Origin of the sequence: Ensifer sp. YR511 (assembly GCF_900103045.1) — a bacterium.
Classification (GTDB): domain Bacteria; phylum Pseudomonadota; class Alphaproteobacteria; order Rhizobiales; family Rhizobiaceae; genus Ensifer; species Ensifer adhaerens.
In genome coordinates this window covers 1-57,671 of record NZ_FNGR01000028.1, presented here as the reverse complement: position 1 = coordinate 57,671, position 57,671 = coordinate 1, and the positions used below count along the sequence as shown (strand labels likewise).

The window sequence follows — 57,671 nt, the reverse complement described above, 5'->3', positions numbered from 1 at the left end:
TCTTCTTCGCTCGATCCAGTATCCAACCAATTCATGATCGCAGCCTTGGCTCGCCCGGCATCTTCGCCCGCGGTGCGCAATACGTTCTCAAGAAGAATTCGATGGATGTGAGGAAGACGCTGCAGTTGCGCCTCAGCTTCGATAGCGAGATCGACTATGGCGAGAGTCGCTCCGTTTGCTTCAATCGAGGGCGCGAGTGCATCAAACATGGCTTAAACTCCAGTGATGTGCTCGATTACATTTTATGGTGGGTAAATGCAATTTGGCATTTCGCAGATTGCCGCTTTTTGAGCGCTAGGGCGCGCTCAACGTCGCAAACACCGTTCCAATCAGCGTCGAGCAATAATGAAAAGGCGTGGGAACGGCAGTAAGACAGTGCCGTCGTCCATCACGGGATAGTGCTGCGAAAGCAGCTCTTCATATGTCGCAAGGTATTCTGTTTGCTTCGCTTCGCTCAGCCGGCTGAGGTAGGGCAGCAGGCCTGTCCCCTTGAACCACTCGACAATACCGCTCAATCCCTTGAGCGGGTGGTTGTACGTCGTCCGCCATATGTCAATGCTCGATGCATGCGGTTTCAGGATACACCAGTAGTCCGAAGGCGAAAGTATCGACGTTCGCTCGCCATCGGCATCCTTCAACTCATTAGACCAACGCTCATCCCTTGCCGCCGTTCGCATACCAGCATGTGTCGGTTGGTCGAGGTTGTCCGGCATCTGCAGCGCAAGCGTCCCGCCAGGCTTTAGGAATGAAAGCAGTTTCGGGAACAACTCATCGTGGTTCGGAACCCACTGCAGGACGGCATTTGCAAAGAGCAGGTCTTGTGTCGCGTCAGGCTTCCAGTGAGCGACGTCGCCCAACTCGAACTCGCAATCAGGCAGGCGTTTTCTGGCGGCCTCTACCATCTTGGAAGATGAGTCTATGCCTGAAATCGCGGTCGATCCGAAACGATCGACGAGCAACTCGGTGGAATTGCCCGGTCCGCAACCTATATCGGTCGCAGCTTCCACTGTATCGGCCACCACCCGGGCCAAAAGGTCAATCGCTGGGCGCGTGCGATGATCTTCGAACTTTAGGTACTGAGATGGCGACCAGGTTGCGGACATAAGCGTCTCCTTTGACGGCAGTTCATATTAATTTGCATTTTCGATTGTAAAAATGCAATAATGAAAGCCAGAGAAACACCTGATGGAATGACCCATGCCTGTTAACGCATTTGAACTCTCGGCAGACGAGAAAGGTGAACTGGCTCCAACTGGCGTAATCAAGGCCGCGGTGGCGGTTGGACCTGCTGCGTCGGCGGTGTGGTGTGTTCGCGACGAGGTGTCGGGTGAAGCACGCGGGGTCACGATAGCCCTTGCGAGAGAGATTGCGCAACGCACGGGTCTCCCACTGGAACTCGTCGAGTTTTCCAGCTCGGGCGACATTGTTTCCAATGCAGATAGCGGATTATGGACGCTGTCCTTTGTCCCGGTAGACGATCAACGCCGTGAGGTGCTGGGCGTAGGTCCTAACTACTATCTCGGGGTGAGCACCTATCTCGCGCGAAAAGATGCTTTCGAAACAGTGCAGGATGTCGATCAGGCAGGTGTGCGGGTTGCGGGGGTTGCTGGAACGGCAACGCTGCGAAGCGCCCAAAGAACGCTCAAGAATACCAGCATCGACGGATACGGATCACTCGACGAGGCAATGGCAATGTTCCGCAGCGGCGAATTGGACGCGATTGCTCTGGGCAAAGAGTCGATCATCAGCATGCTTCCTGGGCTGGAAGGATGCCATGCCGTTGAGGGTCATTTCCACGAGGCCGGTACGGCAATTGTGGTGCCACAGAAGAATGTCCAAGCCCTGCAGGCTGCTGTTCGAATGATGAATGATATGAAGGCGAATGGTTCCGTTCGAGCCGCATACGACCAAAACCAGATGAGCCACGCTGATGTGGCCCCCTGATTCTCACAGGGATGGACGGGCCTCGCCTTTGCGTTCCGCCCAATCAGGCCTTAACTTAGGCAAAGACGATTTAGAGACATGAGTGCGCCAGGATGCGAAACAGTAGTCAGTTGACCGCAAACATTGCGAAAGAGATCAGCCAACTGATCCGATCCGGCGATTTGAAACCAGCCGATCACCTGAGCACTCAGGGTCTGGCCGATAAATTTGGCGTCTCGCGTTCGCCCGTGCGTGAGGCCATGCAGGTCCTCTTCGAGCAGGGCTTCCTTGAGCAAAAGCCGAATCGCGGGTTCTTTGTATCGACGAAGGTTATCGACGAGCCCGCCGAGGCTCCGAGCGACCAGCTGCAAGAGACGATGAGCGATTATCATCGCCTGGCGGAAGATTGGCTTACGGACCGCATTCCTGCCGATGTGACCGAACAGATGCTCCGAGACCGCTATGGCTTCACCAAAGCCCAGGTCAACGACATCCTCATCCGTGCAGCCAGAGAGGGGTGGGCTGAACGAAAGCAAGGTTACGGCTGGCGCTTTCTGCCGGTCGCGAAAACGGCCGAGGCTTTCGAACAGGTCTATCGTTTCCGCATGCTTATTGAGCCTGCGGCAATGCTAGAGCCAACCTTCGCGTTGGACAGAAAGATCATCGATGAGCAACGGCGGATACAGTCCAAGATGCTCGAAACCGATATCCATACGCTTCCGGCGGAAAGGTTGCTCTACAATGGGTCGCTGTTCCACGAAGAGCTGATCAAGATGAGTGGCAATCCGTTTTTCCACCTGTCCCTGGTTCGAGTGAACCGCATGCGCCGATTGCTGGAATATCGCTCGAGCGTCGATCGCGACCGACTGCACGTTCAGTGTGAAGATCACCTTGCGATCCTTTCCCTGCTCGAACGCGGTGAGATCGTTGAAGCCTCCTATGCGATGCGCAGGCATCTGGGCGGAGCGCTGACGCGGAAGTCACCCTTACTCTGGTCGCAAGAGGTCGCAGGCGGGAAGCAGGCGGAACTACTAGGTTCCGCCGCTGTCGATTAACGCCGATACCCAACGGACTGATAGGATTTCGCCATCTGCTCAAGAGTGAGCGGCTTGATCTTCTCGACCTGCCCAGCGCATCCGAACATTTCGAAGCGAAGTTCACACTCAGCACGCATCCGAGCGATACTGGGCTTGAGAATCCCTCGAATGTCAAACGAAGCCCTGTTCTCTGACAGATACCGGCGCACCGCTCCGGTAAACGCCATTCGCAGGTCGGTGTCGATGTTCACCTTGCGAACGCCAGACTTGATGCCTCTGACGATCTCTTCGAGCGGAACGCCGAAAGCCGGCTGGATTTCGCCCCCGAACTCGTTGATCAACTCTTGCAGTTCCTCAGGCACTGACGAAGCACCGTGCATGACGAGATGAGTATTCGGTAGCCTTCCATGAATTGCTTCGATCACCGCCATCGCCAAGGTTTCGGCCGTCGGCTTCTTGGAGAACTTGTACGCTCCATGAGAGGTACCGATGGCAACGGCCAGCGCGTCGACGCCGGTCGCCTCCACGAACCTTGCAGCCTCTTCCGGGTCGGTAAGCAGCTCTTCCTTGCCGAGTTGGCCCTCGAACCCGTGACCGTCTTCCTGTTCGCCGCTACCGGTTTCAAGCGAACCCAAGACCCCGATCTCGCCTTCGACGGATACCCCTTTGAGATGCGCAGATTGCACCGTGCGTGCCGTTACATCCACGTTATAGGCAAAGTCGGAAGGCGTCTTTCCGTCAGCCTTCAATGACCCGTCCATCATGACGGACGAAAAACCGAGGTCCATTGCTTTCTCGCAAACCTCGGGACTGCTGCCGTGGTCTTGGTGGAAACAGATCGATAGATGCGGATAACGTTCAACCGATGCACGGATGAGGTGCTTCAAGAACACGTTATCAATAAAGGCCCGGGCGCTCTGCGAGGCTTGAATGATGACGGGGCTTTTAGTCTTGTCCGCCGCTTGGAGCACCGCGTGGATCGTTTCCAGGTTTGTAACGTTGAATGCTGGAAGGCCATAGTCGTGGTCTGCGGCGTGATCGAGTATTTGTCGGAGAGAAACTAGGGGCATCGGTCATCCTCAAATGGAATACAATGCTCCACAATTGGATTTTAATGCGTAAAAAAGCAATATGAATTTTGAGGGGGAGCTTCTCCGCTCCCCCAGCAGTCGGCTATGCAGCTCGCGAGTAAGGGGCGGCAGTGGTAGGTCTCTCAGACACGACGAACTGTTCTAAGAGCTGGTTTAGCTCGGCAATATCAGTAGCGAGGCCGTGGCTCGCAGCGTTCGACTCTTCGACCATTGCGGCGTTCCGCTGCGTCGTCTGATCGATCATGGTGATGGCTCCGTTGATCTCCTGCAAGCCGACGACTTGTTCCCGCGCCGCCGTGTTAATGGACCGCACTCGGTTATTGATCTCCTCAACGTGGCTGACAATTTCCTGAAGGGCTATCCCGGTCTGGCCGACCAGATTGACACCGGATTTTACCTGTTCGCCGGAAGTCGTGATGAGCGATTTGATTTCCCGAGCGGCCTGCGCGGACCGTTGCGCTAACTCACGGACCTCCTGGGCGACAACCGCGAAGCCCTTTCCGGCTTCACCGGCCCGCGCCGCTTCGACACCGGCGTTCAGGGCAAGGAGATTCGTTTGAAAGGCGATGTTGTCAATCACGCCAATGATATTGTTGATCTCGCTCGATGAGGTGGCGATGGCCTGCATGGCGCTGACCGCCTCGCCAACAACTGAGCCCGAAGTCTGCGCTGCCTGGTGAGCCTTACGAACCAAGTCCTCAGCTTCCTGCGCTCGAAGCGTTGCATCGCGCGTGGTTGTCGTGATCTCCTCTAGGGCCGCGGCTGTTTCTTCGACGGAAGCAGCCTGCTGCTCGGTGCGCTGCGCAAGGTCATCGGCAGCCGACCGAATCTCAGCGGCGCTTGCGGAGATCGAGCGAGCGTTGGCGGAGACGGCACCTAGTGTGTACTCAAGTTTCTCGACACTGGCGTTGAAGTCCTGCCGGATTCTGTCGAAACTTCCGGCAAAGGGGGTGGAAATTCGGTGAGTAACGTCGCCCGCAGACAGCGCGTTAAGAGCGGTAGCCAATGTGGTGACCGCGAAGTCGATCTCCGCGTCATGTCTTGCCTTCTCGGCAGTACGATGGCGTTGGGCCTCTTCAGTCGCACGCTCTAACTCCTGCGCATCTTGCTCCAGTCTCCAGCGGTGTTCCGCGTTTTCCTTGAAGGTGATGACACTCTTAGCCATCTGGCCTACTTCGTCGCCGCGGGTTGCTTCCTCGACATTCACACTAAGGTCGCCTTCAGCAAGTCGCATCATCTGATGCCGCAGTCGAGCAATCGGCCTCAAGATACCAAACGACGCCACGGCCATCGATGCTGCGATCGTCAAGGCGATAGCCAGCGCCAGCAACGTAGCGCTCCGGAAAACCGTATCGTGGTTTGCTTCCGAGAGGTCGCGAATACCGTCCGCAACCTGCTTCTCCATATTCTCGTTCCATTCGCGTAGGCTTGTTGCCAACTCGTCGATTTTTGGATCGACAGCTCCCAGCACAGCCAAGGCGTTCATATCGCGATTGCCTTTAGCCGCGACTACGGCCTTGTCGAGACCAACCTTGATCGCGGTGGCCTTGGCCTGAAATGCTTCAAGTTCAGTTCTGCCCTCCGGATAGGCCGCAATGGCCGCATTCAGGCGGTCGAACATCCTTTGTGCGTTTTTGTCGTAGCTGCTCGCAACTTCCTCGAAGTCTTTGGCATCCGGTGAATAGGCGGTGAGTTGATAGGCACGGTATGCAACTGACTGCATGTGGCGGGCGGCTGCCACAATATTAGTATTCGCCTGGCCCTCGGAGTTCACGAAACGGATGTACCGTCCGTCTGCCTGCTCGAAGCGCAAAGACGTGTAGGCGAGACTAACGGCAGCGAGCGCGCTGATGCTGGCTGTAATGGCTAAAATCTTTAGTCGGATGCTGCTGTTCTTCAAGAATGACATCGAAAATCCTCCGCGGGAAAAATCCATCAAATTTTGCATTTGTATATTTAAAAAACCAATAACTGCGGCTGTATCTCTGAATTTTCGGGAGTAAGATTGGTTTTTCGAAGAAACTGAATCTTCGAGCTCGGCGATCTCGAAAAAATCCGTTCTCGTAGCTGCCGTATCGCAGGCCCCCATAGAAAATATTTCCTTTCTCCAAATCACATTTGCATTTTTACGCGTAAAAAGCCAATATAGGGCCGTGGTGATGAGCGGCGGAAAAAGCTTTCGCCTTCTAGGGAGATTAGATCACATGAAAATTTCGGTCACAGAGTGCGACGGCATTGGCCCGGAAATCACTGCTGCAACGTTGGAAGTGCTGAAGGCAACCGATAAGGCCTTTGGCCTCGGGTTGGAGTACGAATTCGAAGACACCGGTTTCACCAGCTTAGAGAAGTACGGTACTACGCTTCGCGACGAGGTTTTGGAGCGAGCCCGCAAGGCTGACGGAATAATCCTGGGCCCGCAGTCACACATGGACTATCCGGCACGCGACAAGGGAGGCGTCAACGTCTCCGCTGGCTATCGCGTCAAGCTTGATCTTTACGCCAATGTTCGTCCCGCTCGTTCGCGTTCCTTCCTGAACAACGCCAAAAAGATGGACCTCGTGATCATGCGCGAGGCCACGGAAGGGTTTTATCCCGACCGCAACATGGTCGCTGGTACGGGCGAATTCATGCCGACGGAAGATGTTGCTCTGTCGGTTCGCAAGATCACCGCAAAAGCTTGCGAGCGCATCGCGCGGCAGGCATTTGTGCTCGCGATGAAGCGCGACAAGCGCGTCACTGCAGTGCACAAGGCAAACAACTTCATTCTGACAGACGGCCTCTTTATGAAGCAGGTCCGGAAGGTCGCTGAGGAGTTTCCGGAAGTGAAGCTCGATGACTTCATCATCGACGCGATGGCCGCTCACCTCGTTCGCGACCCATCCCGCTTTGACGTCATCGTCACGACGAACTTCTACGCCGACATTTTGAGCGATCTGGCTTCGGAGCTTTCCGGCAGCCTCGGTCTTGCTGGTTCGATTAACGCAAACGCTGAGCTGGGTCTCGTATGCGCCCAGGCACAACACGGTTCCGCCCCGGACATCCAGGGCAAGAACATCGCCAATCCGACGTCATTGATCCTTTCGGTTGCCATGATGCTCAGCTGGCTCGGTGAACAGCGCAAGCTTCCGAACTTCGAAGCGGCTGGTGCGGAAATCGAACGAGCCGTTGACGAGGTTCTTGCCAATCCGGCTACTCGCACACGCGATCTTGGCGGCGACGTCAACACCGATGCTTTTGGCTCGCTCGTAGCTCAAGCGATTACCAATGGCCGTTCGGCCAAGAAGGTCGCGAACGCCTAACCGACAATTGGGTTCCCGGCTCTTCGGGGCCGATCGAAGTTTCGCGAGGGCGTAAGGGTGCGCCCTCGGGATTGCCGCCCGGAGGAGAATTCTCGGGCATTTTGGGAGAAGAGACAATGAAATATTCCATGTCCCCAAAGGGGGTTGCGGTTACTGCTGCGTTCGTTTCACTTCTGACTTCTGTAGCTTTCGCTCAGGAGGTTCCTGCAGGTTATCCGGCCGACTATGCGTCGATCCTGGAAGCCGCCAAGAAGGAGGGAACGGTTTCGATCTACACGTCGACTGATGCAGCAAACTCGCAGAAGCTGCAGGACGCTTTCACCAAGAAATTCGGAATCAAGATCGCCTACAACGACCAGGGTACGAACGGTGCCTATAATCAGGTGATCTCGGAAGCAGCCGCCGGTCAAACGACTGCGGACGTGGTTTGGAGTTCAGCGATGGACCTTCAGATGACGCTCATCCAGGACGGATATGGCGCGGAGTACAAATCGCCTGAGGCTGCAAATCTGCCGGCATGGGCGAATTACAAAGACACGCTCTATGGCACGACTGTTGAGCCCATCGGTGTTATCTATAACACCAAGGCCTTGAACAAGGACAAGCTTCCCAAGACCTACGCGGAAATGATCACCTTCCTGAGAAGCGACAAAAGCCAGCTTCAGGGTAAAGTGGCGACCTTCGACCCGGAAAAGAGCGGGTCGGGCTTTCTGCATCATTCCAACGATGCACGCGAGCGCAAGGACTTTTGGGACCTCGCCAAGGCAATGGGCGACGATGGCGCGAAGATTTACTCCAGTTCCGGCGGTATGAAGGAGACGGTTGTTTCGGGCGAGAACGTCATCGCCATTAACATCATCGGCTCATATGCACTGCAGTGGGTGAAGGAAAGCCCGAACCTGGGCGTTCATTTCGCCACCGACTATACCCCGGCGTTCTCGCGTCTCGCGCTTATCACGAAGGATGCGCCACATCCGAACGCTGCCAAGGTCTTCGTTGACTTTATGCTTTCCCAGGAAGGCCAGTCACTGCTTGCCGAAGGTGGGCTGCCCTCTGTTCGTAAGGACGTCACAGCCGGTCTCAACATCGAGACCCTAAATACACTCGTTGGCGGCGGCCTGAAGCCGATTGCCGTCGATGAAGGCGTACTAGAGTACATGGACCAGATGAAGCGTGTTCAGTTCCTGAACGACTGGAAAGCTGCGCTCGGCCGCTAAGGCCAACCGGCTGCGGCGCAAAACGCGCCGCAGCCTCTCAGATAAATTGAGAGGCAATCATGTCTACACATGCTCAGGCTCCGAGCGCGATTGCGGTATCCGCAAAGTCAGCGCCAGCCGCAAACTCGTATCCGCCTAAAATGCCGGCAGTGGGGAACGCAAGCGCGTACCGCATTATCGTAATCACGTTGTTGGCAATTGCCGTACTCGCTCCAGTTGGGCTGATAATTTATCAGAGCTTTCTAAGCGCGGCATTCTTCAGCCCACGCGCCAACTTTGGCTTTGACGCATATCGTTATGTCTTCACTGACAAAAACTTCTACCGTGCGCTTGGTACGACCGCTCTGTTTTCGTTCGGAATGGTAGCACTTGCCGTGCCACTTGGTGGCCTGCTCGCATTTCTCATCACCCGGACGGACATCAAGGCGAAGCGCTGGCTCGAAATTCTCGTCCTCGTGCCGATGTTCATTTCGTCGATTGTTTTGGCTTTCGGCTACACCGTTTCGGTCGGACCGACAGGTTTCCTGTCGCTGGTCATCCGTGATCTCGTAGGCTTCGTGCCGTGGAATATCTACAGCCTTGCCGGGATGATCGTGATTGGTGGTCTCAGCCACGTACCCCACGTCTATCTCTACGTTTCGGCATCGATGAAGAACCTCCCTTCCGATCTCGAAGAGGCTGCCCGTACGAGCGGTGCCAACATTTGGCAGGTTTCACGCGACGTAACCCTGCCCATGGTTCTCCCCGCTCTGATCTTTGCGGCGGCTCTGAATATCCTCTTGGGCTTTGAAACGTTCGGCATTCCCCTAGTGTTGGGCGACCCGAACGGTATCATGGTGCTCACGACCTATATCTATAAGCTTACGACGCTCTTCGGCACGCCGACCTATCAGCTGATGGCTGTGGTTGCTGTTGTTCTCATCCTCATCACACTGCCTCTCGTGTGGGTTCAGCGTCGCCTTTTGCGCAACGCCCGTCGTTACGCTGCTATGGGTGGCAAAGGTGCACGCGTCGCCACGCTGAAGCTTGGAAAGAGCGGGCAGATCATTGCTCTTTCGATCATCGGTCTTTGGCTGTTCATATCCGTAGGGCTGCCTATCGGTGGCATCACGGTTCGAGCATTCGTCAACGCCTGGGGCGAGGGCGTCAATCTTTGGGACCAGCTCACCTTCTCGAACTTCGACCATCTGCTTGAAGTGCCAAGCCTGGTTCGCGGCATCATCAACACGGTCCTTCTGTCCGTCGTTGGTGGCGCGCTTGCGGTCGCCATCTATCTGCTGGTCGGGCTCGCCGGTCATCGGAACTGGGGTATCTCGAATACGGTGCTTGACTACCTCGTGCTCCTTCCAAGAGCACTGCCTGGCCTGGTCATCGGTCTGGCGTTCTTCTGGGTGTTCCTGTTCGTCCCATTCCTGACGCCCCTTCGTCCGACTCTGGCCAGCCTGTTCATTGCCTATGTGGTCGTTGGTCTGTCCTATGGTCTTCGTCTTCTTCAGGGCACTCTGATGCAGGTTGCGCCTGAGTTGGAGGAATCTGCTCGCACGACCGGTGCAACAATCGGTCGTACCTGGAAAGACGTGGTCATCCCAATCGTCAGACCTGGTCTGGCTGGGGCTTGGGCTCTCATCATGATCATCTTCCTTCGCGAGTATGCGACAGGCGTTTATCTGATGGGCGCAGGAACCGAAGTTATAGGTTCCTTGATGGTCTCGTTGCTGCAAACCGGTGCAATGAACACCATCGCAGCTCTCTCCCTTATCAGCATTATCCTGACAGGTGCGGGTCTTGCCCTTGCCCTGCGACTTGGAGCGAAAATCCATGACTGAACTCATTGTCAACAATGTCCAGAAATGGCTGGGCGGACTTCAAATCCTCAAGGGTGCTTCCTTCACCGCAGAGCGCGGCAGCATTGTCGCACTGCTCGGAGCATCGGGCAGCGGGAAGACAACTCTCCTGCGCTGCATTGCTGGTCTCGAACAGCCGGAAATCGGCACGATCGTCATCGGTGGCAAAACCGTCCTCGACGGCGAAAAGAAGCTCGCGCTTCCGCCGGAACAGCGCAACATTGGCCTCGTCTTCCAGTCGTACGCGCTGTGGCCGCACAGGACCGTCAAAGAGAACGTAGGCTATGGTCTCAAGCTACGCGGTGTGAACGCGACCGAAATCGGCACTCGGGTCCAGGCCATTTTGGACCGGATGGGCTTGGGACACCTAGCTGATCGCTATCCGTCGCAGCTGTCCGGTGGCCAGCAGCAGCGCGTCGCTATCTGCCGTGCTCTTGTGTATGAACCGCGCGTTCTTCTGCTCGACGAGCCGCTTTCGAACCTTGACGCAAAGCTTCGAGAGGAAGCGCGTTACTGGATTCGCAAACTGATCCTCGATTTGCAAATCTGCGCAATTCTCGTGACCCATGACCAGGGCGAGGCGCTGGCGGCGGCCGATAACATTCTCCTGCTGCAGGACGGTCGCATCGTTCAGCAAGGCGGACCGCAGGAGATTTACTCCAACCCGAACAGCTTCTACTCGGCCGATTTCCTTGGTGCGAACAACATCGTCAAGGGGAAGGTCCAAACGGTCAGCGGCAAGGTTGCGACGATTGGCGGAGAAGGCTGGTCGTTGAACGGAACGGTCCGCGAGGCGGCCGGTCTGACAGGTTCTGAGGACGCTCGCGCGGTCATCCGGGTTGAGCAGATCAAGGTGACAGACGTGCCCGCAAACGAGGGCATCGAGATGAACCTCGATGATAGCATCTACCTGGGGGATCGCTGGGAATACCGGCTCCGCAGGGGCGATTTTGTGGCCAAGGCGCACGGTACGAAACAGATGGCTTCGGGCAAGGTGTGGGCGCAAATCCCGCCCGAAAGTGTCTGGGTTTTCTCCGGCGCTCAGAAGTAGGCCACACTCTGGCGGCCGCCCTTCCTCCCGGGCGGCCGCTGACTTTCATAGTTCAGTTCAGAGGTCAAAATGTCCGCCCCTCGCATTGCCCTAATCCATGCGACGCCCATCGCGATGGAACCGATTAAGGCCGCCTTTGCCGCCGCCTGGCCAGAAGCCGAGACTGTGAATCTTCTTGAAGATAGCCTGTCACCAGATCGAGCTAAGGCAGACGAGATCACCCCGGAGCTAGCGGAGCGAATATTCACGCTGGCGGAATATGCCTTCAAAGCGAGATGCGATGCCGTCCTCTTCACCTGCTCAGCCTTTGGAGCCGCGATTGAAGCGGCGGCCGCTAAGCTGCCAATCCCCGTTTTGAAGCCCAATGAAGCAATGTTTGAGGCTGCCATCAGCCAAGGCGGCAGAACTGCGATGCTCTACACGTTTCCTCCCGCTCGCGAGGGTATGGAAGAGGAATTCCACGAAGAGGCCAACCGGCTCAACCCTAAGGCCAGCATCCAGAGTTTCCTCGTTGAAGGCGCTATTGAAGCTGTACGAAGTGGCGACGCCGAGACCCACAATCGCTTGGTCAAAGAAGCTGCCGCCTCGCTTCGTGATTTCGACGCAATCATGCTCGCGCATTTTTCGACCGCCCGGGCACTTTCGGCAGTTCGCAAGGTCACGTCTATCCCCGTGTTTAGCAGTCCGGACGCGGCAGTCGCGAGATTGAAGAAGTTGCTTCTATAGAGGCGACGAAATGGGAAAATGGGAGGAGGAAGGCAATGCATATGAGCAGACGCGAGTTCATAGCGGGCACGCTTGGTGCTGCCGCAGCCGTTGCGGTTTCGACAGGTGCGAGCGGCTCCGATGCCGTTCCTTACTCATCCGGTGACAACAAGCCGAGCTTCAAGGCACCCGCCAACACTTGCGATGCGCATTTCCACATCTATGACAAGCGCTTCCCGGCCGCGCCGAACGCAAGCCTGGTACCGCCCGATGCTCTGGTGAAGGATTACGAAAAGCTTCGCACTCGATTGGGATTTGAGCGTAGCGTAATCGTCCAGCCGTCCACCTATGGGACGGACAATTCCTGCCTGGTGGAAGCTCTTGAAAATCTAGGGGCTCGTGCTCGCGGGATTGCGGTGGTCGATACCTCGGTCAGCGACGAGCAGCTCAAGGAATTGAACGCCGCCGGCATACGCGGCATCCGATTTAATTTGGGCAGGGCGGGGGCCACAACGATCGAGATGATCGAGCCGCTTTCCAAGCGGGTTGCGGAGCTTGGCTGGCATATTCAGGTTCATATGTCTGGTAACGATATAACCAAGAATGCGGACCTGTTCGCTCGCCTGCCGGTAACTATCGTCTTCGATCACCTTGGGCGCATTCCCCAGCCCGAGAGCATCAAGCACCCGGCGTTCGCCGTTGTTAGCTCTCTCCTTGAACAGGGGAAGGCCTATACCAAGCTTTCCAGCATTTATCAGGACACAGTCGTCGGACCCCCGAGTTACGAAGACATGGGTGCCGTCGCGCGGGCTTACATCAAGGTAGCGCCAGACCGGGTGCTATGGGCTTCCGACTGGCCACACCCATCACCAGGCAAATTCGGCAAGCCGAACGATGCGACGCTGATGGACCTGTGCGCCGACTGGGCGGGCGACAACGAGACCCGCCAGAAGATTTTTGTAGACAATGCGGCCAAGCTCTACGGCTTCTAAGGGTCGCGGGAAGGAAGTGCAGAATGCTCCTGGGTGTAATCGCGGACGACTTTACCGGCGCTAGCGACATAGCCAATACGATCGCAAAAGGCTTGCCGCCCCATGGTGGCTTGAAGACGGCCCAGTTCTTGGGAGTTCCGTCGAGACCGGCCCCGCAAGAAATCGAAGCGGGCGTGGTAGCCTTGAAAAGCCGCTCTGTCCGTGTAGCGGACGCTGTCCAGCAATCGCTGGCGGCGCTCGATTGGCTACTTGCGCAGGGATGCCAGCAGATCGTCTTCAAATACTGCTCGACGTTCGATTCAACAAAAGAGGGTAATATCGGACCGGTGGGCGAGGCACTCGCGAATGCTCTTGGCGCTAAAGGCGTTGTCGCTTGCCCGGCGTTTCCCGGAGCCGGTCGCACGGTCTACATGGGGCATCTGTTTGTCCATGACCGGTTGCTCAACGAATCCGGCATGCAGAACCATCCGCTGACGCCAATGACCGACTCTGACATCCGACGTTGGCTCGGCTATCAGACGGAGACACCGGTTGGTCTGGTCCCAGCCAGAGTGGTGCGCCAGGGCGAAGCCGCGATAAGAAACGCACTGGCTGAGGCCGAAGGTACCATGGTCATCGTTGACGCCACGTCAGACGAGGAACTGGCGACTATTGGCGCTGCCATCGCTGACCACAAGCTGGTAACCGGGGGCTCTGGTATCGCAATCGGCCTGCCCGCCAATTTCATCCGACGGGGATTGGCGAAGGGTTCGCGAGACAGCTCGATTGGGACGACGGGTCCGGAAGCTATACTCGCCGGAAGCTGCTCGGGTGCGACGCGAGGGCAGATCGACCTCCACAAGGCAAGTCATCCGACCCTGCCAATCGATGTCGATAAGGTCATGAGTGGAGAGACCACGGCAGACGATATCGTCAGGTTTATCCGGGCAAATCATGGCAAGGCACCCCTTGCCTACTCTTCCGGTACTCCTGAGGACGTCCGCCGGATGCAAGAAAAGTACGGTCGTGACGAGGTCGCCCATAAGCTTGACGGGCTCTTTGCCGAGACCGCACAGAAGCTTGTGGCTGCTGGTGTGACGAGGTTGGTCGTCGCAGGCGGCGAGACATCAGGGGCGGTTGTCTCTGCGCTCGATCTTGGTGCGCTGACCATTGGCCAGGAGATCGACCCTGGCGTACCGGTGCTCCTTTCGCACGGCGATAAGCCCATAGCGCTCGCGCTGAAGTCCGGAAACTTCGGTGCGCAGGATTTCTTCACAAAGGCATTGAACAGGCTGACATCACAATGAGCAATGAATCTAAAGTCCGCGAGGAGATTGTCCGTTTGTCCCGTTCGCTTTTCGAACGAGGATACTCGGTCGGTACGGCGGGAAACATCAGCGCTGCGGTTGACGACGGCATCCTTATGACGCCGACGAATTCCTCCCTTGGCTTTCTTGACCCGGCTCGGATCAGCAAAGTGACCCGTGATGGTCAGCATCTTTCAGGGGATAGGCCTTCCAAGGAAATCTTTTTGCATAACGCCTTCTACGAGACACGGCCTCAAACGGGGGCGGTTGTGCATCTGCATTCTACATTCGCAACCGCTTTGTCTTGCCTGACAGACGTCAATCCAGATGACTGCATCCCTCCGTTGACCCCTTACGTCGTAATGCGCGTCGGTCAGGTGAAGCTCGTTCCCTACGTGCGGCCCGGAGACGAGAGGGCAGGCGATCTAATCCGGGAACTGAAAGGACGCTATGCAGCTGTTCTGTTGGCAAACCACGGCCCGGTCGTAACTGGAAAGGACATCGGCTCGGCGGTCTACGCGGCCGAAGAGCTTGAGGAGACGGCAAAGCTTCTCGTGCTTCTGCGCGGCGCACCGACGAGGATGCTGACCGAAGAGAACGTCGCCGAGCTGAAAGCTGTGTTCGGTGCTTACTGAAAACCTCCAGCGGATTAAACAACAGGAGTAGCGATGACCGGTCCGAGGAAGAGTAGCACTTCCCTAGCGAGCTTCCTCAGCCAGGCTGTCGACGGCGGTGTCTCGCCCGATCTCGCTGAAGTCGTAACGGTGTTGGCAGCTGCGTCGCTGACCATAGCTCAGGACATACGTACGTCGAATTGGCTGGACGACGACGCTTCCTTGGGCACCGTTAACATTCAGGGCGAAATTCAAAAGCCTCTCGATGTCATAGCCAACGACAGGATGATGGGGGCCCTTCAGCCTCTCTCGCAGGTCTCTTTTGCGGTTTCCGAAGAGTTGGACGAAGCGGTTTCGTTGAACCCAACCGGTCGCTACGCAGTGATCTTCGACCCGTTGGACGGTTCGTCTAACGTCGACGTCAACATAACGGTAGGCTCGATCTTCTCAGTGGTTGAAGCATCGACGTCTGATCAGATTCTGCAGCCAGGCCGTCAACAGCGCTTCGCAGCCTATGCAGCGTATGGGCCTTCAACATTGTTGACACTCACCTTTGGCTATGAGGTCGCGGTATTTGGTGCCGATCACGATGGCCAGTACAAGCTGATCAGCCAAGGTCTTCAGGTGCCCGCACGGAATCCAGAGTATGCCATCAACTCTAGCCGGAAAATGGATTGGCCAGCCGGTATTTCTGCATTTGTCCGTGACTGCGATCTCGGCGAGACGGGGCCGCTTGCCCGCAATTACAACATGCGGTGGGTGGGCTCAATGGTAGCAGAGTTACACCGTATCCTGGTGCGCGGCGGCCTTTTCCTCTACCCGGGAAAGTCAATCGAAGGCCCGGGAAAATTGCGCCTTCTCTATGAGGCAAATCCGATGAGCTTCATCCTCGAAGCCGCAGGTGGGGTTTGTTCCAGCGGAAGCCAGCCAATTCTTGATCTCGTCCCGCACAGCCTACATCAGCGTGTCGGCATCTTGATGGGGTCGGCAGATGAGATGAAGGGTCTCATGTCTTACATTCAAGGGAGCAATCCAGCGACCGGAAAGGGGCATCAAGCTGCCAGGACGGACGTGAAGCTGGGCCACTAGAATGACATCGTCCAAAACCTAGCGGAGGGGGCCATCGTTCCCGAACTCTTCCCTCGGGCAGCGTCGTCAGAGTCGCCTTGGGAACGAGGGGATACCTTACCTTAGTGTTTTCCTCAGCGATTGCGTCAGTTTCGCCCTTGTACCTGTTTTGTGCGTCCAAAGTCGCATAATGTATCGACTGGAAGTGTTCGGGGCGCCTATCCGTGTTCTTGGCACAAACGATGGCCTCAGCGAGGGTAACGCAGAGTTCTACTCTTGTCCGGAGGGCCGACCGGTCGCGAGAGCCTCCAAGACGATCGCCATGACCCGATCCTGACCCGCCAGGTAATCCGCAAAGGTCGGCTGGGCAACGATATTCGGTTCCAGGCTGCCGGCTGGCACATCATAGAGGTAGTTCAGGAGAAAGCACGTGATCTGCGACAAGCTACAGCCATTCTCCCAATCGTGAAATCCGGTGGTGTACTGGATCGCAAGCTTGGAATTGGGGAGGGTGGCAACGCCCCCTTCGGCCCAGAATTGCATGCGATCGCCGATGTTCTCTCCGACGATTGTCACCCGCGCACCGCCATAATACTTCAGCCACGCGGCGGTGCTGATGCCGGCGGAGAACGTGTTGGCGGTGGTCAGGATGAACAGCTGCCCCGTCGATGGCAAAAGGTCGGGCAAACGTCGGGCGAAATCTGCGGAAAGCATGTAGTTGCCACCGATATTGAACCTGAGATCGACGATGGCGTTGCGAACGGGCTTTTCAGCCGCTTCAACGAGCACGTCGGCAAGGTATTGCGATAGCGCGATCGGCGGCTGATCAACGACGCGGTTGATCTGAACATAGAGAAGGTCTGGCCTGGGATAGGAATGCCAATAGTTGCGATCGGGCTGGGAGAGATAGGCCGGGGGCATGCCATCAAGCACATGGCGCCAACCCGCTGGTTGGGCCAGCCTTGGCGATCGGGCTCAGGTCATGGGCCGGCCAGGAGATGGTGTTCAGCGGTCCCTGTGTAGGGGGGGACGGGCTGCGAGTTCAACAATAAGGGCACCGTCATCGGCAAGGCGCATGTCATAGCGGCTGCTGCCTGCCGTTTCCGCGAGGCCCGCCGCATGGAGAAGCTCCGGCGAAATGAGGAAGTTGGGCGCCAGTTCCTTGGCCAGGTTGGCAGGTCCGCCCACATATGGCTGCAATGCCGCAAGCAGGGCGTCCAACGCTTTGCCGTTTGCGCCGAGAACTTTCGCGCCAAGCAGGTGGCTTTGGTCTTGAGCAGCGGCTATCACAAACAGCCCGATCGCGCAGTGCTGGCTGTTGAGGAGGCCAGCATCACTGGAACCAATTCGGTGGCACTCGAGTTGGTGCTTCGACGGATGCGAACTGTCCTACAGCCATCCTAAGTTTGAAAGTCTTGCCATGCGCTACGAAGACACCAAAGAGCAATACAGTAAGGTAGTGCGTGGCTGGAATGCGCGTTACGACCTGAATGAGTTTATCGCGCAGCATGGGCTCAAAACCCTGGCCGCGCGCGAACTCTTTGCAAAATTCGGACCGTACAAAGTGGATCTGGATCGCAAAGTCGCAGAACTACGGAAGGCAGGGCACCAGAATCGCTGATCCGTCAGCGGAGCATTCTTGCCGAGACAATGGCCAGACGACGTTTCGTGAAGTCATTGGCTCGCACCTGGGGTCCCTGTGAATCAATCTAACCGATCCCGAAAAAGGCTAGAATTGCGATCACAACAACGACGAGGCCGACGAGATAGATAATCTGGTTCATGTCACCTTCCTTTCCGCGAATCAACGGCTGCCAAGCCAATAGGTTCCTCGGGCCACGTTCGGGAAAGGTTTGCGAAGTTGAGAGGCCTCTTATGCAAAGCGATCACACCCGGTATTGATGATTGCGAGCCAGGTTTCATCGATCCACGCGGGGCTGGAAAGACCGAGCGCCGTCATCGCCTGGCTGTGTGTCCCAACTCCTTGTCAGGCACTCCTTACCCGTGCATCCATCTCACCGGTTGCGTCTCTTCCACTCGCGATATGGCGCGAGCAACTGACCCGGAAATCGCTTTTCAATTTCTTCTTCGGTTATTACAATGCGCGCCAACACCTCGTCGCGTTCCGCGCCTTCGACACGTTCACTCGCAGCCTCCAGATCAGTCATGACCGAAAAGACTTCGTCCTTTGTCAGCAAAGCCAAGCACGACGTGTCCTGATCGGGCCGATGCGGTAATGTCACAAAGTCGCACGACGTGTGCGACCTTCGTCTGAATTCCCATTCATGCCAGTCCGACGGGTGCCCAATGGATTGAGGCTCAACTTAAGGTTGGTGCTTCTAGTATAGAAGCTGCGATGAAGCGCTCCGGGCCATCTCGATCGTTGAAGTAGTATACAACAATAATCTTGCCGTCCTGTCTAACCAAGGCGCATGGATAACCTAGGTCCGCATCGTCACCATCATCGCGGAGAACCGCCGGTTCGGACCATGTTCCGCCCCTATCGCGGCTGACGACAGCGCTTAGTCCGAAGGGTGGATCTCGAAAACCGTAGAGCAGCACCAATCTTTCGTCGGGCAGAGCGACAAGCGCAGGCGGATTGCCCATGATCCCCGTATTCCGGACAGGCGTACCGACACAGGACCAAGTCTGCCCCAGATCCGCTGACCGATATGCCTCCAGCCAGAACCGATCATGGGCCCTACGACGAACGACTGTGTAAATCGTGCCGTCTGCGAGGCGCGTCGACGACGGCATGATGGCGTACCCCGTCTGTTCATCCCAGACGAATCCTTCCGAGGAAAAACTCAATCCTCCGTCCTGCGTGCGGGCGCAAAGGATACGACCTTCTGTCCCATCGGCTTTCGGCGCGGTGAGCATAAACAAAGCGTCGTGTCGGCCCAGCGTTATGATGTCGGTACGCGCAGAGAGCGCCTCTTGGTGAGACTTCAACCCTTCGAACCTAAAAGGCCCATTCCACGAGCGAGCACGGTCCTTGCTGACGTAAAACCAGCTCACTGATCGCCCCGATATCCCGGTGCGGGCTGCCATGACGACTTGCTCGCCATCGGCAAAGTCGATCGGGGTGGGGAGAGTAATGAGATCAAACGCCGGGTCCACATTGGGTCCTGCTTCCAAGTCCTTCGTGACATGTTCGTCCGCGGAAAGACTGCGCGCACCCGGTACGCTCCCACAGAATGGTTCTGCCTGCCAAGTCAGGCCGCCATCGAGGCTTCTCGCCTGAACCGGAGTGAACGCGTGATGCTGATCTTCGAGATGAAGGTTTTCGCTTTCCCTCCCTAGACGGCCTGTGGCGAAGACGCAGACAATCTCGTCTCCCCACGCCCACACGCCGTAATTCGCGGGCCATCCCGCGAATGCGCCGAGTCTCCGATATACGACGGTATGAATCGCTTCAAACCTTGCGGTCATCTCTTCTATTCCCGCGCTCGCAGCCTCCAAGCTTCCGCAAAAGGATGAATGCTGAAAGGCAAAAGCAAATCGCATTGGCGATAATTATCGGCCACTCTGCTTTGAGGACACCAAAGACAGTCCACAGCGCAAAACCGGTAACGGTGAGAACGTACATCCGGGCAGAGAGCGCCGAGGTATCGCCTGTTTTTACGACCTTCCATGCCTGCGGAACGAAGCTACCCACTGAGCAAATTGAGGCGAGATAGCCGATGAGCAGCGTTGTTTCCAAGTGTTCTCCATAGACGTGCGACCAGGATTCTAGCCGGGCACCGCCGCAGCCGCTGTGACTGTGAGCAGACCGAACAGAGAGCCTTGCGAAATGTTCCTCGCATAGGACCGGCCTTGGTCGCGGTGAGCTAGCGAAAGGCTGGAAATACTTCGCGTGCCATGTCCGCCGATCGATATTGTTTCCTGCCGCAGCCAGAATGCACTGCTCGCACCGACTTCAAGATCCTCTGCACTTTCTTCGAGAGGCCATCGAGCGCGGCATGCGGTTAGTCTGCGACGGGGAAGCCAGCCAGGGTGTCGCACACCCAGCAAATGTTGCAGTTTCGCAATCCGCGTTATGCCATTAACAGGTTGTTTGCTAATGCGTTTTTATGGTTTGAGAATACGCGAATTATTTCAGTTCCCTACGGATCCCGCGATCGGTGAGGCCTTCGCGATAGCCGATTAATTGTGTCATCCCCTGCCGAGCGGGGTACTGCTAACGGAACGGTTGGTCCCTGTCGGCCGAGACTTTGGACAAAAAAGGGCACATAGGCTTCTCGAAATTCCAATTGCCCGAAGGAAGTTCCCTATTGCTGTGTTGCGCCCAACCCCGCGAACGGTGTTTCGCGCGTCGCACACTGTCGATTCCTACAATTCGAGCTGCGATATTCTGCCGTTGGGATCTAACCCCGGTGCCAAGGCGGGGGACGTCATGTCCGAATTTCGAAGCGCTCGTCTGAGGGTCGACCATCGCATACTGTCCCTGTCGTTGAGGACGCTACGGGCTGCGAAGTATCAGGACACCTCTCGCCCGCTTTGAGTAAGCTTTGCGGGCGATACGGCGTGTCTCACATGACGCTTCTTGTCTGAGCCGGAGGAGCTTCTCATTCGTACCCGTATTATTGCACCACCTATCCAGAGGCCTGGGTTACGACCTATCTCGAACCGGGCTACTTTGACGTAGATCCGGTCCTCGACATTATCCGGTGGGGGCTCCTGCCCGTGGACTGGTCTTTTTCGAGCACCGGTCAGATCCGTCCGCACCCATGGCATAGGTTCTTATGGCTTGACCATTCCCATCCGTGGGCCAAATGGCGAACGCAGCCTTTTTCCGTGACTTGGCGCCTTCCCAGACAGCAATGGACACATTGCGAACTTCTTTCATTCACGAAATGTAGGTCCTTGCAAGCCATCTCCATGAAACTGTGTTTGAGGCGGTCGGTTTTCGAAGGCTCAGCCGTATTCGCAAACTCTCGCGACGAGAGACACAGTGCCTGCAATTGCTCGCAATGGGCCGGATCGCTTCGGGGAGGGGCATGCCGGGGCGGGCAGCCTCAGTAATATACCCGATCTCAATCCGTGAGCCGAGAACCACGTTGGGTCGGGGGCAGGCCTGCTTGCACCGGCATTTCGGGATTAGATGGACCGACTGGGGCGTGAGCGCCCGTCGGTCGATGCTACGGAACCCCGGTCCTTCACCGGTGCAGGCCTTAGCAAGCGCCGCAGTACCTTGAGTTTTTTTGCCGTATCAGTGTGTTGATATTTGCCTGTCCGGCCGCTTAAATCTTCAAAGACGCTGAAGCCACTTCGACCTTCCGGACATCGGAGCAACATTTATGACCCGCCAACTTTCTCTCCCACGCGAGCGAATTTCCGTGCTTCTCCTAGAAGGTATTAGCCAGACCGCTGTGGACTACTTTTCTTCGTCCGGCTACACCAACCTCGTTCATTTACCGAAGGCGCTCGACGACCAGGATCTTAAGCGCCACATCGCCGACGCTCATATCATCGGCATTCGTTCTCGCACGCAGTTGACGGACGAGATTTTCGAATCCGCCAAGAAATTGATCGCCGTCGGCTGTTTTTCCGTCGGTACGAACCAAGTCGATCTGGATGCTGCGCGGCGGCGCGGCATTCCGGTGTTCAATGCACCTTATTCAAACACGCGATCGGTGGCCGAGCTTGTGATCGGCGAAATTATTATGCTGACACGGCAGATCTTTCCGCGCTCGGCTTCGGCGCATCAAGGTGGGTGGGAGAAGTCCGCTGTCGGCAGCCGGGAGGTCCGCGGCAAAACGCTTGGAATTGTCGGCTACGGCAATATCGGATCGCAACTCAGCGCGCTTGCCGAAAGCATGGGCATGGTCGTGCGCTACTTCGATCTTTCAGATCGGCTGCGCCGGGGCAATTCGGAGTCGATGGCCTCGCTCGGCGACCTTCTCGAGATCTCTGATTATGTGACAATGCACGTTCCCGAAACACCCTCGACGCATAACATGATCACTGAAACCGAATTGCGCCGCATGAAGAAGGGCGCCATCTTCATTAACAATTCTCGCGGGACGGTGGTCGATCTCGATGCGCTTGCGAAAGTCCTTAACGACGGGCATCTGGCGGGTGCCGCGGTGGACGTGTTCCCTAAGGAGCCGGCATCGAACAAGGAGCGTTTTGAGACGCCGTTGCAAGGTTTGAGCAACGTCATTCTGACGCCGCATATCGGCGGCTCCACTGAGGAAGCCCAAGAACGCATCGGCGGAGAAGTTTCAAGGAAGCTGGTCGAGTATTCCGACATCGGCTCAACAATGGGTGCCGTCAACTTTCCGCAAGTGCAACTGCCCGAGCGCCCGAACGGCACGCGTTTCATTCACGTGCACGAAAACCGCCCCGGCATGCTCATCCAGCTCAACGAGATCTTCTCATCGCGCGGGCTGAACATCGTCGCTGAGTTCCTTCAGACGCTTGGCGACACGGGCTATGTGGTGGTCGAGGCCGATGGAATTTCCGAAAATGCCGACGAAATTCTTCAGGCGCTACGCGAAATTCCTGGAACGATACGAACGCGATTAGTCTACTGACAGCTGTTAGGGCCGATCTGTTGCGGGGCAATAAGGGTGTTTTCGCGGGACAAGTGAAGACGTCCAATGCTTAGAATGCTCGATTCCAAGGGCCCGAGCGTTTTTGCCTGGGCAGACTACCGAATGCGACAAGGGAGGGTCGAGCTAACGCGCACATGGCCAACGTATGCTGGCCGGGCTCGCGAGCATTCGCCCAAAAATACGCACCCATTGATGGTTTGACGGAAGAGTGGATTGGCAGAGCATGAGGCACGTCAGGCCGCTGCGTTTGAGCAGATGGCAGCGGAAGGCACCGCCCCGCAGGAAGTCTGGAGGACGCGCCGATGACCGACTCCCCCAAAATGATCGTTTTGTTCAACAACAGCCACTTTGGCCTCACGAGCTGCGGCAAGGAGAGCCAGTCTAGCCCGCGTTGGAGAGCATTTTCCTTCGGTTGCGCGAGCGCAGAAGGCGAGGGCGCGCTGAAAGGCCGGGCCGTAGGTCACCGGCCATCTCTCGGCCAGGACGAACATGGCGTTTCGAGCGTCTTTGATCTCTATCGCACGGGACATTCCCGGAAGCAAAATTACAAGGGTGCTATCCCAGGTCGCAGCAAGCATTTCGAATTCCTGTCTCACCGGGGCTATGAATGCAAATTGTGCGCAGGTGGTTCCGTGTTTTTTCGATGAAATTTTAAGAGGCGGACCGCGTGAACGAGATCGCACTCCTCACGGACGAACTCGCCGAGCGCGAACTCAGATCTTCCGCAGCAAGAACAGCATGACCAGGGCCGATAATGGCGTGGAGCTGCAAAAGCTGGCGGTGATCCCTCGCCTGTGACCGGTGCAATCGGTCTCTGGACTCCCTCGAAAAGCGGGTGGGCAGCATGACGAGAGGCAATTCAGCGCAATCTTGTAACCTTGGCCTCGGCGATCGCCGCGATGAACGCTACTCGGACTTGTTCCCATGGGTAGGTACCAACCATCGCGTCGCTGCATTTATCAACGGCGTCGAAGTAAGCGACGCCCGAGGCGGCAGGCCAGTTTTCACCAAGCAGGACCGTGGCCTTGTTCGGTGTCCAGACTATCTGCGCGCCGTCGAGCTCGGGAAGTGAGATGATCACGCACTTGTTCCAGCTCTCAACCACGGCTGTTCCTTTTCTTTGTGCTTGCTCCCCCCGCCGTCAGGCGTTGAGCTTCGGTGGCGTATCGTTCTCATCCGGGTTCGGGTTGGGAACTTCGTCAGGAAGGATGTCGGGCTCCGGTTCCTCGATCGGTGGCTGTGGCACGTCCGGGGGCATGTGCGGCGGGAAATCAGGTTGGGGCGGCCTCGGGATCGGTTCGGTAGGCATCATGATGGACTCCTGTTTAGGAGGGCAACTGATCTCGCGTTGGGATTGTTCCGATCTTTCGGTCAAGGTGCCAGCATGATCAAGCTTCACCTCCCATACCCGGCGGTCTGGGGCCTATACGACGGCTGGGGCGCGAAGCGCCGGCTGTCGCCGACCTACACGAAATGGCGCACTGACGCTGGTTTCTTCATCCACGTCGAGGCTGACACTCGGCAGGAACTTCTTCCGCTAGCGATCTGCCGAGCGCATCATGCAGCAAATGCCAGACCGCGGGATCCGATGGGGGGTGGTCCGTGCGCCGCTCGAATAAGCGACTGCCTGTGCGCAATGCGAAGATAAAGTCCCCATCGACTTGCTAGCGACACATTCGGTCTATAAATACACAGGCATCGATATTTGCTTGTTGAGCTTTGTTTTCTCGCCTTTCGCGTTCAAGCCGACCTTCCCTCTCAAAATCGATCTATCTGCCTTGGCTGTCACAATGTCGGTCGGGGTCTTCAATTATGATTTTGAAAGGAATTGTCATGAACACTGGAACCGTAAAGTTTTTCAATAGCGCTAAGGGCTTCGGCTTTATCGAACTCGAGAACGGCGGGACGGACGTATTCGTTCACGCATCTGCTGTCGAACGAGCCGGTCTGCGTTCGCTTGTCGAGGGCCAAAAGGTCACCTTTGACATCGTTCGGGACGCACGGTCTGGCAAGAACGCAGCTGACAACCTCGCAGCTGCCTAAAAAATTCGCTTCTGGCCACTGACCACGGATGTACTGGCAGTGCCGCTGAGGCGTGTGTAGAAGGTCGGGTTTTGCCCGGCCTTTTTATTGCAAACGTGGTCTGTTTGCTGCCCCGTTCCGCGTTTTCGGCTGACCCTAGAAACTGGGGGGAAAATGGGGCTCGTCTATATGAGCGGCGTTCTCGAACTGTTCTCCGCGTAAGAAGTGCTGGATGCCTGGCTCGCAACCGATGCGAGATTGCAACGGAAAAGAGGGTCGAATGTTCATTAATCCGCACGGATTAGAAATCCACTTTTGTACATGCCCCGTTCTCACGCCGTTCGGCGCGTATTAGCGATCAAACTTTCAGTAGAAATTCAGGGTTTTCGTCGGAAGAGGGCAGCTGGGTAGCTCGCTAGCTTCGGGGACGCGCATCATTACGTGACGCGTGCGTTTCACCCATAAATCAGCAAGGCCCCACCGGAAAAGAGGATCGCGCACCAAGCCATAGAGGGTGCATTGGCGCTCAGAGGGAACCGTTGCTCTCTTAGACAGTTGAACCCTATTAGGCCGCAATTCCTGCTGGGATCTGCCCATGAACCAGTCCTCGAATGGACGAATCTATGACTGCATCGTCGTTGGCGGTGGGCCAGCGGGCCTTACCGCTGCTATATATTTGGCACGCTACCACCTCTCCGTTTTGGTGTTCGACGATCAAGCAAGCCGCGCCGCCAGTATTCCCGTGTCCCACAATCATGCGGGCTTCCCAAACGGTGTGAGTGGCGAAGAGTTGTTGGCTCGTATGCGAACGCAAGCGGAGCGATACGGGGCCTATGTGAGGTATTGTCAGATTACGGAGCTGCGCAAGAGAGGTTCGCTGATCGAGGCGATGTCCGCGATTGGTCATTGGAGGGCGAAGACGGTGCTTCTGGCGACCGGGGTCATCAATCGGCGACCGCAGATGCCGGCGGCCGTTCATGATGACGCGCTAGCCCGGGGGCTTCTGCGGTACTGTCCGGTTTGCGATGGGTTCGAGGTTACGGATAGAACCGTAGGCGTTATAGGGGTTGGGACGAGAGCGTTCCAAGAGGCGATTTTCTTGAGAAGCTATACGCGCCACCTCACCATTATCTCGTGCGAGGATAAGCCTCATTTGAATGAGACGCAGATTTCTGAACTTCAGGAGATCGGCGTCAAGCTGGAGCGCGGTCCCGTGAGTTCCATCGAAATCGCGGGCGATCTTCTCGTCATAAACACACCAGACCATCGTCTCTTCTTTGCTTCGGTCTATCCAGCGTTGGGCTCGGACGTGCGGTCGGATTTGGCATCGCGACTGGGCGCTCGGCTATCACGTGAAGGATGCGTGTCCGTCGATGCCCATCAAAGGACGACGGTGAGCGGCTTGTACGCGGCGGGCGACGTTGTACAGGGGTTGGACCAAATCAGTCGCGCAATGGGGCAGGCGGGCGTTGCCGCCACTGCCATCCGAAACGATCTGTGCGAGCGAGTGTTGCGGGTGCGGTAAAAGAGGCCGGACGGTCTCAGATGCAGTTGGGCCGCCCGGCCTATCATTTGTTGCTCCGATAGTTCCACTGCATACGCTTGAGGCGATCTATCGATCTGCAGCAGTCACCTTAGTTGTGTTCGGAATGACTTCGAGAACCAATCTCAGCTCCACCAGCAGGGCATGATGCTGATCGAGAACTTGGATGCTGATCATAGAAATTGGGTCCTGCGGAAGGCCGTCAGCCGCCATCTCCGCCAGGGTGACCTTCGCCTCTTTGATCGCCGCCTGTTCATCTGCGAATTCGAACGCCCGATCTTCGGCGCTGAACCCTTCCTGATCAGTTGTCCTGAAGTAGAAATTTGGCATGTGATGTTCTCCTACTGTCATATCGATACACGGGCTGCCGCGCAGTCGCTTCAACCTCACAAACCTCACAACCGGAGGGATGGCGCCTAGCGTGTCGTGACCACGTTCTTAAGCAATCGGGTGACATCGACCTCGATCCGCGCGCAATCGGAGTCGAGTTCGGCCACATGACTGGAATTCCGGCCTTCAACTGCCCGCACCTGGTCGCGCTGATGAGCCGCAAATCCGTACGCGCGAAGGAGATCTTTCAGCTCGGGAACGCGCAAAAGCTCGATCTGGGGACGATACGTGGGCAATTGTATCAGTAAGCGCGAGCGCCCTATTGCTTCGAAATCCAACGACGTGCCTCCTAATTTGTTTTGGGCATCCAGTCGCGAACGGCGAAAAAAGTTCCTCATGCCACGTGCGGACGGGGTGTTGAGGCCCCGAAGGGCGACGTTGCCGCGCTTGTAGGGCTAGGCGCTTGCTGTCTTCTCTGTCGACGCTCTCTGGAAAATAACATTGTGTTTGAGGAACCGATTGGAGGTGCCCGGGTTTGGAAGGCCACACCTACAAAGGAGTATCCAATGGCAGGATCAACGCAACCAAGCTGCTCCGCAGGGCGGCGGCCAGCAGAGTCGCCAGGGTGACCAAGGCAACGACCAGGGTGGCCAGCAAGGGGGGCCGCAGCGTTAAGATCGAGGTGGCAGGGGTACTCCTCTTCCAAGAGTTTCCAACCTGAGGCCTTGGCTCACAACGAGGCGCACGTCCAGCCATGTGTGAGCGGCCTTCGTTAATGGCACGAAAGGAGAAACCCACCGGCAGGCGTGACTGGGGGCATGGTCTGATCCCTAGCTAATTGTGGAGATCTGAATGAAAATACTGCGCGACAACGGCCTGACGATCGTATTGCTGCTGGCCTCGTTGGGCACGGTGGTGGGCATGCTCTTTACTGGACTCCACGTCTATAACGACGAATTGGCCGAACACGGAGGGCAAATGGTAACGCTGCCAGCTTACCTTATAAGCGGTCATTTCCTCTCCGCCTTGTTCGAGAATTGGGAGTCCGAGTTTGTGCAGATGAGTGCTTATGTGGTGCTTACGGCGTTCCTGTTCCAACGCGGCTCAGCAGAGTCAAAAGATCCCGACGAGCCGTCATCCCAGAATAGCAACCCTGCGGACGACAAAGACAACGCCGAAGCACCGCTGCCCGTAAGAATGGGCGGCATGGCAAGCTCTCTCTACTCCTATTCACTCGGTTGGACATTGTTTCTCCTCTTCGTACTCAGCTTTCTAATGCACGTGAGGGAGAGCGCGTCTGCGCAGGCGGTTGAGGCCATGCTGCATGGGCAGCAAGCACCTTCGATTCGCGAACAATTCTTCAGTGCGAGGTTGTGGTTTGAGTCTTTCCAAAATTGGCAATCGGAATTCTTATCGACTGCAGTTCTCGTCGTCCTATCGATTTTTCTGCGGTTTCGTGGGTCCCCTGAATCGAAGACGGTCTCCGACCCTCATTCCAAGACAGGAGCATAGACAGGTAAATGGGCCGGCGGATATTTACTTTTGGATGTCCTAGCGCTGACAATCCGTTCACGACAGCGCTCGAGAAAAACCAGGTTCCGCTGCTGCGCCGACCATCGCGAGAAGGGGACGGAGACAAGTGGCCCGGCATTGACCGGGATGTCCGCCGCCTCTTCTGCTTTGTGCAACTTGGCTTGTCTTCGTCGAAGGCATCGCGTCCCGTTGGAGCATTCCAACAAGCCGCGCAGTGCCCATGGCAATTTGTGGGTCGAGCGCTAGATCTATCTTGCCTCAACGGAGAACACCAAGGTGGGAAGACAAAGTGGCGATGTCCGGCGTGACAATATGGGCTCAGTCGATTCTCTGGACCCGGCAATCATGGCGGGCGAAGAGGCACGCGCCTTGTTCGAAGCACTGCTCGCGATGAAGCGAGGAGGATGTCTGGTCCGCCGCGTCGGCTTGGATGACTGTTTCCGAACGCCGCTAGGCGACAGCCTCTATCCATAGCTCGCGCGTGCGAAGCCACTTCAACATTTCCAGCTGACTGGTGGCGTGGGGGGTGAGTCGATCGCTGCGAAATCTTTCACGCGGAACCTGCCGGCGGCAGACTGAGCTCAGGCGTCACTTCAGAAAGGCGCTTGCTGCAAGCTCACATCTGGATCACGACGATGTGTACTTTGCCGAAGGAACGGGAGTTTGGCTCGATGGTTGGTCCGACATGTACTGGATCAAGAGGAGATTCACGATGCTAAAAACAATGTTAACGGCAGCTGCGCTGTTTGTTGCGGCGACGCCTCCCGCATTTGCCCTATCGGATATCGTGTGTGACCAATCGAACATGTCGAAGCTCGAGAAGGACGTAAAGAGCATCAAAGACGAGATGAAGAAGGACTACGCAAACAAAGAACTCGCCATGGCAAAGGACGCGCTTGCATCAAACGACAGCGACAAATGCAAAACGCACATGTCGAATGCGATGAAAGGCAATGACCCGATGTGATGGGCGAGCGGATTCGGAGGCTCCCTTTTCAAACCGGCGCGGTTGCATGCCCAGACGGAGTGCTGATGCAATATATCGGAGCATTGGAGTGGTTGCCCTTCCTTTTCGCTCGACTCCAGCGGCGCGCTGCAGCCACCTCCAAAAAACCTTGAGGCCCTCGAGGTAGTCGGAGGGTCTCAAAATGCCCACGTCGCCTTCGTGCGACGCGGTCTTTTAAGCTGCCCCCTCTCTGCCGGACGCGGAAAGCTTCGCTCCAAACGGTTCCCGCCGCTCCGTCGGCGCAACGCGGGAATTTTACTTCGGCGCTTTTGGCGAATTCTCGCCCGTCAATGGTCGAAGAAAGCCACACGGAGGGATAGCGGCGGCATGAGACCCTTCCAGCGGTTACGCTCGACAAGCGCGGAAGCGTCCGCTTGGGGGGCGAAAGCGACGAGCGCCCTGCGGAACGTTCAAGCTTCTCGCCGGTTTTGGCCTGAAAGAGGAGCCAATTATGGGAATCAACGAATCACAAAGCGGCGCGCGAGGTACTCAATCACATAGGCTTGGGATACTTGTCCGGGGCCGATTGGAACTTTCCGTCTTTTAGCTCGCTTATCGGATTTGCGGCCAATGCCAGTCGAGCGATGATGCCCGGCTGCCCAGATCAAGGAAAAGACGATGCGGAATTCAGTTGCCGCGGTCATTGTCAGCGTTTCGCTCGGCGGATGCACCGCCGGCGTCGCGACTTACGGCTTCTCGCCAAACTTAGAACCGATACCCGGTAGCATCACCTATCGCGGCCAGCCTCGCACCAAGCTGACGAAAGCACCTGTGGGCAGCATCGTGCCACACGAGTTTCGAGACCAATTCGGTCGGCGCGTTTCTGAGATCTATGTCATTCAGCCGGATCGCTCTCTTCGTCTTGTCTCCCGACGCAGGCAGACATTTGATTTTTTCGATGACGATTAAGGGGACTTGGCATCCGTAGATTGACGGACGAAGAAATCGCAGAGGCGATAACTTTTGAGCGGCAAGAGGTCGATGTGACGAAGTCAAGGGAAGCCGTGGAACCGGGCAGGGGGCGAAATGCTTCAACGCCTGAAGAGATACCGCCGAAAGGCATTCGCGATGTCTTTTGGCGTGTTGTTTCAGAAATGTTCGAGGAGCGTGTTTTCCTGATCGCCGCGGGGGTGAGTTTCTATCTTCTGTTGGCACTCTTTCCCGCTCTTGCTGCCCTCGTGTCCTTTTACGGCTTCATCGCCGATCCCATCGACATCGGAACCCATATGAGCGTGCTGGACGATCTGTTGCCACCCGGGTCTTACGCTCTGATTTCGGACCAGTTGAAATCTTTGACATCCCAGAAGACGACAACGCTTAGTTTCGGTTTCGTCAGCGGCTTGTTCATCTCGCTCTGGAGTTCTGCCAATGGCATTTCGGCGCTTTTTGATGCCATGAACGTCGCCTATGGCGAAACTGAGAAGAGGACATTCGTCACCCGGACGCTGCTTTGTCTCGCATTCACGTTCGCCGGGTTGCTTTTTGCGGTGGTCGTGATCGTGGCAATCGGCGTCGTTCCCGCCTTGCTGGCGTATCTGTGGCTCGATCGGTGGACTGAAATCCTGACGAGGACGGTGCGGTGGCCGATGATCCTCTTCCTCGTCGCTATCGGTACGGCCTCGATCTACCGGTACGGGCCGAGCCGCGAGCGGGCGAAGCTACGGTGGCTCAATTGGGGTGTCATATTCAGCACGTTTATGTGGCTCGCCGCCTCATGGCTCTTTTCCTTCTATTTGCAGAATTTCGCGAACTACAACGCGACTTACGGCGCTCTCGGCGCGCTAGTGGGTTTCATGATGTGGGTATGGATTTCGACGGTTATCCTCATCATAGGTGCTCTGATTAACGCGGAGCTCGAACACCAGACAGTCGTCGACTCCACCACCGGTATACCGCTCCCGATGGGTGAACGCGGCGCCTACGTTGCTGACACACTCGGCAAAGCTGCCGACTAGGCGCGTAAAGCCACGTCGGTTCGCGCACCGCTCTCCGAGGCGGGGGATCTGCAGACCCGAATGAGCCGATCACTCTGAAGGTCGGGTGTGCGCACCGTCAGCAAGAAACGCTCCAACGACCGACGTTGTGGCGCGTGCTCAGCTCCGTTCTCGTGCCACCGACACCAGTGCGCTCGGCGTTCGCACTTCGACGAAACCTCAAGCCGCGGCAGATAGCGTTCGCTCATCACTATGAATTTCATGCGCGATCTCCCAGGTCATCCGCCCTCCGGGAGCGCGTGCACAAGTCCAGGGTGAACCGTGGTTAGGGATCCTGCCGTTGCTCCGACACGAAGCCGAGTGGCCGGTCCAGCGACACCAACGTCGGTTTATCTGTGCCCTTCGATTTCCGCGGCCGGTCTGCGAGTAAGTCCGAGAGTTCGCAAACTCCTGCTTCGTGAGGCCGATTTAGCGCATACCCGGCAAACGCAAGCCGCCGCGGCGCGCCTGCTCAGTGGATCCTGGCGCATCTGCGAACCTCGCTCTTTTGTGGGCTTTTTCCGTCGTGCCACTTTGATCAAGCTCCTTCCCGGCGCCGATCTCAGGCGCTGAGTGAATGCCGCAGGGGCGGTCAACTGCCTCATTGCTACGAACGGCAATTGTCGGAGGCCCCGGGCGGGAGGTGAGATCGTGAAGGGGGCCGCACGGCGGCCCTTCAATGTTTCCGATAGAGATGGCGAGCCAGATAGGGCTATAGGCAAAATCTGATCAAAGGGAGTCTACTCGAGCAGCAGCTCCGACAGGCGCTTGGCATTCTTGATCGCATGACCATCACGATCATTGTTGAAGTAAGCCCAGACCGTTTTCGCTCCGCTTTGGCGGATGCGTTCCGCCCATATCCTCAGTTCGGCGTCACTGTAATCGTGCCTATACCATTGGTATGGCCCGTGAAACCGCACATAGATGTCATCGCAAGTCTTCACGAGGGCGTCGGGCAGCCGAGGGCCACTGCAGGAGCAGAAAATAGTTCCATTTTTCTCAAAAGCGTCGAAGACGTCGTCATTCCACCAACTCTTGTGGCGGAACTCCACAACGTTTCGACGGGAAGGGTCAAGCTGAGTCAGTATGGTGTGCAACATCTCGGCGGAGTAACGGACGCTTGGAGGCAATTGAAACAGAAAGCAGCCCATCTGGGGGCCGAGAACGTCGGCTATGTAGCCAAAGTCCTTGACCAAGGTGCTGGTGTCGTCGAAGCGCCTGACGTGGGTAATGAGCTCACAGACTTTGACCGTGTAAACAAATTTCGGTCCTGCTTGTCGCAGCCAATTCCTCACCGCGGCGATCGTCGGCCATGAATAAAAGGGCGCATTGAGCTCCACCGTTTGGAACTGCTGGGCATAGATGGGAAACCACTTGCTCGAAGGAATATCTGCCGGATAAAGCTGTCCTTTCCAGTGCCAATAGTACCAACCCGAGCAGCCGATATGGACGCCGTGTAACATGTCCCGCGGAATGGGGAGCGCGCCTCCATTCGTCCCCAGCGCCAATCTCAACGCATGCATCTTTTCGGCCCGGCCTATATTCGCAAGCCGCTGCCTCTGTCGGCGCTGCGCGCGACGGGCGCGACGTTCTGCAAGTTCTTCCGAATAGCGCTCCACCATCTGACAATCCGCCGTTTTCCTTGGTCAGAAAGTCTCGAGACGGGATTTGGTCCCTGCTTTCCAAACACCTATCCACCTTCGCGCCATTACATCCGTGAAGCACGCGAACTCCGGGGCGGAGCATCATGTTTGTTTTTGATTTCTTGAAGAAATGCCTCGAACGTTTTGACCTGATGGAACAACTGATCCGCCAACGGCCTGTAAACATTGCGAAAAGGTGGCGTTGGTTCAGCTGACAAAAGGCCATTGTCGCAAGGGCGACCGTCATCCCAGCCCGCATGATTGGCAATAGGATAAAGACATACTGCCTCTATAGGCACTCCCCACATCATGGCAGCCCTGACTTCTTCGCCGACATATGCCAGCCAATCGGACCGGCGATCGCCTTCAGTACCCGTCTCTGCGATCAGCATTGGCCTGCCATATCGAGCGTAGGTTTCGACAAGAATTTTGCGCAATGGTTTGTAGAGAGGGTGTTCGACGTCGATAGTCGGGCCGCCGTGGATCCACTGGTTGTTGTGGTAGTAGTTGACGCCGATGATATCGAGATACTTTTCCGCGCCTCCCAACTGGGGCCACAAGCGTCCCGAAATCATGTCCCAGGCTTGGTATTGTGCCAATCGATGGCCTTCAGCAGCAAGTCGATCGCCTGGTCGCTCGGGATCGGCCAAAACATTGATGGCCGGCTCGCAGTGGACAAATCGGGCCCGAGGCTCGACCTCAAGAATAGCATCCATCGCCGCGATCGAGGCGCGCGCAAGCTGCACCTTGAGCTCAAAGCCCCTGCGCCCTGCCCAAGGGTTGAGGTAAGCAGCGTCTCCACCCGCCCATGAAAAGAAAGAGATTTCGTTGACAGGCACGAAGAACGGCGGGGCGGCGATTTCGCTTCGCAGGAGTTTTGCGGCAGCCCCCGCAAAACGCGCAAACCGTCTTACAAATTCAGGCGACCATATATCGATATCATCGGGCCAGCCGTAGTGCATAAGATCCCAGATGACCTGCGTTCCGGTGGTGCGCGCTGCGCGTATTAACGGTAAAACACTGCTCCAGTCATAGGTTCCGGGCAGTTGCTCGACCAAATGCCAGCGAAAACCATCCCGTACGCTGCGGATATGATGGCTCGCCAGCTGACGGTAATCATTTTCCGCATATTGTTCGTGTTTTGTCGAGGCTATCATATCCAGGCGCCGACCCCGGCCCACCCCATCCCTTGGTCGGACGCGGTGGGTGGAACATTCAAAGCCTCCTTGGAAGAAAGACTGGAACAGTCCGGTCGGAGCGCACGGCGTCCTTTCCTCAAGGACTTCGTCAAAAAGCGCCTGCCACTGCGGAACCACCGCTTCGACGCTGTAGGTCTTCTCTACATGCAAACGCAACTGTAGACCGAAGCTGGCGCGCAACTCCGGCGATCCGGCAAGCATTGTGACGGCCTCTGCCACTGCTAGTGGATCGTCATGTCCGACAAAATAGCCAGAAAGGCCATGTTTGATCTGTTGTCGTGAACCGTTGTCGGCCGTTGCAATGACCGGAAGGCAGGCGGCCCCAGCCTCAGAAATGACATGGGGCATGCCCTCGTCCCGCGAAAGCCAGACGAACACGTCGAACGCTGCAAGCAGGTCCGCCACGTCGACCCGGTCACCCAGGAAGCTCAAGACGGCATCCAATCCAAGCTTGCCACACAGAGCCTTCAGATGCTGCGCATATTCGGGCATGAATGCATCTGGTCCCCCCACGATCACAAAGCGCATGGTGTGATCTTGTGCGTGAATAATCGCGGCCGCCTCGATGAAGGTCTCGACGTTCTTTTTTGCATCAAGACGCCCTACCCAGCCGACCAGGATCGTGTCGTCGTAGATGCCAAGTTGCCGGCGCGTTGCAGACCGCCGGCTCGGCTCGAACTCCTTGAGATCGACCATCGATGGGATCTCTCGGGCATCACATTCCCGCCCAGGCATTCGAGACGCGGCGGCGTCGCGAATGGAGCGACAGACACCCACATAGCGACTGGTCAAATGTTTCGGTCCGCTCAAAGCTTCCAGGACCAGGCCACCATGCTCGATCAACGGCGGGCGAATGTGCAGCCGTTCAAGTGCCGGGTAAATGTCTGCAACATTCTGACATGAAACCACCACGTCATAAGAAGGAATTTTGTCGGCGAGATAGGCAACGGTCTCTTCGAGCGACATAGAATAGGGCGCAGTGTCCACTTCGATGCCCAAAGCCCGCAGCTGCTGATGCGTCTGCGCGGGCATGCCGTCCTTGTGCAAACATGCGACCACATCGATTTTGTAGCGCGAACGGTCGATATTGGCCGCAAGAAGACGAACCTCGGTTTCCTCTCCTCCCACCACCAACCAGCCGAAGACGAAGAGGACGGTCTTGGGGCGGCATGATCCCGTCATGGCCCCACCTTGAAGACGATCTGCAAGAACTCAAACCTCCGCTGCAGCAGATCCGAAAGAAACTCCGGAGCATCCTCGAAGGGGATCACATGGGTGATCATGTGCTGTTTGATCAGTTCGCCCTCACGGGCCAACAGGTCGATTGTTTCGCCCGCAAGCCGGCGTTGGCTCCAATGCGATGAAAGACCGCGTGGAACACGATTGATCTGCGCGCAGCGTATGTTAAGGCCATTGTGGTGGAACTCCTCACCCAATCTCAGCCTGTCAGCTCCACCCTGATAAAATGCCAGGTCAATCACGCTCCCCTGGGGTCGTACGGCCTTGAGTGCGACGTTAAGGCTTTCCGAATGGGCCCGGGTCTGAAACACGATATCGGCTCCGCGGCTTGCAGCGCCGTCGTGCCAGTGCGTCTTCGCGTGTTGCCAGGCGTGTTCCTCTGACATTGCCTGAATGCCCATCGCCTCTGCCTTTTCTCGGCGGAACTGTGACGGATCCGCGACGACGACCTGGCAAGCCCCAAGGGTCTTGGCAAAGAGCGCTGTGAGCAAGCCTACGGTCCCAGCTCCGATAACCAATACGCGTCGACCGACGACACCGCACCCCAGGAAGGGCAGTGCCGTTCCGAACGCATCGGCATCGGCATGGAGAATGCCATTGGCAGCTATCGGGCCCATTTGTGCGACGAAGATGCCAAGCAGCGGATCGATCGTGGTGGGAAGTGGGACGAGAAGGTCGCAAAACGGGTCGGCTACATGGCCGGTCTTGTGGGCGTAGGTTGCAGCGACGATATCGTTTGTTGCGTAGCCGGCGGCGTTTGTGTCTGCGACCCGCGCCACCTCCATGTAGCCTAGAAAGGGAACGGGATATGACAGGTCAGGTTCGTTCTCTATGAAAACCCCCCGCTCGCGATCGAAGCGCGAATGAAAGTAGGGATTGGTGTTTTTGAGGAACGTTAACTCGGTCCCGGCCGAAAACCCGGTAAAGAGTGTGTCGAGCTGTACGTGACCGTCGGCTGGCGCCTCTTCCTCATATTCCAGGAAGTACATTTTGCCAGGGCGCTCGACGCCGAGGGATCTTATGGTGCGGCTGAACATCGGCACAATTCCTAAAAGTTGTGGAGGTCGATCGGCTGGCCGGTTTCGGCAGACTTGCTCAGAGCTAAAGCAATGCGGTGGGTCGCGAGCGCCTCATGGTAAGGGCAACGAATGCGATTTTCGCGGCCCCGCACCGCATCGACGAAGTCGCGATCCTCCAGCCGCACCGGGTCTCCGTCGGCCCGGCGCACCGGCCTCCCCGCCCCGACATCCACCATGCTGTCATGGTCTGTCAGTTCAATCGCCAAGCCATCGGCAAAGAGGTTCAATCCCATGTGATGCCCCCACTTCAAGGCACACGTGGACGCAATGTTTCCGATTGCACCTGTTGCGAATAAAAAGCTGGCCGTGCTCGAAGTGGCAACATCGAGATCAGGAAAGTCATCCCTTTTTCTATGCGTCGTCTGGCCGAATACCCGGACGATATCGCCGACAAGATAACGGGCGAGATCGACGATATGGGTCGTCTGTTCGACGGTTTGCCCGCCTGATGTCTCCTTTTTCCACCACCACTTCGGGGGTGGAGTCTGATCGAGCCAGTAGCCCGAAACAAGTTGCGCAGGGTTCTCAGCCAGGCATCGGCGCGCTTCCTCGACGGTGTCGAGGTATCGCCAGTGATAGCCCACCGCGGTAATCAGGCCGGCCGCAGCAATGCCCGCGGCGAGCTCCCTGGCAAGATCGAGATGCAGGCTGATTGGCTTCTCGACAAAAAATGGAATCCGAGCCGAAATGAGCTCTCGCTCGACATCGCCATGCGCAAATGGGGGGACACAGATATAGGCGGCATCCAGTTCCAGTTCGCCCAGCATCTGGGCAGAGGAAGTAAAGGCTCTGGCGCCAAATCGGCCTGCCGCATGCTGGGCCCGTTCGATGGCGGGATCGGCAAAGCCTACGAGTTGCACGTCGTCGAATTCCGCCAAAATATCGAGATGGCGGGACGCGATCCCGCCCACTCCAATAAAACCGATGCGCGTGCGTTTCATGGTTCGATGCTCTCTTTCGTTGGCGACCGCTGAATGGAGAACGGATCGGTAGATTTCTGCGGTCTCCTCGACCATCCGGGCTGCGGTGAATTGTTGCTTGAACCTTCGTCGCTGCGCCTCTCCCGTGCGAGCTGCCCCTGCCGGATCGGCTAGGACGGAGATAATCCCCTCAGCAAGCCCTTCAGGATTGCTGGGCTCGACAAGGAAGGGATGCTCGTCTCCAAGAGCGTCAATCGTGCCTCCGATCGCAGTCGCAACGACAGGGACCCCCACCGACATCGCCTCAAGAACCGCCAGCGGCAGCCCTTCGAACAGCGATGAGAGAACGAAAACGTCCGCCGATGCCAGCAGCGAGGCTATGTCGTTGCGCTGCCCTGCAAACAACACAGCGCGTTCAAGTCCGAGCTCTGCGACCAAATCCTTCACATTGCCGACTTCAGGACCCGTACCCACCAGTAGCAGCACAGCATTGGGGAATTGTTGCAGGACGCGAGGCATCGCCCTGACCAAGGTCAGGTGGTCCTTCTGCCGTGTGAAGCGCGCAATCGATATAAGGGTGTTTGATCGTTGGGAACCCCACTCAGACCGCACCTCGATGCCATCGCGAAGCGGTGGAATTCCGTTTCGGACAACCGTGATCTTGTTTGGATCGACGCTCTCATTCGGGAAAGTCGACCGCGCCGCGGGGGAGACGACAACCAGTCGCTCGACGAAGCCAAGGCCCTCGAAGAACGCCGCCTTCTGTTCTCCTTCGGTGAGGAGAAACGGCAAATGCTCCGTTCTGATAACCGGAACACCTGCGACTTTTCCGGCGTGTGCGAGCCCATGGCCTTCCCAGCCGATGCCTGCGTGAACATGAATAAGATCGGCATCGACCGATTTCAGCCACAAGCCGCACTCGGCGATGTCGTCGAACTCTTTGACCGCCAAGCCGAGTGCGAAGGCTTTCGAAGCAAGGTTGCCCTCGCATCCTCGCGGCAACACCATCGTAACTTCAAAGTGTTCGCTCAACCCCTCGCCGAGAATAAGCATGTGGGCACCCATGCCCGATGCATCGCAGCTATCGGTCGCAATGACGAGCTTTTGTTTTGGCTTCATGAGAGGGCTCATCGAACACCCAAGCTATGGTCCGCCGTGTCCCTGGCCGCAAATCGCTTGAAAGTCGAAAGTGCCTGACCCACAACCTGGTCCATGTTGTAGTAGCGGTAGCTCGCCAGTCGTCCGACGAAGGTCACATCGCTGCGCGAGCGTGCAAGAAGCGCGTACTGGTTGTAGAGCTCCTGATTTTCGGGCCTTGGGATCGGATAGTAAGGGTCTCCGGCTGAACACGCGTACTCGTGACACACACTCGTCTTGGGATGGACTTGCCCGGTGATGTGCTTGAATTCGGTCACTCTCGTGTAAGGAATCTCTTCAGAGGGAAAATTCACGACCCCGACGGGCAAAATTCGCCGCTGGTCGTAGGTCGTGTGTTCGAACCGCAGGCACCGGTAAGGAAGCCGACCAAACTGATAGTTGAAGAACTCGTCGATCGGTCCGGTGAAGATGATATGCGTGCCGGGGAACTCATCCCGGACATCTCTAAAGTCGGTGTTGAGCCGAATATCGATGCGATCGCTATCCAGCATATTCTCAAACATCTTCGTGTAGCCCTCCTTTGGCATCGCCTGGAAGGTGTCCTGGAAGTAGCGATCGTCGGTGTTCGTGCGAGTAGGAATGCGGGCGCTAACTGCCTTGTCGAGTTGAGAAGGATCCAGTCCCCATTGCTTGCGCGTATAGCCCTCGAAAAATGTCCGGTACAAATCCAATCCGACCTGCGCGATAACGACGTCCTTCGAAGTGCGCACCCGGTCCATCGGCTCCGCCTTGGAGGCGAGGTACTGGGCAGCCGCGTCGTCGTCCTTCAAATCAAGTCCGTACAGCCCATTGAGGGTTGTGCGATTGATCGGTATCGGCAAGAGCTTGCCCTCTACATCAGCAAGCACGCGATGTTCGTATGGCCTCCACGCGGTAAAGCGCGAAAGATAGTCGAAGATCATTTCGCTGTTGGTGTGGAAGATGTGCGGGCCATATTTATGAACAAGAACGCCATGTTCGTTGTAGAAATCGTACGCATTGCCTGCGATGTGGGATCGCCGATCGCAGACGAGCACATTGTGCTTGCCTTTGTTTGCCAGCCTCTCGGCAAGGACTGCCCCAGCAAAACCGGCGCCGACAATCAAAAAATCATAAGCACGGCGCTTAGATCTCATTTTTGGCGGTTTTCGCGAAAGGGGCGATATCGAGCGCAGATTTGTTTCAGCCGCTTCCTGCACCAATCCGTCCATTTTCCGGTGAGTCTCATCCCATGAGACCGTCGACAGAAATTCATCGACGCCTTTCAGCCATTTTCCTGACCGGGGCTTTAAATTCATTGCGGCTTCGCATGCCTCAACGAATTCGCTCGCATCGGATGCAAAGAAGACCCCGCTGATGTCTTTGTATTGACGCACGACGTCGACAACCGGCGTAGTGACCACGGCAAGCCCGGCTGCCAGGTATTCCGGGGTCTTTGTCGGGCTGATAAACCGGGTGGCCTCATTCATGGCAAACGGCATTAGAGCCACGTTCCACCCAGAGAAATAGGCAGGCAGGACCTTGTAGTCCTTCTGGCCGAGGTAGTGGATGTTGGGTGCGCGAGGAAGATCCTCCTCCCTGATCTTGGCCACCGGACCAATGAGAACGATTGACCAGGACGGCCGTCGTGCCGCCAAGACGCTTATCAGTTCCAGATCAAGACGCTCATCGATGACTCCGCAAAAACCGAGGACAGGGCCAGCAAGATCCGCTTGGTCCGGTGGGCTGATCGGCACCGTTCGTGCCGACCGAAAGTGCCCCACATCCACGCTGGAGGGAAAGGGATGAATGTTGTCATGCAGGAGGCGCTTGGCGTCGTAGAGGCTATGGCCACCTGTGAAGACCACATCAGCCCGATGCATCAGCTCACGCTCCAGTTTCACCATATTTGCCGGCGCGAATCTGAAGTTGGCAAGTTCGTCCATGCAATCATAAACAATTGCGGCCGCATCGACATGCCGGGCAAATGGAAACATCATTGGTGTGTAGAACCACAGGACTGGCTTGGGATGACCAACAAGGTCCAGAAGCTCGTCGAGCAATCCGGCCAAACCCGTGTTTCGTTGTGCCTCGGTCCATTCCCTGGGAATTCGGGGCCTAACGGATTTTACGGTCGTGCCCGCGAAAGGATGGATTTCCAGATAGGCCAGATGGTGGTCTGTCGGAATAAACTCTTCAAAGAAGTAGACGTGTCGGTCGCGAGCAAACCGCTTCATGAGGTGTTGTGGCCGCTGCACGACATAATCCCACCGCAGGTGTGAAAAACAAATCACCGGCGCGCGAGCATTAGAAGAACTCTCTTTTTTCTTCGGATCTGCGGTTAGAACATCCATACTCATTCCGCGCTGAGATGTTCGTAGGCCCGAACAACTTCATTTGACGCGCGCCTCCTTGTTTGCTGACTGTTCGGCTCGAATGAGCTGGCGAAGTTTCTTGATGGAGTGTGGCCAAGTCCAAGATCGGAGGACTGCGTCGCGCGGACTAAAGTCGGTAAGCCGAGACAACATCTGGGCAATAGCAATATGAAACTCGTCCGACGTTGCGGTCGCGCCGGTCTGCGGGGTTATGTATTGCTGGCCGCATCGCAGTTCGGCGTTGGCAAGTACAGGCAAACCTGCGAGCATGTATTCGGTGAGGACCGCCGGGGCCCCGTCATCGACCCCGCACACCACGCCCATGCGAGCGAGATTCATCAACCTGTTGACCTCCGCGAAGGAGACGCCTGGAGGTCCGACAAAGTCGACATCAATCTGCAATTCCGCCGCGTGTTGACGCAACTGATCCGATCGATCGCCGTAGCCGAAAACGCAAAGTGCGCGCACGGACTTCGGCATCTTGGCGAGCGCGTGAAACAGGACATCGTGACGCTTATAGGCTTGCGCGGCGGCTACATAAATTATGTCGTAAGGCTTGGCCCCCTCGATTGGGTAGAACATCGACGGTGCTGCAAATTCCGGACCGATCGGAAGGACCGCGGTGCGTTTGCCCGGGTGACACGCCTCGACCTCGCGGCTCTGCTCTTCTGATCCGGTCAGGATCAGATCGAAGTGGCGGCTCGTGGCGAAAGGGACCCGCAACGCCGGCGCGTCGATCGAGTTATAGATCTTGAAGCTGTTTCTACAAGCCTGCAGGATTTCCTCATCGACCCCTAGGCCCCAGACACAGAGAATATCCGGAGCGCCATAGATCTCGATATGAGCAAGCATGTCGTCCGACGAAAACGGAGGGGTGTTACCGTCGAGGTGGAACGAGCGCCGTGTCAGGAAGGAGCTTTCTCTTACCGTTGGTGGGGGGCCGCTGGCCAGCCAATGGCTCCAGATCTCCGCCCGATCGACTAGGCCATCGGCTACGCAGGCAATTGGCATTCGTTCGAGATAGCTACCCTTTACCTCGACATTGTCTTCTGCGGTTGGCCGAGCAGCCAAATCATCCGCGAAAGTCGATGCCCAGGCCGCCAAGCGCTCTGACTTAGTCGGGACTGTTGAAACCGGTGGCCAGCCGTCCTGGAAATCACTGATGACGACAATCTTTCGCATTACTCACTTCGCACATCTACAGTCGCGAACGTCTTGACGACCACCGCGTTTGGGGAAACGGAGTTGTATTTGTCAGGAATCTAATAGTCTCGGCTTGGAACCGCCGAGCACACGGTTTGTTCCAGTTTTGGCCAACTTAAATTTCCCAACCCATCTATTCAGGACCACCGGTGTCAATCAGTTCCAATTGGTGGCGCCGATTCTGCTCACGAAAGCCGAACTTCAAACGTCCCTGAACACGGGATCGTCAGAAGGAAAAAGGCATCCTGCAGAAAGAAAGAATGAGTTCACTGCGTCGCCGATCTTTGGCACTGCGAGTTTTCGACGCTCCTTTTCACAGAAACCGGAACATAGCCGGCGCCACAACGTTTGGTGTGGTCTGAGGTCATGCGGATTGATGACTTGGTGACCCTCACCTGTGAACTGTTCAAAGAGTGAACTGATGTAGTTCAACTCGAAATGAGAGAAAGGCCACCAAATGGCTACCAAGACGAAAGTCCTGAGCGATCTCTTCCACGATACCCTCATGGACATCTATTTCGCGGAAAAGCAAATCCTCAAGGCGCTCCCAAAGATGGCACGGGCTGCGCGGTCTGAAGAAGGCAAAGCTGGCTTCCTCAAGCACCGGGACGAGACCGAAGGTCAAATCGAGCGGCTGGGGCAGGTTTTTGAGATTATCGGAAAACCTCTGCGGGGTAAGACATGTGAAGCCATCCAAGGCATCCTCGCCGAAGGCGAAGAAATCATGGAAGAGTACCGTGACAGTCCCGCCCTCGATGCCGGCCTCATCTCGTCGGCCCAGGCGGTCGAACACTATGAAATTGCCCGCTATGGGACGCTCAAATCGTGGGCCGCCCAGCTTGGTCTCGATGAAGCCGTTCCACTGCTCGACGCCAATCTCCAGGAGGAGATCGCCACCGATCAAAAGCTGACGGCACTGGGCGAAGCTGCGGCAAACTTAAAGGCGTCCAAGCAGGCCGCCGAGTAGTCCAACTCGACATGGAGAAGCCGCCGTGAACGGCGGCTTTTTCATTCCGGCACAGGCAAGTGCGCACTCTCCGCGTAGTCCCCCGGCCAATCAATTCGAAACAACGGAGTTCGCCCCATGGCCAAGAAATCTCAAGAAAAGTCGACCTTGAAGCAGCGGGAAACTGTGACGATCCATGATCAAAAGGTGCGCCGCGGGGAAGGAGGCGAGCTTCACCAGATCGCGGAAGACGATACGCCCGTCCTGACCACCGCTCAGGGCGGCCCCGTTGCCGACGACCAAAACTCCCTGCGCGTTGGGCCACGCGGTCCGCTTGTGATTGACGACTTTCATTTCCGTGAAAAGATTTTCCACTTTGACCATGAGCGCATCCCCGAGCGGGTAGTCCACGCTCGAGGCTATGGAGCGCACGGCTATTTCGAAACCTACGAGTCGCTCGCCGCCTATACCCGGGCTGATGTTTTTCAACGAGCAGGTGAGAAGACACCGGCGTTCGTCCGCTTTTCCACAGTTGCCGGCAGCAAGGGGTCGTTTGATCTTGCCCGCGACGTCCGCGGTTTCGCGGTAAAAATCTACACCAAGGAGGGCAACTGGGACCTGGTAGGCAATAACATTCCTGTCTTCTTCATCCAGGATGCAATCAAGTTTCCCGATATTATTCACGCGGTGAAGCCGGAGCCGGACCGCGCCTTTCCCCAGGCGCAATCTGCCCACGATACATTCTGGGACTTCATCAGCCTCACGCCGGAAAGCATGCACATGATCATGTGGGTGATGTCGGATCGCGCGATCCCCCGCTCGTTCCGGTTCATGGAAGGGTTTGGCGTTCACACCTTCCGCCTCGTCAATGCAAAGGACGAGTCGACCTTCGTTAAGTTTCACTGGAAGCCGAAGCTGGGCCTCCAGTCGGTAGCCTGGAACGAGGCGGTGAAGATCAATGGCGCCGACCCGGATTTTCACCGCCGCGATCTTTGGCAGGCAATACAGTCGGGCAATTTCCCGGAATGGGAATTGCAGGTTCAGCTTTTCGATCAGGAATTTGCAGACAGCTTTGATTTCGACGTGCTTGATCCGACGAAAATCATTCCCGAGGAGGTCCTGGCGCCCCAGCCGATTGGACGGCTCGTCCTTGATCGCATGCCGGACAACTTCTTTGCCGAGACCGAGCAGGTAGCATTCATGACGCAGAACGTTCCGCCTGGCATCGATTTCAGTAACGATCCTCTCCTACAGGGGCGTAACTTCTCCTATCTCGATACGCAGCTGAAACGTCTCGGCAGTCCCAATTTTACCCATCTTCCGATTAATGCGCCGAAGTGTCCCTTCGCGCATTTCCAGCAGGATGGCCACATGGCTATGCGCAATCCGATCGGTAGAGTGAACTACCAGCCGAACTCCTTTGCGGAGGGGCCACGGGAATCGCCGATGAGCGGCTACCGGCATTTCCCCGCCGAAGAGACAGGGACGAAGGCGCGGCTACGGCCGGAGAGCTTTGCCGACCACTACAGCCAGGCTCGCCAATTCTACATCAGCCAGACCGCTCCCGAGCAACGCCACATAGCGGCCGCGCTGACATTCGAGCTGAGCAAGGTCGAAACGCCGGCTATCCGCGAACGGATGGTGTCCCATCTCCTCAATATCGACGAAACGCTAGCAACCGCCGTTGCCCAGAAGCTCGGCTTCCATTCGATGCCAAGCCCGGCTGATGCGGCCATGCCAACACGGCAGGATCTTGAACCGTCCCCAGCGCTCAGCATCGTGGAACGCGGACCGAAAAGCTTTGAGGGCCGCAAGCTCGGCATCCTGATCACCGACGGTCTGGATGCAGCGTTGTTAAACGGCCTGACGGCGGCGGTCGCCAAGGAAAAGGGGGCCTGCGAACTTGTCGCTCCGAAGGTCGGGGGCGCTACGGCCTCGGACGGGACCTGGATAGAAGCACATCACATGATCGATGGCGGTCCCTCCGTGCTGTTCGACGCCGTCGTCCTGCTGACTTCGGCTGACGCCATCGACGACCTCGTAAAGGAAGCCACCGCCCGCGATTTCGTGGCGGACGCCTTCCAGCATTGCAAGTTCATCGGCTACGACCCCTCGGCGATGCCGTTGATCGAAAAAGCCGGGATCGCCGATGGCCTCGATGAGGGTACAATCGAGCTTCCAGGCGAAAAGGGAATATCCGATTTCGTCTCGACGCTCGGCAAGCTGCGCGTCTGGGCCCGAGAACCGTCGGTGAAGCTGGGTAAAGCGTCGTCGCCTCTAGACTAGGCTCGCTGAGATCCCGCGCGCCAAACAAGGGACCCGGGCAAACCATCTGCTCTCCACCCCGAAGCCTGCAGGTTACCCGTTCAGCCTGACGCTTCCTCCGCCGCCGGACAGCAAACCGTCCGACGGCCATATCCTTAATTCGGGAAAAAGCGTCCGTGCTAGACGCCAGCGGGCCTCGCAGCCTCTCGCGGGAAGGTTGGTTTAAGGCGAGAGTCGCCCGCCGCCGGACTTTGCTTTGATCATCCACGGCGCAACCGCGGGAGTTTTCACGAGTATACCCTTCTTCTTCGCGAAGGCGCGCAGTGCGTCTCGCGCCACCTGAAGGGGCTTATGTCCGTCGTGGGCGAGGTAGCACGTCTTCAGGGTTGCGTCGTGAATGATGTCACGGTCTCCTTTGGACCACTCCTCAAGGAAATCGATCGCATCGTCTAGGTTTGTGATTTCGAGGATCAGATCCTTCCTTTCACGCAGGTAAAGTGGCCGGTCAAACATCTTCATTTGCATTTCTACCTCACTTAATAGCTGCGGCACCACCAACCTGTGGACCAGCCGGCGGGGCCGATCGGTGGAGTCGTCAGGCCCGCTCCCGTGAGAACGGGCCTGAACCATCGCTTTAGAAGTCCATGCCAGGGCCGGCCGGTAGTGCTGGCGCGGCGTCCTTCTTCGGCTTTTCTGCAATCATCGCCTCGGTAGTTACCAGGAGGCCAGCGACCGAGGCAGCATCCTGGAGCGCTGTGCGCACGACCTTCGCCGGGTCGATCACGCCCTGGGTGTAAAGATCACCGTATTCTCCGGTCTGGGCGTTCCAGCCGTAGGAGAAGTCCGTCTTCTCGCGTAGCTTGCCGACGATGATTGAGCCTTCTGCGCCAGCATTCTCAGCGATCTGGCGAACCGGGGCCTCGACCGCACGTCGAACGATCTCGATCCCAACCTTTTGGTCTCGATTGGCCGAAGGCAGATCGTCGAGCGCCTTGACGGCCCTCAGCAGCGCGACACCGCCGCCCGGAAGAATACCTTCCTCAACGGCCGCTCGGGTGGCATGCAGCGCATCGTCGACGCGGTCTTTCTTTTCCTTCACCTCTACCTCAGTCGACCCGCCCACTCGAATGACAGCAACACCGCCGGCGAGTTTGGCCAGACGCTCCTGGAGCTTCTCGCGATCGTAGTCGGACGTGGTTTCTTCGATCTGGGCGCGGATCTGTGCGACACGGCCGTCGATATCAGCTTTGGCGCCAACGCCGTCGATGATCGTTGTGTTCTCCTTCTCGATCGCAACTTTCTTTGCCCGACCGAGCATGTCGAGGGTGACGTTCTCAAGCTTGATACCGACGTCGTCGGAGACAACCGTGCCGCCGGTGAGAACGGCGATATCTTCAAGCATGGCTTTGCGGCGATCGCCGAAGCCCGGCGCTTTGACCGCTGCAATCTTCAAGCCGCCGCGCAACTTGTTGACGACCAGCGTCGCTAGCGCTTCGCCCTCCACATCTTCAGCGATGATGAGCAGCGGCTTGCTGGATTGCACCACCGCTTCGAGAACGGGCAGCATGGCCTGAAGGTTGGAAAGCTTCTTTTCGTGGATCAGGATGTAGGGATCGTCAAACTCGGTCCGCATCTTGTCCGCATTGGTTACGAAATACGGGCTGAGATAGCCGCGGTCGAACTGCATGCCCTCAACGACTTCGAGTTCAGTCTCTGCAGTCTTGGCCTCCTCGACGGTGATGACACCTTCATTGCCCACCTTCTGCATCGCCTCAGCCAGGTAGCGGCCGATCTCCTCGTCGCCGTTGGCCGAGATGGTGCCGACCTGGGCGATCTCCGAATTATTGGAGATCTTGCGGGCGTTTGTCTTGAGTTCCCTCACTATCGCGTCAACCGCAAGGTCGATGCCCCGCTTCAGATCCATAGGATTCATGCCCGAAGCAACGGCCTTCGCGCCTTCCTTGACGATCGCTTGCGCAAGCACAGTGGCCGTAGTCGTCCCGTCACCGGCGAGATCGTTGGTTTTGGAGGCGACTTCGCGCAGCATCTGCGCGCCCATATTCTCGAACTTGTCTTCCAGCTCGATTTCCTTGGCGACCGAGACACCGTCCTTGGTGATGCGAGGGGCGCCAAAAGACTTGTCGATAACGACATTGCGCCCCTTTGGGCCGAGCGTCACCTTGACGGCATTGGCAAGAACATCGACCCCACGCAGCATGCGTTCACGGGCATCGGTATGAAACTTGACTTCTTTCGCAGCCATTTCCTTAACTCCTCAATAGGCAGCTATTTGACTGATGGATTTATGGTGTGGTTGGCTCAAGCTGCCTGCTTGCGCTCGACTTGGGCCTCGAGGACACCCAGGACGTCGCTTTCTTTCATGATCAGCAGGTCTTCCGCATTGATCTTGATCTCGGTTCCTGACCACTTGCCGAACAGAATACGGTCGCCTGCTTTGACGTCGAGCGCCTGGACTTGGCCCGCTTCATTGCGTGCGCCAGGTCCGACGGAAACGACTTGTCCCTCCTGGGGTTTTTCCTTTGCCGTATCAGGAATGATGATGCCGCCCCTGGTTTTCTCTTCTGAGTCAACCCGGCGGACGAGAATGCGATCATGCAGCGGTCGGAAAGACATGTTTTCCTCCAATGGACAAACACTATTGACGTTGTTCCCCCATCACCGGACCGGACAGTCCGGACGGGTGCAAAACCTCGAATGAGCGTCTTGCGCAAATCATCTGGTTTCACAATTTTTCGAATTCAAGGGGTGAAATCAAAAAAATCAGCACTCGCATCGTGCGGCTGCTAACATGCTGTAAAGGAACAACAAAGCCTCCTTGCCGTTTAGAATTTCGTCGATGACCGCGAACAATTTGCGCCACCTTGGCGCTTGTTGAGGCAACGGAGATGAAACATGCGATATTCATCGGATTTCGAGCGTCAAATAAACGGCTACGGACTGACCACCGCGCATATCCTTTACCGCATTCCCGATTTCAGGTCCGTTCTGCAGACCTATATCTGGCAGGATTATGATCTTGCTCCCGAGTTTCCTGAGATGCAGAAATTCCTCGATTTCTGGCAAGCCAATCTTGACGGTCCGCTGCATTCCGTTCGCTATACGCATCACCATCTGATCGGCCCGAATGAATGGCGACGCGTGGATGGCGAGTTCCGACTGAACTGAGCCCTCTGTTGGGGTTTTGAGTCTGCAGATGCAGTCGTTTAAAAACGTCGAAACGCGCACGCGATTTTTTTTGTTATAGGCCCTTGAAACTGCGGTCCATCCTAACCAAATCGCTTGCCGCCAGCCGCTCGTGTAGGGCTGGCCTTGCTGGAAGCGTCGTCTTTCGGCGCTTCCGTACCCATGTTGCTCAAGGAGGATATGGTTATGGCAACAACTTACGACTACGCACCACTGTTCCGTTCGACTGTCGGGTTCGACCGGCTCTTCCATTTGCTCGAAAACGCGCAGCGCGCTCGTTCGATCAGTGATTGGCCTCCCTACGACATTGCCAAGACCGGTGACGATAGCTACCGGATCTCGATTGCGGTGGCCGGCTTTGCTCGCGACGATCTCGATATCACATTTCAAACCAATCTTTTGACGGTCGTCGGCAAGAAGCAGGAGACCTCTTCCGAAGCCTATCTGCATCGCGGGATCGCCGGCCGACCGTTCGAGCATCGGTTCGAGCTTGCCGACCACGTCCGAGTGATGGGCGCGGATCTGAACAACGGCCTTCTAGAGATCGATCTCGTGCGGGAAATCCCGGAGGAGATGAAGCCACGCAAAATCGCGATCGAAACAGCTGCGGCGGTTGAGCAGTCAAAAGCTCAGATGCAAATCGAAGCATCGAATGCCGCGTAGCTGACGTAAATTGGGCGCCGGTTTCAAGGCGCCCATCGGCATTCCGGGTTGGAAAGGAGAGCACGATGAAACCCGATATGTTCGAGCGGCCGGTTAGCATCCTTGTTGGCCTTGGTTTCCCCGGCGAAATCCGCTCCGTGATGGACGCTTATCGTCTCCTCGTCGATTGGCCAGCCCCGTCGGGGGATGCGGTGCATTCGGTGGCGATCAAGGCCTGTCTGGCTGCATTACGGGGAGAGGTTGAAGCAGAGACTGTGCGCGGCCTTTTTGTCGCCTTCGCCGAAAGGCACCATCTTCTAGCGCCAGCGATGGATGCGAGCATCCCATCTGCGCCGCCGGCTTTTGAGATCGGCACCGTGCCTGGCACGGCCGTTGAAAAGTCTTTGTATGGCATCAAGGCGAAGGGAGATCACCATGCTTAATCCCGAACTACTGCTCATGGCACCCATCTCGGTTCAGATGAAGGACGGCACGCGGCAGGTATTTGCGTCTGTCAACGACGTTCTCGATTTCCTGGAAGGCGAATGGACTATTTATAGAGGCCGCAAGCACAATAGGGCGGTTCAAACATGTCGTCGGGCGCTTAACCGAATGACGCCGGTTGCCATCGCCCGCGAAGCGTTCGTTGAGGCCTGCCGAGACGCTGGAATGTCGACAGATGCCGAGCGGCCGTTCGGCGCCAAACCCGATGCTGGTGGCCACCATTCCCCAATTTAGAATGTGATAATCCGGGCAACCCGAAGCGCCCGACTCCCCACTTCTCGAGGCCGCTCGTGCGCCAGACTGCTTTAGCCGCAGGAGTGGCATGTGAGAGACGAGGGTCATCGACCCGGTCGCCGACGCGACCGGGTAGGAGACGAGAAATCAACCTCCGTAGAAGCCAGTCAGAACCCTCGTACGAGCGGAGTGGCTTTTGGGCACCTCTGCACGATTCCTTACCTCGCCCCTACAGCAGCTGGACGGGGCGACTTCGGTTGCAGAGCAGAGCTGTATCCGTCGCCGCTTGTCAAACCGCGTTGGGGAATAACTGGTTCCAGCCCTCAGCAAGCGACAGGTCGTTCGAGCAGAGAGGGCCGGCGAGAGTGGGTGGCTGCACCCGTCTCACATCGATTGACGGCTCTGCTTGATCGATAGGTCAGTCCCAAGCAAGGGACCTCTTGAGTTTGAGCCACCCATCTGTCGTGTACGGTTCGACGAGTACCGCTGGTTCCCGAGCCGCGCCGGTTCGAAATGAAACTGGCTGGATCGTCGAGTGGCTCGGAACGTCGACCGACGTCCACGAGATGCGGGAGTTGTGGGCACATCAGAAGGTCCTCGTCGCTGAACTGCAATACGGTAATCATCCGGACGTGGTGCTTGCGATGGGGAACAAGACGTCACGCCCCAGAGCGGATCTGTATACCTCCCGGGCTCGCTTCCGTGACCAGCTGTGTGGCCGTCCAAAATGTACTCTCTCAATTGATCTGACCGCGTGACATTTGATGAAATGAACCATGCTGAATCTGCCGCGATGGATGGTTCGACGGACCGAGCAACGGAAGCGGCCGGGTGTTAGACAAGCGATTGGTTGTCGAAGCCATCGGCCTTTCAACGAGGGACGACCGATGAAAGCGTCAGCGAAGACTCTTTGAGAGGATTATCTTGTACAAGCCTCAGCACTTCCTATCTCAGATTCCACCCTCGACATGGAGCCTCGAGATGGACCAGATGGCACGAAAACTCCCTACCGATCGCGTGATCGAAATCATCCCGCCTGCGCCCGTAAAGCGGGACGCTCGGAGCACTTTGACGTGTCAGTGTTGTCAAAAGCAGTTCCCAGCCTCACGTATGGACGTCGATGGTTGTGGCATATGCGAGGAATGTCTCGCCCCGTAAGCATCTGCGGGGCGAGTGGCGCGTTCAAGCTGGCCTGACGTTTGCGGCTCGTACCAGACTGCGTCCAAGCGAAGCGCAGGCCCGCGTTCCGCGGCTCGGATAAGACTGCATAAGAGCCAGTTCGGCCGGCAGAACGTTCCGGCGGTGCAGTAAGGGTCTGAGCGGGCGAGCGGCGCTGTCGCCGAAACACACCAGCTGCTCGGCACTTGAGATGGGCACAGGCATGCGATCAGAGCAAGTGGTGTGAGATAATCGACGGCGCCGGCGCTACTCCGGAGATGCTTTATTGAAAGATTGTCAGGCTTGAGGGAGGTGGTGGCAGATCCTCTCCAGATAACACCGCCCGCAGATACGACAGAGCGTTTTGTAGGCCGTTGGCCGAGTAAGGTTTCTCGATAGCGCCGAGTGCACCCGCGAAGTCCGCCGGAATTCGTTTAAGGTTGCCTGAGACAAAAACGAAGGGGATGCCCCTCGAGGCCAAGTATCGACCGATATCAATACCAGTCGGACCATCGCGCAGGTGGATATCGACGAAAGCGAACTCTGGTTGTTCTCGCTCGACGAGCGCAATCGCTTCGCTTTCATCGCTTGCCAGGCCTATAACCCTGTAACCGCTGGACTCGACCTCATGTTCAAGTTGCAGGGCCAGGAGCATTTCGTCTTCGACAATCAGGGTTCGCAAATATCGGCCCTTCCTAATCTCCTACCGGCAGCGTTACACGAACTTCCGTGCGGTGACCGGAAACCTCTCGCTCGCTGGTTGCCCTTAGCTGCCTGATCGAGGCGTCAAGCATGGCGCGGCTGAAGGACTCTTGTTCTTTGTCGACCTCGACGGGTGTGACCGTGTCCAGGACTCGTATGAGCAAGTGTCCGTTGAGCCTTCGGATTTCGAGGTGTATTTCGCCCCCGCCATCACTGAGGCCGCGTCGGACTGCATCACCAACGAGTTCGTTAACGATAAGGGCGAGGGCCGAAGCTTTCGACGCCGAGACTGTCACAGAATGAAGGTCCGTAGTTAAGATGATGTCTGGCCTTTTCAGAGAACCCACGATTTCGGTAATCAGGTCTCGACCGAAATCGGCCACATCGAACTGACCAACGCGGTTATCATTGAGAAGCTTCCTTTGCGCGGCACTCAGAGCCTCGACGCGGTCGAGTATTGATTTAAGTGTCTGTGCGACCGTAGCGTTGCTGGTCATCCGCATTTGCAATCTGATGATCGAGGCGATTGTCAGAAGGTTGTTTTTAACCCTGTGATCGACCTCGTGGACAAGGGCAGTTTTCACGCGCAGCGCTTCCATGAGCTCCGCAGTGCGACTTGAGACTTCCTCTTCCGCAAGCTGGCGCGCCTTGGCCAGCTCGGCTTCTTTGCTTTTGGTGCTCGTGAAGTCGAGTTGCGACGCGAAGAAGTAGATCACTGCGCCGGCCTGATCGCGGACGGGACTGACAAACAGCGCGTTCCAGAAGCTGCCACCGTCCTTACGGTAATTGAGGATGTCGACCGAGACATCGCGCGCTTCTGAAATGGCATCCCTGATCTTAGCGATCGCCGCTTTGTCCGTGTCCGGCCCTTGGAGAATGCGACAGTTCCGGCCGACCAACTCATTCTGACTGTAGCCCGTCAACTCGGTGAAGGCGCGGTTCGCGAAGATGATGGGATTATCGTCCTGCCTTGGATCGGTAATTAGCATCGGCATGCGTGTGGCCTTGAACGCAGCCGCGAATGGATCTTCAGATGGGTGTGAAGCTAATAGGCGGTCGCCCGCATCACGGGCGTCACGAAGGTGGTTTTCGTCGGCCATTTTGCTCATCCAGGTCGGCTGTTGCTGGCCACCCAAACAACGGATTGCAGATGATAGGTATCTATCCGCGCGTTTTGTGTTTTCAAGGTTTTCCGAAATGGGGGCGCACACGGCATCTTATGAGGTCACGCAAACAGTCTTAACGAGGTTGCTCCTCAGTCTGTTAGACCGAGCTCGACTTGCGCGATAAAGTGCGTGCCTTCTGTTGACTTGTATTCGAATGAACCGCGCAACTGACTTACGACCCCGCGAATGATACGGCTGCCCATGCCTTTGCGCACAGTCGATGTGTCGAAGCCCACGCCGTTGTCGCAGATGGTAAGCAGGGAGCGGCGCGAAGACACTTTGTGGAACGCTATCTCGAGCTTCCCTGGGCGGCCGTCCGGAAACGCGTATTTAAGACTGTTTGTCACGACCTCGTTCACCAAGAGCGCGACGGCCGTGGCCTGTTCGGGTGTCAGGTCAAACTCACCGATATCGTACCGTACGGATACGTTGTCAGAATAGGCGCTGACGAGTTTGTCCACGATCGACGGGATAAGATCACGGGCGGACAGGGCGTTGAACTGGTCGCGATCATATATTTGCTCATGGACCGCGATCATGGCGCCGATCCGGTCAAAGAGCGACTTCTGTGCCTCGGGCGGCAGTAGCTGCATGCGGATGACGCCCTGCACAGCCTGAAAGTTGTTTTTGACCCGATGATGGATTTCGCGCAGCAGAAGGCGATTGTCCTCAAGTGCGGCCTCAAGTTCGGCGGATTTCTTCACATCGCGCTTAACGAGGTGCCTGACCCATCCTCCTGCGGCAAGCGATGAAGCGGCAGCAAGTGCCATAACGGCGATCGCGATGAAGACGTCATTGCGGAAGGGGACCAGCCCGACACGGTAGTCAGCCGACGCGAGCGCAACGATTTCCGTTCCCTCAACAACCCGATAGGCGACCATACGGTGCTCGCCGTCCGCTGGAGATATTGCCTCGTAAGTCCCGTTGGGCGAGGAGGGAAGATAGTCGGTAAACAATACGTACTTGCTCATGTTCAACGGACCGTCGGGGGCGGGGTAGCGTGCGACGAGTTCTCCGTCCTTGCGGATCATGCTGATAGTCGAATTCGTGCCGAGAGAGACGGCCTCCCAAACATCCTTCAGCAGGTCGCTCCCTTGGAACGACACCATTGCAGCGCCGACGAACACGCCGTTCCGTTCCAGGCGCCGGCTGAACACGAATATCTGCTGATCGTTGAGTCTGCTGACCAGAAGACCGGAAACGAAAGTTTTCGCTCCCTTTTCGACGGCGGCGAAGTATTCGCGGTCCCTTATGTCGATGGGCTTAATATCGGGATCGGTGGACAGAAGTGTCCGGCCATTCCGGTCGACGACGTAGGCCTGAACTTGTCCCGGAAGATTAGAAACCGCCTCGTTGATGTTCTTGACGTCATCCGTGGCAATGCCCAGCGTCGGTCCAAGAGCGTCATCAATTCGTTGAAGTGTCTGTGCCGAGAGCGCGTTTATCCATGAGGCGTTCGTGGATACGATTTTCGAGGCGGCAATTGCGCGCTCTTCGGTCCGCCGTATCGCGGCATGGTAGCTCTCGTATAACCACAGGCTCAGTAGCACGACAAGCGCCGCAAACATTGCCGCAATGACAAACGTCGCGGCTCTGGACACCGTAACCGTCAGACTTCTCACCATGCCCCAGTCCCTAAAACCTGAGTACATATTAGAAGGCTTCTAATCCAATGCAAGAAACTCCACCCCTCGATCGGACGCCTTTCAGTCCTGGTCACCAAGCACCTGGGCATCATGGAAGCTCCGGCCGATAGATCCTCAAGAGTAGGGTAGGCTGGGAAGCGCCAAGCGGCCAAGCAGTACGTGCCTCTCTTTCACTCTCGCCATCCCCTCGTACGGCCGGAGGGTGCATATTTGGTAACTCCGTACGATCTCTGGTTGAGTTGCTCCACTCCTCTTTCATAGATAACTGCTATGGCCTTGGCCAGGTCACGCGCCAAATCATCTCGGGCGATCGTGGCGGCTGCTGGGTCGCCTGCACGCAGAATATAGGAAGGATGCCATGTCACGAGGACGGGGCCGCCGTGAAGACCGGTTTCAATCTCCCCCCGCCGCTCCGCAATTGGACGGTTGTCGCCTGTGAGGGCGAAGGCCGCGGAGGCGCCAAGCGCCACCGTCAACTTCGGTTTGACAAGGGTCAGTTCCAGTCCCAGCCACCCGCGACAATGAGCAATTTCGCCGCGGTCCGGATTGCGGTGCAGACGCCGCTTGCCACGTGGGCTGAACTTGAAATGCTTGACGGCGTTCGTCAGCCACAGCGTCCTTGCGTCTATACCGGCGTCGGAAAGCAATGCCCGAAGCAACTGCCCGGCCGGCCCCGTAAACGGGCGGCCCTCGATATCTTCCCGGTCGCCAGGCTGTTCGCCGACGATCATGAGCTGCGCGTCAGCGGCACCTTCACCCCAGACGGTCTGCGTCGCGGATTCGCACAGGTCGCAACGCCGACATTGTGCCGCGGCCTTCGATGCCTCCTCCAGGGTGTCAATTTGCTCGGGCGGCTGCGGCATTGAAGCCCGATAGCGCTCGGACACCGCGGCTGCGCCCGTTCGCGGCGCGGAGATGCCTGCCTCGCGCATCTTTTGCACCCGTGCTTCCGCTGCGGCGAGCATCTCGGGGATCAGGCGCGTTTCCGGCAGGTTGTGCCAGTATTTCTTCGGCATCTCCGACTGCATGGCGTCGAGCTTGATGCGGGCCGGATTGAAGATGTTGACGAAATAGGCTGCCCAAAGTTTCTCGGCCGCATCCTCCGGCAGGTCTGGTTTCGTGCCACCCTGATCAAAGGTCAACGCGCCGTCAACAAAAAGGGCGGTCAAGCGCGGCGTCGCAATCATCCAATCCATGTCGCCGAACCGGCGGGCAAAGAAAGCGCTTCCCGGCTCCAGCGTATTGTGCGTCGGCTCAAACCAGGCGGCAACGCGTCGACGCGGACCCTCTGCTGAGATTTCGCGGAAGCGAACGAATGCATGCATCTTGTGAATGTCCCGTGCGACGGATTTCTGCATAAGCGACAGTTTGCGACCGAGCGGATCGGCGGGCGAGAGCGGCTCGCCCTCGCGCCTGTCGAGGCGCCAAAGCGCGCGATAAAGGAGCGCCAAGCGTTCTGGTGCTGAATGCCAGATCACGGACTGCGCCAAAGTCATGAAGGCTTGAGGAACGCGTGCTGCGTGCTCGCCTGGAGTCTCCGGGAGAAAGGCCCTGTCGAATAGGCCGCCCGCGCTATTCCAGTCAATTTGGTCGGGGGCGATCCGGTGGCTGATAGCGCGCCTGGCGGCATTTCGCCAGGCATCAAAAGTTCCCTTGTCCGGAAGTGAGACCCCGTAAGTCATAGAAGCTGAAGTTGCTTTGGCGGGGGCGCCACGCGCGCGCGCAGATCGCCGCTGTCCGTCAAACCGCCGGGGCTCCAGCCGGGCAGGGCAACGAAGGGGCGGGCCTTGCGTGTCAGCGCTCCCATTCGAGCAAGATCCTCGACACGGAGGCGGCGGTTGCGTCGCGCGGTGATGATGCGATCGACCACGCGCGTCCCAAATCCCGGCACGCGCAGAAGCGTATCGCGGGAGGCGAGGTTGACGTCGACCGGAAAGAATTGCCGGTTCTGCAGCGCCCATGCCGTCTTCGGATCGAGCTCCAGATCCAGAAAGCCTCCTTGCGTGCCGGTCGCGATCTCGTCGGTCGTAAAGCCATAAAATCGCAGAAGCCAGTCGGCCTGATAGAGCCGGTGCTCCCGAACAAGCGGTGGCTGAACCAGGGGAAGCGCAGAGGAAGCGTCCGGGATCGGTGAGAACGCCGAATAGTAAACGCGCCGCAGCTTGTAGCCGCTATAAAGCCGGGTTGCGCAGGACAGGATGGCGGTATCGTCGGCGCCATCAGCGCCGACAATCATCTGCGTGCTCTGGCCGGCAGGGGCAAAGCGTTGCGGCTTGCGGCCGGTGTGGGTCTTGTCTTGCGCGGCTTCACCTTCCAGCCGAACCTGTGCCATGGCGGCACGAATGGTTTCCGGCCGCTTCTCCGGCGCGAACTTCCTTACGCTCGAATCCTCTGGCAGTTCGACATTTATTGACAACCGGTCGGCCCAAAGGCCGGCCTCACGAATGAGCTCAGCCTGTGCGTCGGGGATGGTCTTGAGGTGAATGTAGCCTTTAAAACCGTGGACTTCTCTCAGCGTTCGGGCAATGCGGACCATATCGGCCATGGTCTGGTCAGGCGAGCGGATGATACCGGAGGAGAGAAACAAGCCTTCAATGTAGTTGCGTCGGTAAAACTCGAGCGTCAATGATACCACTTCTTCGACGCTAAACCGCGCGCGCTCGACATTGGAACTGACGCGATTGATGCAATAGGCACAGTCGAAGATGCAGAAGTTCGTCATCAGGATCTTTAATAGCGATATGCATCGCCCATCTGGCGTGTAGGCATGGCAAATACCGCTCCCACCAGAAGATCCTATTCCTCCTTTGCGTGAATCTCGCTTCTCGCCACCGCTCGAGGCGCATGAGGCGTCGTACTTGGCTGCGTCCGATAGGATCGCCAGCTTCTTTCCAAGTGCCATAGGTGTCATGACGCGACTTTAGATGTTCATGTTATGTTCGTCAAGGTTTCGCGGGGAGCCGCAGGCGAATGTCGAAAGATGAACGGTCGCTGTGTTCCGCTTCCAGTATCGGAGCTTTCAATCAAGAACGCTTTCCCTGGTCGCTTCAGAATTTTCAGTCGCCGCTGATCCATCCCGCATTCCATGCGTATTTGATTGGGTTGATAAATGAAGAAGGATGTGATGCTCAAAAAACCTGCCAGTCACCCCAATATCAAACACGGCGGCATTGGAGTGCTGCTGGTCAATCTCGGCACCCCTGATGGCACCGAATACACCTCGATGCGCCGCTACCTGAAAGAGTTTCTGACCGACCGCCGGGTGATCGAGTGGTCGCGACTGTTCTGGTACCCGATCCTGTTCGGCATCGTGCTCAACACCCGCCCCGGCAAGGT

At 57.1% G+C, this 57,671-nt stretch carries 51 protein-coding genes and 4 pseudogenes (1 of these 55 running past the window's edge); 27 read left to right on the top strand and 28 right to left on the bottom strand.

Going from position 1 to position 57,671, the window contains the following annotated elements:
* On the bottom strand, positions 1-209 hold the 5' portion of the coding sequence (gene acnA / locus BLU15_RS30425) for an aconitate hydratase AcnA (protein ID WP_090300561.1). The gene continues 2,398 nt to the left of window position 1, outside the view; the window shows 209 of its 2,607 coding nt (coding positions 1-209); its start codon is at positions 207-209; its stop codon lies beyond the left edge, outside the window.
* A 120-nt stretch (positions 210-329) separates the two neighbouring features.
* Complete coding sequence (tam, locus tag BLU15_RS30420; RefSeq protein WP_090300559.1) at positions 330-1,103, bottom strand: trans-aconitate 2-methyltransferase; 774 nt, start codon at positions 1,101-1,103, stop codon at positions 330-332.
* 94 nt (positions 1,104-1,197) lie between these two features.
* Between tam and BLU15_RS30415 the strand changes: the two genes are divergently transcribed.
* The gene (locus BLU15_RS30415) at positions 1,198-1,944 is read left to right on the top strand and encodes a transporter substrate-binding domain-containing protein (protein WP_090300558.1); all 747 of its coding nucleotides are present in this window, start codon (positions 1,198-1,200) and stop codon (positions 1,942-1,944) included.
* A gap of 110 nt (positions 1,945-2,054) precedes the next feature.
* Positions 2,055-2,978: a GntR family transcriptional regulator gene (locus BLU15_RS30410; RefSeq protein WP_244546852.1), complete on the top strand. Its 924-nt coding sequence runs from the start codon at positions 2,055-2,057 to the stop codon at positions 2,976-2,978.
* Here the strand turns inward: BLU15_RS30410 and fba are convergent.
* Positions 2,975-4,030 carry a class II fructose-bisphosphate aldolase gene (fba, locus tag BLU15_RS30405; RefSeq protein ID WP_090300553.1) on the bottom strand — a complete coding sequence of 352 codons (1,056 nt, stop codon included), beginning with the start codon at positions 4,028-4,030 and terminating at the stop codon, positions 2,975-2,977. The genes BLU15_RS30410 and fba overlap by 4 nt on opposite strands.
* 103 nt (positions 4,031-4,133) lie before the next feature.
* Complete coding sequence (locus BLU15_RS40780; RefSeq protein WP_090300551.1) at positions 4,134-6,140, bottom strand: methyl-accepting chemotaxis protein; 2,007 nt, start codon at positions 6,138-6,140, stop codon at positions 4,134-4,136.
* Between the two features lie 115 nt (positions 6,141-6,255).
* Here BLU15_RS40780 and BLU15_RS30395 point away from each other — a divergent pair, with 115 nt between their 5' ends.
* The 9 genes from BLU15_RS30395 (at position 6,256) to BLU15_RS30355 (ending at position 16,148) form a co-directional block, all read left to right on the top strand.
* Positions 6,256-7,350, top strand: coding sequence for an isocitrate/isopropylmalate dehydrogenase family protein (locus BLU15_RS30395; RefSeq protein ID WP_090300549.1), 1,095 nt, complete (start codon positions 6,256-6,258; stop codon positions 7,348-7,350).
* 116 nt (positions 7,351-7,466) lie between these two features.
* A complete protein-coding gene (locus BLU15_RS30390) occupies positions 7,467-8,567 on the top strand; it encodes an ABC transporter substrate-binding protein (protein ID WP_090300548.1) in 1,101 nt (366 codons plus the stop codon).
* Between the two features lie 59 nt (positions 8,568-8,626).
* Entirely contained in the window at positions 8,627-10,393 is a 1,767-nt protein-coding gene (locus tag BLU15_RS30385; RefSeq protein WP_090300546.1) for an ABC transporter permease, read from the top strand.
* A complete protein-coding gene (locus tag BLU15_RS30380; protein ID WP_090300544.1) occupies positions 10,386-11,462 on the top strand; it encodes an ABC transporter ATP-binding protein in 1,077 nt (358 codons plus the stop codon). The genes BLU15_RS30385 and BLU15_RS30380 overlap by 8 nt, the downstream gene beginning before the upstream one ends.
* Before the next feature lie 69 nt (positions 11,463-11,531).
* A complete protein-coding gene (locus tag BLU15_RS30375) occupies positions 11,532-12,188 on the top strand; it encodes an aspartate/glutamate racemase family protein (RefSeq protein ID WP_090300542.1) in 657 nt (218 codons plus the stop codon).
* Between the two features lie 35 nt (positions 12,189-12,223).
* Positions 12,224-13,159, top strand: coding sequence for an amidohydrolase family protein (locus BLU15_RS30370; protein ID WP_090300540.1), 936 nt, complete (start codon positions 12,224-12,226; stop codon positions 13,157-13,159).
* A 23-nt stretch (positions 13,160-13,182) separates the two neighbouring features.
* Complete coding sequence (gene otnK / locus BLU15_RS30365; protein ID WP_090300538.1) at positions 13,183-14,445, top strand: 3-oxo-tetronate kinase; 1,263 nt, start codon at positions 13,183-13,185, stop codon at positions 14,443-14,445.
* The gene (gene otnC, locus BLU15_RS30360; protein ID WP_090300536.1) at positions 14,442-15,080 is read left to right on the top strand and encodes a 3-oxo-tetronate 4-phosphate decarboxylase; all 639 of its coding nucleotides are present in this window, start codon (positions 14,442-14,444) and stop codon (positions 15,078-15,080) included. Before otnK ends, otnC begins: the two co-directional genes overlap by 4 nt.
* Before the next feature lie 33 nt (positions 15,081-15,113).
* Positions 15,114-16,148 (top strand): class 1 fructose-bisphosphatase, encoded by a 1,035-nt coding sequence (locus BLU15_RS30355; protein WP_090300534.1) that lies wholly within the window; start codon positions 15,114-15,116, stop codon positions 16,146-16,148.
* Between the two features lie 249 nt (positions 16,149-16,397).
* On the opposite strand, the gene BLU15_RS30350 is transcribed toward BLU15_RS30355, so the two are convergent.
* Both BLU15_RS30350 and BLU15_RS39120 read right to left on the bottom strand, forming a co-directional pair.
* Complete coding sequence (locus tag BLU15_RS30350) at positions 16,398-17,060, bottom strand: S41 family peptidase (RefSeq protein ID WP_143034290.1); 663 nt, start codon at positions 17,058-17,060, stop codon at positions 16,398-16,400.
* A gap of 72 nt (positions 17,061-17,132) precedes the next feature.
* Entirely contained in the window at positions 17,133-17,348 is a 216-nt protein-coding gene (locus BLU15_RS39120; protein WP_143034289.1) for a hypothetical protein, read from the bottom strand.
* 199 nt (positions 17,349-17,547) lie between these two features.
* Between BLU15_RS39120 and BLU15_RS30340 the strand changes: the two genes are divergently transcribed.
* Entirely contained in the window at positions 17,548-17,748 is a 201-nt protein-coding gene (locus BLU15_RS30340; RefSeq protein WP_090300528.1) for a hypothetical protein, read from the top strand.
* 394 nt (positions 17,749-18,142) lie between these two features.
* On the opposite strand, the gene BLU15_RS30335 is transcribed toward BLU15_RS30340, so the two are convergent.
* The 3 genes from BLU15_RS30335 to BLU15_RS30325 form a co-directional block, all read right to left on the bottom strand.
* Complete coding sequence (locus BLU15_RS30335) at positions 18,143-18,331, bottom strand: hypothetical protein (RefSeq protein ID WP_371590168.1); 189 nt, start codon at positions 18,329-18,331, stop codon at positions 18,143-18,145.
* 115 nt (positions 18,332-18,446) lie between these two features.
* Entirely contained in the window at positions 18,447-19,559 is a 1,113-nt protein-coding gene (locus BLU15_RS30330) for an exo-alpha-sialidase (protein WP_090300524.1), read from the bottom strand.
* Entirely contained in the window at positions 19,543-19,830 is a 288-nt protein-coding gene (locus tag BLU15_RS30325; RefSeq protein WP_090300520.1) for a SemiSWEET family sugar transporter, read from the bottom strand. Before BLU15_RS30325 ends, BLU15_RS30330 begins: the two co-directional genes overlap by 17 nt.
* Before the next feature lie 932 nt (positions 19,831-20,762).
* Here BLU15_RS30325 and BLU15_RS40995 point away from each other — a divergent pair.
* Positions 20,763-21,152 (top strand): annotated as a pseudogene (locus tag BLU15_RS40995) (hypothetical protein); the annotation flags it as partial.
* On the opposite strand, the pseudogene BLU15_RS40990 reads toward BLU15_RS40995, so the two are convergent.
* Positions 21,106-21,309 (bottom strand): annotated as a pseudogene (locus BLU15_RS40990) (integrase); the annotation flags it as partial. The pseudogenes BLU15_RS40995 and BLU15_RS40990 overlap by 47 nt on opposite strands.
* 118 nt (positions 21,310-21,427) lie before the next feature.
* Between BLU15_RS40990 and serA the strand changes: the two are divergent.
* Complete coding sequence (gene serA / locus BLU15_RS30315) at positions 21,428-22,666, top strand: phosphoglycerate dehydrogenase (RefSeq protein ID WP_060520969.1); 1,239 nt, start codon at positions 21,428-21,430, stop codon at positions 22,664-22,666.
* Between the two features lie 254 nt (positions 22,667-22,920).
* Here the strand turns inward: serA and BLU15_RS40985 are convergent, their stop codons facing one another.
* The 3 genes from BLU15_RS40985 to BLU15_RS39680 form a co-directional block, all read right to left on the bottom strand.
* On the bottom strand, positions 22,921-23,178 hold the full coding sequence (locus BLU15_RS40985; RefSeq protein WP_371590183.1) for a DUF982 domain-containing protein: 258 nt from the start codon (positions 23,176-23,178) through the stop codon (positions 22,921-22,923).
* A 368-nt stretch (positions 23,179-23,546) separates the two neighbouring features.
* Positions 23,547-23,792 carry a DUF982 domain-containing protein gene (locus BLU15_RS30305; protein ID WP_090300515.1) on the bottom strand — a complete coding sequence of 82 codons (246 nt, stop codon included), beginning with the start codon at positions 23,790-23,792 and terminating at the stop codon, positions 23,547-23,549.
* A 36-nt stretch (positions 23,793-23,828) separates the two neighbouring features.
* Positions 23,829-23,999: a hypothetical protein gene (locus BLU15_RS39680; protein WP_090300513.1), complete on the bottom strand. Its 171-nt coding sequence runs from the start codon at positions 23,997-23,999 to the stop codon at positions 23,829-23,831.
* A gap of 521 nt (positions 24,000-24,520) precedes the next feature.
* Between BLU15_RS39680 and BLU15_RS30290 the strand changes: the two genes are divergently transcribed.
* Positions 24,521-24,730, top strand: coding sequence for a cold-shock protein (locus BLU15_RS30290; protein ID WP_029742828.1), 210 nt, complete (start codon positions 24,521-24,523; stop codon positions 24,728-24,730).
* 574 nt (positions 24,731-25,304) lie between these two features.
* Positions 25,305-26,234 carry an NAD(P)/FAD-dependent oxidoreductase gene (locus BLU15_RS30285; RefSeq protein ID WP_176960400.1) on the top strand — a complete coding sequence of 310 codons (930 nt, stop codon included), beginning with the start codon at positions 25,305-25,307 and terminating at the stop codon, positions 26,232-26,234.
* A gap of 87 nt (positions 26,235-26,321) precedes the next feature.
* Here BLU15_RS30285 and BLU15_RS30280 read toward each other — a convergent pair whose 3' ends face one another.
* Both BLU15_RS30280 and BLU15_RS30275 read right to left on the bottom strand, forming a co-directional pair.
* A complete protein-coding gene (locus BLU15_RS30280) occupies positions 26,322-26,582 on the bottom strand; it encodes a DUF6894 family protein (RefSeq protein ID WP_029742830.1) in 261 nt (86 codons plus the stop codon).
* An 86-nt stretch (positions 26,583-26,668) separates the two neighbouring features.
* Positions 26,669-26,920, bottom strand: a complete 252-nt coding sequence (locus tag BLU15_RS30275) for a hypothetical protein (RefSeq protein WP_029742831.1) — start codon at positions 26,918-26,920, stop codon at positions 26,669-26,671.
* A gap of 514 nt (positions 26,921-27,434) precedes the next feature.
* Between BLU15_RS30275 and BLU15_RS30265 the strand changes: the two genes are divergently transcribed.
* From BLU15_RS30265 to BLU15_RS30250, 4 genes are all read left to right on the top strand, one after another.
* Positions 27,435-28,094, top strand: a complete 660-nt coding sequence (locus BLU15_RS30265; RefSeq protein WP_090300508.1) for a DUF6766 family protein — start codon at positions 27,435-27,437, stop codon at positions 28,092-28,094.
* A gap of 733 nt (positions 28,095-28,827) precedes the next feature.
* Positions 28,828-29,082 carry a hypothetical protein gene (locus BLU15_RS30260; RefSeq protein WP_034800008.1) on the top strand — a complete coding sequence of 85 codons (255 nt, stop codon included), beginning with the start codon at positions 28,828-28,830 and terminating at the stop codon, positions 29,080-29,082.
* A 657-nt stretch (positions 29,083-29,739) separates the two neighbouring features.
* Positions 29,740-30,030 (top strand): hypothetical protein, encoded by a 291-nt coding sequence (locus BLU15_RS40265; RefSeq protein WP_034800005.1) that lies wholly within the window; start codon positions 29,740-29,742, stop codon positions 30,028-30,030.
* Between the two features lie 47 nt (positions 30,031-30,077).
* Positions 30,078-31,076, top strand: a complete 999-nt coding sequence (locus BLU15_RS30250; RefSeq protein ID WP_090300611.1) for a YihY/virulence factor BrkB family protein — start codon at positions 30,078-30,080, stop codon at positions 31,074-31,076.
* A 758-nt stretch (positions 31,077-31,834) separates the two neighbouring features.
* Here the strand turns inward: BLU15_RS30250 and BLU15_RS30245 are convergent.
* The 5 genes and pseudogenes from BLU15_RS30245 to BLU15_RS30225 form a co-directional block, all read right to left on the bottom strand.
* Complete coding sequence (locus BLU15_RS30245) at positions 31,835-32,716, bottom strand: DUF72 domain-containing protein (protein ID WP_090300506.1); 882 nt, start codon at positions 32,714-32,716, stop codon at positions 31,835-31,837.
* An 86-nt stretch (positions 32,717-32,802) separates the two neighbouring features.
* Positions 32,803-35,118, bottom strand: a complete 2,316-nt coding sequence (locus BLU15_RS30240; RefSeq protein WP_090300505.1) for a glycosyltransferase family 4 protein — start codon at positions 35,116-35,118, stop codon at positions 32,803-32,805.
* Positions 35,115-38,293, bottom strand: a pseudogene (locus BLU15_RS30235) (glycosyltransferase). The gene BLU15_RS30240 and the pseudogene BLU15_RS30235 overlap by 4 nt, the downstream one beginning before the upstream one ends.
* 8 nt (positions 38,294-38,301) lie before the next feature.
* Positions 38,302-40,644 carry a UDP-galactopyranose mutase gene (gene glf / locus BLU15_RS30230; protein WP_090300609.1) on the bottom strand — a complete coding sequence of 781 codons (2,343 nt, stop codon included), beginning with the start codon at positions 40,642-40,644 and terminating at the stop codon, positions 38,302-38,304.
* A gap of 39 nt (positions 40,645-40,683) precedes the next feature.
* On the bottom strand, positions 40,684-41,847 hold the full coding sequence (locus tag BLU15_RS30225) for a glycosyltransferase (protein ID WP_176960399.1): 1,164 nt from the start codon (positions 41,845-41,847) through the stop codon (positions 40,684-40,686).
* A 478-nt stretch (positions 41,848-42,325) separates the two neighbouring features.
* Between BLU15_RS30225 and BLU15_RS30220 the strand changes: the two genes are divergently transcribed.
* Together BLU15_RS30220 and catE are read left to right on the top strand one after the other, a co-directional pair.
* Positions 42,326-42,835 carry a YciE/YciF ferroxidase family protein gene (locus BLU15_RS30220; protein ID WP_034800002.1) on the top strand — a complete coding sequence of 170 codons (510 nt, stop codon included), beginning with the start codon at positions 42,326-42,328 and terminating at the stop codon, positions 42,833-42,835.
* A 117-nt stretch (positions 42,836-42,952) separates the two neighbouring features.
* Entirely contained in the window at positions 42,953-45,100 is a 2,148-nt protein-coding gene (catE, locus tag BLU15_RS30215; RefSeq protein ID WP_090300503.1) for a catalase, read from the top strand.
* A gap of 201 nt (positions 45,101-45,301) precedes the next feature.
* Here catE and BLU15_RS30210 read toward each other — a convergent pair whose 3' ends face one another.
* The 3 genes from BLU15_RS30210 to BLU15_RS30200 form a co-directional block, all read right to left on the bottom strand.
* Complete coding sequence (locus BLU15_RS30210) at positions 45,302-45,604, bottom strand: DUF982 domain-containing protein (RefSeq protein WP_034800001.1); 303 nt, start codon at positions 45,602-45,604, stop codon at positions 45,302-45,304.
* Positions 45,605-45,713: 109 nt separating this feature from the next.
* On the bottom strand, positions 45,714-47,342 hold the full coding sequence (gene groL, locus BLU15_RS30205; protein ID WP_034800000.1) for a chaperonin GroEL: 1,629 nt from the start codon (positions 47,340-47,342) through the stop codon (positions 45,714-45,716).
* A 56-nt stretch (positions 47,343-47,398) separates the two neighbouring features.
* Positions 47,399-47,713, bottom strand: a complete 315-nt coding sequence (locus tag BLU15_RS30200; protein ID WP_090300499.1) for a co-chaperone GroES — start codon at positions 47,711-47,713, stop codon at positions 47,399-47,401.
* Positions 47,714-47,992: 279 nt separating this feature from the next.
* Here BLU15_RS30200 and BLU15_RS30195 point away from each other — a divergent pair, with 279 nt between their 5' ends.
* The 4 genes and pseudogenes from BLU15_RS30195 (at position 47,993) to BLU15_RS30180 (ending at position 49,663) form a co-directional block, all read left to right on the top strand.
* Entirely contained in the window at positions 47,993-48,265 is a 273-nt protein-coding gene (locus tag BLU15_RS30195; protein ID WP_090300497.1) for an usg protein, read from the top strand.
* A 204-nt stretch (positions 48,266-48,469) separates the two neighbouring features.
* Entirely contained in the window at positions 48,470-48,946 is a 477-nt protein-coding gene (locus tag BLU15_RS30190) for an Hsp20 family protein (protein WP_060645038.1), read from the top strand.
* 65 nt (positions 48,947-49,011) lie between these two features.
* Positions 49,012-49,260 (top strand): annotated as a pseudogene (locus tag BLU15_RS30185) (DUF982 domain-containing protein); the annotation flags it as partial.
* 100 nt (positions 49,261-49,360) lie between these two features.
* Positions 49,361-49,663 (top strand): DUF982 domain-containing protein, encoded by a 303-nt coding sequence (locus tag BLU15_RS30180; protein ID WP_034800027.1) that lies wholly within the window; start codon positions 49,361-49,363, stop codon positions 49,661-49,663.
* 1,441 nt (positions 49,664-51,104) lie between these two features.
* Here BLU15_RS30180 and BLU15_RS30170 read toward each other — a convergent pair.
* From BLU15_RS30170 to BLU15_RS30150, 5 genes are all read right to left on the bottom strand, one after another.
* Complete coding sequence (locus BLU15_RS30170) at positions 51,105-51,503, bottom strand: response regulator (protein WP_060520793.1); 399 nt, start codon at positions 51,501-51,503, stop codon at positions 51,105-51,107.
* 13 nt (positions 51,504-51,516) lie between these two features.
* On the bottom strand, positions 51,517-52,623 hold the full coding sequence (locus BLU15_RS30165) for a PAS domain-containing protein (protein WP_034799995.1): 1,107 nt from the start codon (positions 52,621-52,623) through the stop codon (positions 51,517-51,519).
* A 155-nt stretch (positions 52,624-52,778) separates the two neighbouring features.
* A complete protein-coding gene (locus BLU15_RS30160; protein WP_176960398.1) occupies positions 52,779-54,314 on the bottom strand; it encodes a sensor histidine kinase in 1,536 nt (511 codons plus the stop codon).
* A 191-nt stretch (positions 54,315-54,505) separates the two neighbouring features.
* Positions 54,506-56,017 carry a UdgX family uracil-DNA binding protein gene (locus BLU15_RS30155; protein ID WP_090300492.1) on the bottom strand — a complete coding sequence of 504 codons (1,512 nt, stop codon included), beginning with the start codon at positions 56,015-56,017 and terminating at the stop codon, positions 54,506-54,508.
* The gene (locus BLU15_RS30150) at positions 56,014-57,237 is read right to left on the bottom strand and encodes a putative DNA modification/repair radical SAM protein (RefSeq protein ID WP_176960402.1); all 1,224 of its coding nucleotides are present in this window, start codon (positions 57,235-57,237) and stop codon (positions 56,014-56,016) included. The genes BLU15_RS30155 and BLU15_RS30150 overlap by 4 nt, the downstream gene beginning before the upstream one ends.
* A gap of 207 nt (positions 57,238-57,444) precedes the next feature.
* Between BLU15_RS30150 and BLU15_RS30145 the strand changes: the two genes are divergently transcribed.
* The coding region (locus tag BLU15_RS30145; protein WP_176960397.1) for a ferrochelatase at positions 57,445-57,671 on the top strand (227 nt) is incomplete at its 3' end.

Coding starts and splice junctions, on each gene's coding strand:
- tam (WP_090300559.1), bottom strand. CDS start 1,103: ATGTCCGCAACCTGGTCGCCATCTCAGTACCTAAAGTTCGAAGATCAT.
- BLU15_RS30415 (WP_090300558.1), top strand. CDS start 1,198: ATGCCTGTTAACGCATTTGAACTCTCGGCAGACGAGAAAGGTGAACTG.
- fba (WP_090300553.1), bottom strand. CDS start 4,030: ATGCCCCTAGTTTCTCTCCGACAAATACTCGATCACGCCGCAGACCAC.
- BLU15_RS40780 (WP_090300551.1), bottom strand. CDS start 6,140: ATGGGGGCCTGCGATACGGCAGCTACGAGAACGGATTTTTTCGAGATC.
- BLU15_RS30395 (WP_090300549.1), top strand. CDS start 6,256: ATGAAAATTTCGGTCACAGAGTGCGACGGCATTGGCCCGGAAATCACT.
- BLU15_RS30390 (WP_090300548.1), top strand. CDS start 7,467: ATGAAATATTCCATGTCCCCAAAGGGGGTTGCGGTTACTGCTGCGTTC.
- BLU15_RS30385 (WP_090300546.1), top strand. CDS start 8,627: ATGTCTACACATGCTCAGGCTCCGAGCGCGATTGCGGTATCCGCAAAG.
- BLU15_RS30380 (WP_090300544.1), top strand. CDS start 10,386: ATGACTGAACTCATTGTCAACAATGTCCAGAAATGGCTGGGCGGACTT.
- BLU15_RS30375 (WP_090300542.1), top strand. CDS start 11,532: ATGTCCGCCCCTCGCATTGCCCTAATCCATGCGACGCCCATCGCGATG.
- BLU15_RS30370 (WP_090300540.1), top strand. CDS start 12,224: ATGCATATGAGCAGACGCGAGTTCATAGCGGGCACGCTTGGTGCTGCC.
- otnK (WP_090300538.1), top strand. CDS start 13,183: ATGCTCCTGGGTGTAATCGCGGACGACTTTACCGGCGCTAGCGACATA.
- otnC (WP_090300536.1), top strand. CDS start 14,442: ATGAGCAATGAATCTAAAGTCCGCGAGGAGATTGTCCGTTTGTCCCGT.
- BLU15_RS30355 (WP_090300534.1), top strand. CDS start 15,114: ATGACCGGTCCGAGGAAGAGTAGCACTTCCCTAGCGAGCTTCCTCAGC.
- BLU15_RS30340 (WP_090300528.1), top strand. CDS start 17,548: ATGCGCTACGAAGACACCAAAGAGCAATACAGTAAGGTAGTGCGTGGC.
- BLU15_RS30330 (WP_090300524.1), bottom strand. CDS start 19,559: ATGACCGCAAGGTTTGAAGCGATTCATACCGTCGTATATCGGAGACTC.
- serA (WP_060520969.1), top strand. CDS start 21,428: ATGACCCGCCAACTTTCTCTCCCACGCGAGCGAATTTCCGTGCTTCTC.
- BLU15_RS40985 (WP_371590183.1), bottom strand. CDS start 23,178: ATGTTCGTCCTGGCCGAGAGATGGCCGGTGACCTACGGCCCGGCCTTT.
- BLU15_RS39680 (WP_090300513.1), bottom strand. CDS start 23,999: ATGATGCCTACCGAACCGATCCCGAGGCCGCCCCAACCTGATTTCCCG.
- BLU15_RS30290 (WP_029742828.1), top strand. CDS start 24,521: ATGAACACTGGAACCGTAAAGTTTTTCAATAGCGCTAAGGGCTTCGGC.
- BLU15_RS30285 (WP_176960400.1), top strand. CDS start 25,305: ATGAACCAGTCCTCGAATGGACGAATCTATGACTGCATCGTCGTTGGC.
- BLU15_RS30280 (WP_029742830.1), bottom strand. CDS start 26,582: ATGCCAAATTTCTACTTCAGGACAACTGATCAGGAAGGGTTCAGCGCC.
- BLU15_RS30265 (WP_090300508.1), top strand. CDS start 27,435: ATGAAAATACTGCGCGACAACGGCCTGACGATCGTATTGCTGCTGGCC.
- BLU15_RS30260 (WP_034800008.1), top strand. CDS start 28,828: ATGCTAAAAACAATGTTAACGGCAGCTGCGCTGTTTGTTGCGGCGACG.
- BLU15_RS40265 (WP_034800005.1), top strand. CDS start 29,740: ATGCGGAATTCAGTTGCCGCGGTCATTGTCAGCGTTTCGCTCGGCGGA.
- BLU15_RS30245 (WP_090300506.1), bottom strand. CDS start 32,716: ATGGTGGAGCGCTATTCGGAAGAACTTGCAGAACGTCGCGCCCGTCGC.
- BLU15_RS30240 (WP_090300505.1), bottom strand. CDS start 35,118: ATGACGGGATCATGCCGCCCCAAGACCGTCCTCTTCGTCTTCGGCTGG.
- glf (WP_090300609.1), bottom strand. CDS start 40,644: ATGGATGTTCTAACCGCAGATCCGAAGAAAAAAGAGAGTTCTTCTAAT.
- BLU15_RS30225 (WP_176960399.1), bottom strand. CDS start 41,847: ATGCGAAAGATTGTCGTCATCAGTGATTTCCAGGACGGCTGGCCACCG.
- BLU15_RS30220 (WP_034800002.1), top strand. CDS start 42,326: ATGGCTACCAAGACGAAAGTCCTGAGCGATCTCTTCCACGATACCCTC.
- catE (WP_090300503.1), top strand. CDS start 42,953: ATGGCCAAGAAATCTCAAGAAAAGTCGACCTTGAAGCAGCGGGAAACT.
- BLU15_RS30210 (WP_034800001.1), bottom strand. CDS start 45,604: ATGCAAATGAAGATGTTTGACCGGCCACTTTACCTGCGTGAAAGGAAG.
- groL (WP_034800000.1), bottom strand. CDS start 47,342: ATGGCTGCGAAAGAAGTCAAGTTTCATACCGATGCCCGTGAACGCATG.
- BLU15_RS30200 (WP_090300499.1), bottom strand. CDS start 47,713: ATGTCTTTCCGACCGCTGCATGATCGCATTCTCGTCCGCCGGGTTGAC.
- BLU15_RS30195 (WP_090300497.1), top strand. CDS start 47,993: ATGCGATATTCATCGGATTTCGAGCGTCAAATAAACGGCTACGGACTG.
- BLU15_RS30190 (WP_060645038.1), top strand. CDS start 48,470: ATGGCAACAACTTACGACTACGCACCACTGTTCCGTTCGACTGTCGGG.
- BLU15_RS30180 (WP_034800027.1), top strand. CDS start 49,361: ATGCTTAATCCCGAACTACTGCTCATGGCACCCATCTCGGTTCAGATG.
- BLU15_RS30165 (WP_034799995.1), bottom strand. CDS start 52,623: ATGGCCGACGAAAACCACCTTCGTGACGCCCGTGATGCGGGCGACCGC.
- BLU15_RS30160 (WP_176960398.1), bottom strand. CDS start 54,314: ATGGTGAGAAGTCTGACGGTTACGGTGTCCAGAGCCGCGACGTTTGTC.
- BLU15_RS30155 (WP_090300492.1), bottom strand. CDS start 56,017: ATGACTTACGGGGTCTCACTTCCGGACAAGGGAACTTTTGATGCCTGG.
- BLU15_RS30150 (WP_176960402.1), bottom strand. CDS start 57,237: ATGGCACTTGGAAAGAAGCTGGCGATCCTATCGGACGCAGCCAAGTAC.